This is a genomic window from Pseudoalteromonas ardens, from assembly GCF_030125445.1.
Taxonomy (GTDB): Bacteria; Pseudomonadota; Gammaproteobacteria; order Enterobacterales; family Alteromonadaceae; genus Pseudoalteromonas; species Pseudoalteromonas ardens.
Genome location: NZ_JASJUV010000001.1, coordinates 860,621 through 918,291, shown reverse-complemented (window position 1 = coordinate 918,291; position 57,671 = coordinate 860,621). Strand labels below are relative to the sequence as shown.

35 protein-coding genes and 2 CRISPR repeat arrays (2 of these 37 running past the window's edge) are annotated in these 57,671 nt (G+C 49.2%); of the genes, 8 read left to right on the top strand and 27 right to left on the bottom strand.

All coding sequences use genetic code 11. The features are described 5' to 3' along the window. Both glf and QNM19_RS03410 read right to left on the bottom strand, forming a co-directional pair. On the bottom strand, nucleotides 1-894 hold the 5' portion of the coding sequence (gene glf, locus QNM19_RS03415) for a UDP-galactopyranose mutase (RefSeq protein WP_049865877.1). It extends 225 nt beyond the left edge of the window; only the first 894 of its 1,119 coding nucleotides appear in the window; it begins with the start codon at nucleotides 892-894; its stop codon lies beyond the left edge, outside the window. A 277-nt stretch (nucleotides 895-1,171) separates the two neighbouring features. Then, on the bottom strand, nucleotides 1,172-1,588 hold the full coding sequence (locus QNM19_RS03410; RefSeq protein WP_284026324.1) for a ribosomal maturation YjgA family protein: 417 nt from the start codon (nucleotides 1,586-1,588) through the stop codon (nucleotides 1,172-1,174). Between the two features lie 217 nt (nucleotides 1,589-1,805). On the opposite strand from QNM19_RS03410, the gene QNM19_RS03405 reads away from it, so the two are divergent. Then, a complete protein-coding gene (locus QNM19_RS03405) occupies nucleotides 1,806-2,216 on the top strand; it encodes a hypothetical protein (protein WP_284026323.1) in 411 nt (136 codons plus the stop codon). Nucleotides 2,217-2,427: 211 nt separating this feature from the next. Next, nucleotides 2,428-3,612 carry a cellulase family glycosylhydrolase gene (locus tag QNM19_RS03400; protein ID WP_284026322.1) on the top strand — a complete coding sequence of 395 codons (1,185 nt, stop codon included), beginning with the start codon at nucleotides 2,428-2,430 and terminating at the stop codon, nucleotides 3,610-3,612. 3 nt (nucleotides 3,613-3,615) lie between these two features. On the opposite strand, the gene QNM19_RS03395 is transcribed toward QNM19_RS03400, so the two are convergent. From QNM19_RS03395 to QNM19_RS03380, 4 genes are all read right to left on the bottom strand, one after another. Further along, nucleotides 3,616-3,987: a nuclear transport factor 2 family protein gene (locus QNM19_RS03395; RefSeq protein ID WP_049866263.1), complete on the bottom strand. Its 372-nt coding sequence runs from the start codon at nucleotides 3,985-3,987 to the stop codon at nucleotides 3,616-3,618. A gap of 92 nt (nucleotides 3,988-4,079) precedes the next feature. Next, on the bottom strand, nucleotides 4,080-6,365 hold the full coding sequence (locus tag QNM19_RS03390) for a S9 family peptidase (RefSeq protein ID WP_049866262.1): 2,286 nt from the start codon (nucleotides 6,363-6,365) through the stop codon (nucleotides 4,080-4,082). A 166-nt stretch (nucleotides 6,366-6,531) separates the two neighbouring features. Beyond that, nucleotides 6,532-9,123: a TonB-dependent receptor plug domain-containing protein gene (locus tag QNM19_RS03385; protein ID WP_284026321.1), complete on the bottom strand. Its 2,592-nt coding sequence runs from the start codon at nucleotides 9,121-9,123 to the stop codon at nucleotides 6,532-6,534. Between the two features lie 501 nt (nucleotides 9,124-9,624). Beyond that, complete coding sequence (locus tag QNM19_RS03380) at nucleotides 9,625-10,794, bottom strand: outer membrane protein assembly factor BamB family protein (RefSeq protein WP_049866257.1); 1,170 nt, start codon at nucleotides 10,792-10,794, stop codon at nucleotides 9,625-9,627. A gap of 376 nt (nucleotides 10,795-11,170) precedes the next feature. On the opposite strand from QNM19_RS03380, the gene QNM19_RS03375 reads away from it, so the two are divergent. Further along, nucleotides 11,171-15,592 (top strand): AMP-binding protein, encoded by a 4,422-nt coding sequence (locus QNM19_RS03375; RefSeq protein WP_284026320.1) that lies wholly within the window; start codon nucleotides 11,171-11,173, stop codon nucleotides 15,590-15,592. 79 nt (nucleotides 15,593-15,671) lie between these two features. Here the strand turns inward: QNM19_RS03375 and QNM19_RS03370 are convergent, their stop codons facing one another. Together QNM19_RS03370 and QNM19_RS03365 are read right to left on the bottom strand one after the other, a co-directional pair. Next, on the bottom strand, nucleotides 15,672-16,901 hold the full coding sequence (locus QNM19_RS03370; RefSeq protein ID WP_049865806.1) for an MFS transporter: 1,230 nt from the start codon (nucleotides 16,899-16,901) through the stop codon (nucleotides 15,672-15,674). Nucleotides 16,902-17,116: 215 nt separating this feature from the next. Beyond that, entirely contained in the window at nucleotides 17,117-18,547 is a 1,431-nt protein-coding gene (locus tag QNM19_RS03365; RefSeq protein WP_049865807.1) for a S41 family peptidase, read from the bottom strand. A 221-nt stretch (nucleotides 18,548-18,768) separates the two neighbouring features. On the opposite strand from QNM19_RS03365, the gene QNM19_RS03360 reads away from it, so the two are divergent. Next, nucleotides 18,769-21,591 carry a hypothetical protein gene (locus QNM19_RS03360; protein ID WP_049865808.1) on the top strand — a complete coding sequence of 941 codons (2,823 nt, stop codon included), beginning with the start codon at nucleotides 18,769-18,771 and terminating at the stop codon, nucleotides 21,589-21,591. 50 nt (nucleotides 21,592-21,641) lie between these two features. On the opposite strand, the gene QNM19_RS03355 is transcribed toward QNM19_RS03360, so the two are convergent. Both QNM19_RS03355 and QNM19_RS03350 read right to left on the bottom strand, forming a co-directional pair. Beyond that, complete coding sequence (locus tag QNM19_RS03355) at nucleotides 21,642-23,015, bottom strand: winged helix-turn-helix domain-containing protein (protein WP_049865809.1); 1,374 nt, start codon at nucleotides 23,013-23,015, stop codon at nucleotides 21,642-21,644. An 84-nt stretch (nucleotides 23,016-23,099) separates the two neighbouring features. Next, a complete protein-coding gene (locus tag QNM19_RS03350; protein ID WP_049865810.1) occupies nucleotides 23,100-23,513 on the bottom strand; it encodes a VOC family protein in 414 nt (137 codons plus the stop codon). 416 nt (nucleotides 23,514-23,929) lie between these two features. Between QNM19_RS03350 and QNM19_RS03345 the strand changes: the two genes are divergently transcribed. Further along, the gene (locus tag QNM19_RS03345) at nucleotides 23,930-25,393 is read left to right on the top strand and encodes a metallopeptidase domain-containing protein (RefSeq protein ID WP_049865811.1); all 1,464 of its coding nucleotides are present in this window, start codon (nucleotides 23,930-23,932) and stop codon (nucleotides 25,391-25,393) included. A 326-nt stretch (nucleotides 25,394-25,719) separates the two neighbouring features. Here the strand turns inward: QNM19_RS03345 and QNM19_RS03340 are convergent, their stop codons facing one another. From QNM19_RS03340 to QNM19_RS03275, 14 genes are all read right to left on the bottom strand, one after another. Then, nucleotides 25,720-26,394: a hypothetical protein gene (locus QNM19_RS03340; RefSeq protein WP_049865812.1), complete on the bottom strand. Its 675-nt coding sequence runs from the start codon at nucleotides 26,392-26,394 to the stop codon at nucleotides 25,720-25,722. Nucleotides 26,395-26,618: 224 nt separating this feature from the next. Then, nucleotides 26,619-27,761, bottom strand: coding sequence for a hypothetical protein (locus tag QNM19_RS03335; protein WP_284026319.1), 1,143 nt, complete (start codon nucleotides 27,759-27,761; stop codon nucleotides 26,619-26,621). 447 nt (nucleotides 27,762-28,208) lie between these two features. Continuing rightward, nucleotides 28,209-33,030: direct repeats of the CRISPR family, unit length 32 nt; unit sequence GTTTCAATCCACGCGCCCGTGCAGGACGCGAC. Nucleotides 33,031-33,226: 196 nt separating this feature from the next. Next, complete coding sequence (gene cas2, locus QNM19_RS03330; RefSeq protein ID WP_046007370.1) at nucleotides 33,227-33,520, bottom strand: CRISPR-associated endonuclease Cas2; 294 nt, start codon at nucleotides 33,518-33,520, stop codon at nucleotides 33,227-33,229. An 11-nt stretch (nucleotides 33,521-33,531) separates the two neighbouring features. Next, entirely contained in the window at nucleotides 33,532-34,563 is a 1,032-nt protein-coding gene (gene cas1c, locus QNM19_RS03325) for a type I-C CRISPR-associated endonuclease Cas1c (RefSeq protein WP_049865515.1), read from the bottom strand. Then, nucleotides 34,560-35,195 carry a CRISPR-associated protein Cas4 gene (gene cas4, locus QNM19_RS03320; protein WP_049865516.1) on the bottom strand — a complete coding sequence of 212 codons (636 nt, stop codon included), beginning with the start codon at nucleotides 35,193-35,195 and terminating at the stop codon, nucleotides 34,560-34,562. The genes cas1c and cas4 overlap by 4 nt, the downstream gene beginning before the upstream one ends. Nucleotides 35,196-35,197: 2 nt before the next feature. Beyond that, nucleotides 35,198-36,067, bottom strand: a complete 870-nt coding sequence (gene cas7c, locus QNM19_RS03315; RefSeq protein ID WP_049865517.1) for a type I-C CRISPR-associated protein Cas7/Csd2 — start codon at nucleotides 36,065-36,067, stop codon at nucleotides 35,198-35,200. 18 nt (nucleotides 36,068-36,085) lie between these two features. Further along, complete coding sequence (gene cas8c / locus QNM19_RS03310) at nucleotides 36,086-38,056, bottom strand: type I-C CRISPR-associated protein Cas8c/Csd1 (protein WP_284026318.1); 1,971 nt, start codon at nucleotides 38,054-38,056, stop codon at nucleotides 36,086-36,088. Next, nucleotides 38,053-38,757: a type I-C CRISPR-associated protein Cas5c gene (cas5c, locus tag QNM19_RS03305; RefSeq protein ID WP_049865520.1), complete on the bottom strand. Its 705-nt coding sequence runs from the start codon at nucleotides 38,755-38,757 to the stop codon at nucleotides 38,053-38,055. The genes cas8c and cas5c overlap by 4 nt, the downstream gene beginning before the upstream one ends. Nucleotides 38,758-39,127: 370 nt before the next feature. Beyond that, nucleotides 39,128-41,611 (bottom strand): CRISPR-associated helicase Cas3', encoded by a 2,484-nt coding sequence (gene cas3 / locus QNM19_RS03300; RefSeq protein WP_284026317.1) that lies wholly within the window; start codon nucleotides 41,609-41,611, stop codon nucleotides 39,128-39,130. A gap of 506 nt (nucleotides 41,612-42,117) precedes the next feature. Beyond that, nucleotides 42,118-46,549: a CRISPR direct-repeat array (repeat unit 32 nt; unit sequence GTTTCAATCCACGCGTCCGTGAAGGACGCGAC). Nucleotides 46,550-46,804: 255 nt separating this feature from the next. Then, a complete protein-coding gene (locus QNM19_RS03295; protein WP_049865391.1) occupies nucleotides 46,805-47,239 on the bottom strand; it encodes a hypothetical protein in 435 nt (144 codons plus the stop codon). 9 nt (nucleotides 47,240-47,248) lie between these two features. Next, a complete protein-coding gene (locus QNM19_RS03290) occupies nucleotides 47,249-47,503 on the bottom strand; it encodes a hypothetical protein (RefSeq protein WP_010379919.1) in 255 nt (84 codons plus the stop codon). A 150-nt stretch (nucleotides 47,504-47,653) separates the two neighbouring features. Next, on the bottom strand, nucleotides 47,654-48,355 hold the full coding sequence (locus tag QNM19_RS03285; protein ID WP_049865390.1) for a porin: 702 nt from the start codon (nucleotides 48,353-48,355) through the stop codon (nucleotides 47,654-47,656). Between the two features lie 203 nt (nucleotides 48,356-48,558). After that, the gene (locus QNM19_RS03280) at nucleotides 48,559-49,551 is read right to left on the bottom strand and encodes an LNS2 domain-containing protein (protein WP_049865389.1); all 993 of its coding nucleotides are present in this window, start codon (nucleotides 49,549-49,551) and stop codon (nucleotides 48,559-48,561) included. A 112-nt stretch (nucleotides 49,552-49,663) separates the two neighbouring features. Next, entirely contained in the window at nucleotides 49,664-50,386 is a 723-nt protein-coding gene (locus QNM19_RS03275) for a hypothetical protein (protein ID WP_156202361.1), read from the bottom strand. Between the two features lie 333 nt (nucleotides 50,387-50,719). On the opposite strand from QNM19_RS03275, the gene QNM19_RS03270 reads away from it, so the two are divergent. Then, nucleotides 50,720-51,913, top strand: a complete 1,194-nt coding sequence (locus QNM19_RS03270; protein ID WP_049865387.1) for a GGDEF domain-containing protein — start codon at nucleotides 50,720-50,722, stop codon at nucleotides 51,911-51,913. Nucleotides 51,914-51,920: 7 nt separating this feature from the next. Here the strand turns inward: QNM19_RS03270 and QNM19_RS03265 are convergent, their stop codons facing one another. Continuing rightward, complete coding sequence (locus QNM19_RS03265; RefSeq protein WP_049865392.1) at nucleotides 51,921-52,775, bottom strand: SDR family oxidoreductase; 855 nt, start codon at nucleotides 52,773-52,775, stop codon at nucleotides 51,921-51,923. Between the two features lie 99 nt (nucleotides 52,776-52,874). Between QNM19_RS03265 and QNM19_RS03260 the strand changes: the two genes are divergently transcribed. Together QNM19_RS03260 and QNM19_RS03255 are read left to right on the top strand one after the other, a co-directional pair. Continuing rightward, on the top strand, nucleotides 52,875-53,774 hold the full coding sequence (locus QNM19_RS03260) for a LysR family transcriptional regulator (protein WP_049865386.1): 900 nt from the start codon (nucleotides 52,875-52,877) through the stop codon (nucleotides 53,772-53,774). 149 nt (nucleotides 53,775-53,923) lie between these two features. Continuing rightward, nucleotides 53,924-54,370, top strand: a complete 447-nt coding sequence (locus QNM19_RS03255; RefSeq protein WP_049865385.1) for a DoxX family protein — start codon at nucleotides 53,924-53,926, stop codon at nucleotides 54,368-54,370. 54 nt (nucleotides 54,371-54,424) lie between these two features. Here the strand turns inward: QNM19_RS03255 and QNM19_RS03250 are convergent, their stop codons facing one another. Further along, entirely contained in the window at nucleotides 54,425-55,096 is a 672-nt protein-coding gene (locus QNM19_RS03250) for a hypothetical protein (protein WP_049865384.1), read from the bottom strand. Nucleotides 55,097-55,566: 470 nt separating this feature from the next. Further along, nucleotides 55,567-57,671, bottom strand: the end of a protein-coding gene (locus tag QNM19_RS03245) for a non-ribosomal peptide synthetase (protein WP_284026316.1). 7,906 nt of this gene lie beyond the right edge of the window; the window shows 2,105 of its 10,011 coding nt (coding positions 7,907-10,011); its start codon lies beyond the right edge, outside the window; it ends in the stop codon at nucleotides 55,567-55,569.

Genomic DNA, 57,671 nt, shown 5'->3' with positions numbered 1-57,671 from the left:
AACGGTTTTTTCCTGCGTACCAAATTCAAAATGCTTATGCTCCAGAATACGCGTATACGGCACATCGCGCTCGGTGTAGTTCACCACGGCATTGCCCTGATAGTTTTCCTCATCCAGCACTTGCGTTTCAAAATGCAGGCTGCGGTATTCTAGCTTGCCAAACTGACAGTCAAAGAACTCATCAATTTTACCTGTGTACAGTACTTTGTCTGCCAGCTTGTTGAGGTTTTCGGCATCTTCAAAGTAGTTCACACCCGTTCTGACTTCCACACCTTCAAACAAGGCATCAGTCAGGGCATTGTATCCGCCGATCGGGATCCCCTGATAACGGTCGTTAAAATAGTTGTTGTCGAAGGTAAACCTGAATGGCAGACGTTTGATAATAAATGCCGGGATCTCAGTGGCCGGTCGGCCCCATTGCTTTTCGGTGTACCCTTTGATGAGCTTTTCGTAAAGATCGCGTCCACCCAGATACAATGCCTGCTCTTCCAGATTTTGCGGTGTCAGGTCAGCATAAGGCGCACGCGCTTCAGCAATTTTCTCCTTTGCCTGCTGGGGTGTAGTCACGCCCCACAACTGGTAAAAGGTATTCATATTAAAAGGCAGGTTATAAAGCTTGTCTTCGTGTCTGGCAACCGGCGAGTTCACATAGTGATTAAATGTCACGTAACGATTAACGTAATCCCACACCTGCTGGTTGCTGGTATGAAAAATATGTGCACCGTACTTATGTACGTTAATCCCTTCAACCTGTTCACAGTAGATATTACCACCAGTATGGTCGCGCTTATCTATCACCAGGACTTTCTTACCCTGATCGGTTGCTTCTCTGGCGAATACAGCACCAAACAGGCCTGCACCGACAATCAGATAATCGTATTGAGCTTCATTCATTGAAATTTGCCTTTGTGAATCGTTCATGGCTATATCGTAAGCGCAAAACTATATCAGAAAAAGTGAAGAATTGAGCATTCATCGCTGAGGAAAAGACAAAATAGTCCCTAAATTAGTAGGAATTTTTCCACCTCCAAAACATCTTCGAATTAGCAAGACTAAACACGTAAAATTTTGTTATTGAACTGCCGAATAAATGTACGACACCAGACCAAAAATGGGTCGCCTCAATACAAAACAAGCCTGTGTATAAAGGTTATCAGAATACAGAACCGACTTAGCTTACCGGTTGTGGACCCGGTTTTTGGCAACCTGCTATCAGCTTATCTAAACCCGCAGCCAGCAAGATACCAAAGGTATAACACACCAGATCACTGCCTTTAAAACCAAAGCCCAGTACCAGCGCACCCAGTCGGGTATGTCGGATATCATTGAGCCACTGAGCCTGATACAGCTGCGAAAACTCAATCGCAAAAGCAAACCCTAAAGCCAGCAGAGCGATACCGGCGGTGCGCATTCCACGCTGCACACAGCAAAGCAACCAGAATACCATCATCGCCCAAAGGGTATCACCGGCATAAAGCGCCAGTATCTCTGGTAGTTCTATAAACGAAGATCGGCTGAGCAAGCCCAAAAGCATCGTGATGATAGCCAGGCCTGAATATAGAAAAATACTGCGCCTGAGAGTCGACATAAAACTTACTTTTAACTTATCCATTCTAATTGGTATCGAGAGGATTGGCCTATATTCATCAAAAACGAGCGCACTATCATCGCTTGCTTACCTAACATGGCAGTACATTATTTTGACCGGTTATTGTCTTGGTTTACCCGCGTCTGTCTATTCGTTTTACCCAATAATCGCAGTACTGACTCATTCCCTTCCATTCTAACTTTTAGAGGTCTTTAATATGGGTAGTTCACATAGCAGTACAGCAAAGAAAGAAATCATACTTTACCGGGGCACAAACTGCACGGCTGAGTTTGATGCCATTACAGCACAACAAACAGCTGGCGGCTGGCCAGCAGGTACAAGCAGCAACTCACTGCCTACCTCAGAGCAAGTAGAGCACCAAAAAGGCACATCGGGTGAATGCGCGCCCATCCCCAAAGACAAAGCCATTGATATAACCAAGTTTACACCCTGGGTTGAATATACTCGAGACATTGCCATTGCGCGCCAGTTTAACCGAGGCGGCGTGGTACAAATATCGGTTGCTGAAGCGTATGCCTATATCGTCGAGGGCGATAAGCTGGAAAGTGGCGTATTCTTGCATCGCAGCACCCCTGTCGACATAGAGGGCACAGAGCCCCCCAAGTGATTTGAGCAAGTTTATAAAATGATTTATGCCTGCTGCACAGCAGGCATGACACCATTCCATCCAATTACAATACTTAACGATCAAAACTAGACTAAAGTCTAAGCTGCTCCTCCCGTTTTTCCATTATGTTGGATAGGGTCTGTTGACAACTTTACTCGTTATTTTTCAAAAAGCACATCAACAGAGCCAACACATGTAAAGGAGCAATATTATGAATTTTAAGCACTTAGTCGCTATTTCACTCACCGCCGGACTGGGAGTCAGCCAGGCTCATGCAGCAAGCTGTCAGGGAGTTAACTCTTACCCCGACTGGACACAAACAGACTGGCAGGGCAATCCCAGCCACGCCAACACCAATGACAAAATGCAGCATCAGGGCAAACTTTATCGCGCAAACTGGTGGACCCGCTCTGAGCCTGGTAGCAGCTCAGCCTGGCAATATCTTGGCCGCTGCGATACCGGCAATCAAATCACACCGGTTGAACGTTATGGCAAGCTCAGCGTATGCGGCACCGGGCTGTGCAGTGAGCAACAACAACAAATCCAGCTGCGTGGCATGAGCAGTCATGGCCTGCAATGGTATGGTCTGAACAAATGTTTAACCGGCGCATCACTGGATGTGTTGGCTCAGGACTGGCAAGCCGATATTGTCCGCCTCAGCCTGTACGTACAGGAAGGCGGTTATGAAACCGATCCAGCCGGGTTTACCCAACAGATGAATACCCTGATCGACATGGCCAGCCAGCGTGGATTATATGTTCTGGTGGACTGGCATCAGCTTGATCCGGGCGACCCAAATTATAACCTGGACCTGGCTAAACAGTTCTTTACCGACATAGTCACTGCCAACAAAAACCGCAACAATGTGATTTACGACATTGCCAATGAACCAAATAATGTCAGCTGGCCTGAAGTGCGCCACTACAGCGAGCAAATCATCCCGGTTATCCGGGCTATCCAGCCTGACGCATTGATCCTGATCGGCACCCATGGCTGGTCTACGTTTGGCGCATCGACTGGTGGCAGCGTACAGGAGGTGCTGAACGATCCGGTACCGTTCGACAACATCATGTACACCTTCCACTTTTACGCGGCATCGCACAAAGACTATCACCGCTCTGTACTCGATCAGGCCTCTGATGTACTGCCCGTGTTTGTCAGTGAGTGGGGCACGCAAAACTACGATGGCGACGGCCCGAATGACCCTATCAGCTCACAGAAGTATATCGACCTGATGAAACGCAAAAAGATCAGCTGGACCAACTGGAATTATTCCGACGACTTCCGCAGCGGAGCAGTCTGGCAACGCGGCACCTGTAACACTCAGAACTTTGTCGACAGCCAGCTCAAAGAGGCCGGTACCTGGGTCAAAGGCTGGATCAGTGAAGGCAGATAATCATTAGACCAACACAAAGGGCGCGCAAGCCGTGCCCTGATGATATTTAAGCTGCCACCGGCCCTGCGCCAACACCCAAATGGAGCAGCGCTTTGCAAACTCGCAGGCTTCTCCATGTTGGCCAACCAATGCGCATTGATAGCGCAACAGGTATACATCCGGTGCCAGCTTGTCACAGCTGTAATTCTGCGCATGCACACGCAGGTGCGTAGGCAATTCCTCGCTCATCATAGAGACAATGGACTCAAAGGTATAGCTGGTGCCCGACATGCCAACTTCCGCAAAGTCGGCATGCAATAGACGCTCAATGGCATCGCGATTTTGCCGGGTCTCATACTGATGTAACTCAGTTTCTTGTGCTATCAAAATATCCATTTTTACGCTCCTGAGTAATGTGCTGAACTTACAGCAACCTGAGCTAACTAAAGTAACGCTGTGAGCGATATATAGTCAAAGCCCAGGTTATATCAGTGTTTGATTGGCTCAATACCTTTCAGATGGCGCAGGAAATAATCCCAACGCAGACGCACAAAATGCGGGTGCTCGTCGAGTACATGACCCATATTGGGATAAATCATCAGGTCAAACTGCTTATCCGCTTTGATCAGCGCAGAGACCAGCTGCATGGTCGCAGCAGGATGTACATTGGTGTCCAACTCGCCGTGAGCCAATAACAGCTTCCCTTGCAGGTGCTTTGCCCAGGTCAGGTTAGACTGCTCATCCCACTCCGGTGTCACTGGATAACCCATCCAGATTTCATTCCAGCCCGCTTTATCAACCCGGAAATCATGATTCCCCGAAGCAGCTACTCCGACCTTAAAGAAATCCGGATATTTAAACAACGCATGCGCAGTATCATAACCACCGGCACTGAAACCAAAAATCCCGACCCGATCACTGTCCATGAAAGCATGTCGCTGTGCCAGCTGACGAATGGCCGCCACATGATCGTCCACGCCCCCACCGAGGTTTTTAAATGAATACTCATGGAATGCCCGGCCGCGTTTATTGGTGCCCCGCCCATCCATTTTGATCACCACAAACCCCAACTCAGCCAGCGCATTGGCCTGGCGTGAATAGGTGTTAAAAGACTTAGGCGTAAAGAAGTTATGCGGCCCGGTATAAATGTCATCAATGACCGGATAACGCTTGTTAGGATCAAAGTGGGATGGTAAATACATCAAGCCATACAGCGACGTTTTGCCATCCGCAGCCAGCACCTCAAATGATTGTGGCGGACGCCAGCCTGTCGCCTGCAAAGCACTGATATCAGCCCGTTGAATTTCTCTCACCACTTTCCCCGTGCGACTATCTCGCAGCACAGTCACAGGTGCCAGTGACGCAGTCGAATAGGTGTCTATCACATAGTTAAAATCGGGAGACAATCGCGTATCATGTTCAGCAGCCTCTGGCGTGAGCAGAGTCAGATCGCTGCCATCCAGATTAATCCGGTATAAATGTCGGAAATAGGGATCCCTGTCAGGCTCTCTTCCGGACGCCTCAAAATACAGCTGCTTGCGCTCAGTATCTACGCCCCGGATCACCCTTATCGTCATCTCACCTTGCGTGATCGGATTCAGTAATGCGCCATTGCTGGCCTGGTACAAATACAAATGCTGATACCCACTGCGCTGCGAGCTCCAGATAAAAGCATCCAGCTCCGGCAATGCCCAATACGTTTGTACCCAGGGGTCGATATATTTGTCGTCACGCTCTTCAACCAAAGCCCGCACCTGAGCCGTGTGCGGATCCACTTCGCGCATAAAGTACTGACGATTGCCCCGGCGACGGTCATGATAGACATAGCGACCATTGTCCTGCCACCAGCCCCACAGTGCGCTGCCATAGTAAGTCTGCATCACAGGCGGAGCATCTAGCTTGATAGCCTTTTTCTTATCGATGTCCACCAGCACCAGATTGGCTTGTGGTAACGTCTCCTGCCCGGCTGAAGGATAGTAATAACGAACCGCTTTCGGTCTCAGGCTCGCCTCATGATCAGACTGAACCAGTGTGTATAAGTCAGTGCCACTGCGATCCAGCTGATAAGTGATTAAATAGCGGCTATCTTTGGACCACGTCAGTGAGACGCCTTCACGCTGATAGTCTGTGCCAGCCTTAAAGCTGCGCGCCGGATTCGGGTGCGTTGCAGCATAAGGGCGCTTCTCAGTGCCGTCCCGGGTGAGTACAGTGCGCTCCCCCGAATGCTTATTGACCAATATCAGATTATGGTTTTCAACCACCACTTGCCACTGCCCATCATCAGAGGCGCCTTGTTGTGGTTCATCGGCCTGTGCATGCACCTGATGATCACAGGTATATGCAGGCAGGGTACAGGACCATTGCGTCTGTTCAATCGTAAACGCCAACCGGGATCCGCTGAGCGTAATTTGCTTGAACGGCAATCGCGCTGCTGACACCTCGGTCAGACCCTCTGCGCGCAACACATTCGCAATTTTCTGATGATCAAACGCCGCAGACTGTGTGTTCTTGCTCGGGTCAACCAGCACAAAGCGGTGACCATGGCCGTGCTGCTGAACAAACCAAAAACGACTCCCCTCATCCAGCCAGTTAGCAGTCAACTTATCGTTTTTGACTAAAGGGGCGAGATTTTGCGGCAAAAATTGTTCAGCCCGTAAATAGAGCTTCTGACTATCTCTTGGTTGCTCTGCCTGTGATTTTCCGACGGGAAGGCTCTGACAGGCTGTCAGTATCAGGCTTGAGCTGACTAATAGTGCCAGTGTGCGCTGCAACATAAAACGGTCTCCTAAACCAAAAAAGCCCACCGTACTAAAGTGATTCGGGCAGGCGGGAGAAATACATAGATACCGGCCTGAAGAGGCGGCATTTGGCCTGTTATATGAAATAACCGGCTTTTACAACCGGGCATATACATCAGCACATGCCCGGCGTAGCTTTCATTTAAAATGAGTAGGTGTATTTAAGCTGGATAGTTCTGCCAATAATATTGTGAACGCGCGTAGTGTATCCTCGGGTGTATTCATCATTCACCGGCGGCAGCTTGTCAAACGCATTGGTTACAATCAGCTTCACCAGGCCATACTCATCAAAGTTGTAACCCGCCCCCAGATTCACTGTGGTCATTGAAGGGAAGTCCTGCCATTCTTTGCCAATTTCAATGTCTTCTGGCGATTCACCATCGAACGAACCTATGTATCGAACGGTTGCGAAACCTTCGAAATCCCCATAGCGATAATTGGTTTTAAAACTTGCTCTATACTCAGGTCGGTTAATGAAGCCAACATGCTCATAAACAGGGTCTGAATTAGTCTTCTGAAACTCATACTTAAGTACTTTGCTCAGCTCCAGGTTGAATTTCAAATCCCCCATGTCTTCAAGATCAACTCGGGCGGCGAATGACGCATCTATGCCCGATGTATCCAGGCCCAGATAGTTGGTGACGGTAGAACCAATCTCGACCATTTCATCTTCACGAGGCAATGATGTGTCACGCTTTACATACAGGCCACTGTAATTGCCCAAGTTACCTAAGTATTCTTCATCAAGTACCGTGCGCCCGCTAATGTCTTTGATCTCATTGGTGATCTCAATATTCCAATAATCTAATGTCATATCAAAATCTTCTGTCAGATTATAGGCAAAACCAAAAGACACTTGCTCTGATTCTTCTGGCTCCAGATCAGGGTTTGAAAACGAGCGGACTGGCACGCTTTGATTGTCACATAATTCTGACGTAGCGCGTTGTGCTTTGGGAACTGGGTTGCAATACTTAGGATCCCATAACCCATAGTAGCCAATACTTTCCTCACCAATGGCTTCATTCAGGTCTGCCACACGAAAGCCCTGACTGAAAGAGCCCCGAACAACCAAATCTTCTGTCACTTCATATCTGGCAGACAGGCTACTCGACAACTGCCCCTGATCAGGCAGGCTATATGAGTCGTAACGCGTTGCAGCTGAGACCGTCAATGTATCGAGGATCGGCGCTTCAACTTCAAGGTAAGCCGCCCGATAGTTTCGGCTGCCCACGACATCACCACCGTAGGCCCCTTTGACGTTTCCAGAGTTCGACTGCGCATCTTGCTCATCAGACAATTCCAGAGAACGGTATTCGGCCCCAATGGCATAACCAATCGCACCACCATCAAGTTCAAACGGCAGCGTACTTGACCAGTCTACTGTCACAGCCTTGGTCGTGCTTTTACCCAATCTGTGTTGACTATGACGGAAACTGTCCAGCACCTCTTCTGTCGCTTTATCACCCCCGCCATACGCAAGGGGATTGTAAAGGCCCTCTTCAACCGCTTCATCAAACTTATCTACGAAATAGTAGTAGTTTGACTCCTGCACAAAGCTATCTGTACTGTGTGCCAGGTTTATGGACAAGCGGCCTTCATCAATGTCCCAGTTAATACCGGTGTTGATGTCTAGTAAGTCTGTTTTGAACGTAAACTCTCTGGGCAATGCGCCTTCCATGTAGTGATAATAAGTAATATCACGTGCGTCAGCAGTGCCAGCTGTCGGGTTATTTACATGATCTGCTGCGAGCGTACCACTTGCCCACATAGGTGTAGCCGATGTGAAGTTCTTATCGCGTGTGTGCAAAATAGTATTGTAAAATTCTACATCATCGTTGATAGCATAGGTAAAGTTAGTGAAAATTGAAGTCTTCTCGACCTTGGGCAGGTAGTACTTTCCATCGAAGACATCGTACCCACATTGCTTACCCATATTCCCGTCACGGTCGCGAATGTTTTCTGCCGGGCAATCAGGTCCCGGACTATAAATCCGCTCACCGTCTTCATTTTCATAGCTATAAGACCCCCACGGAGAGTAACGTGAGCTCCAACGTCTTTCATTGTGCTCAGCATCCAAATGAGGACGGTCGCCGCCGCGCAGACTGTCATTTGTCTGGTGCTCCAGAACCACAAGTATTGAGCTTTTATCACTGCTGGTACCATATGTCAGGGCTCCACCTTGTTGCCCAGCTCCGCCACGGGTTGCATGCGATGCATTCACAGAAAGCTGCATACCATCATAGTCTTTCTTAGTGATAATATTGATTACACCACCCATTGCATCAGAGCCATAGATTGATGATGCGCCGTCTCGCAGGATCTCAATACGTTCAACCACTTCAATAGGTATCAGATTAACGTTTGTACTCGAGCCATAGTTTGAAGCAGATGTCGCGACACGGCGGCCATTTACCAGCGTCAAGGTCCGATTGGAACCCAACCCTCTCAGGTTAGAGGAGGCAAAGTTGCCCGCCGAGTTGTTTGAGTGAGCAATAGAAGTACCTGCTGAGTTAAAAATACTTTCAGCAAGAACACTGGCTACATCGTTCAACCCCGTTGCCTCTATATCGGCTTTCGTTATGACAGAAACGGGCTTCGCTGTTTCCATATCTGTTCTTTGGATCCTTGACCCCGTAACTTCTATCCGCTCTGGTTCATTCGCTCCACTGTCGTCATTTACTGCGGCGAACGCTTGCCCACTGGCAGACGCGACCGCCAAAGCAATTATATTCATGACAAAAATTCGACTAGCATTCCCATTGTGACGCATCACTGTACTCCTACGTGTTTCAATTATTATTTTCCTGATGGAGCCATTATTTGTTCTATAAAGTGTCCCCAGTACCATACATACGCTACTCTTTATGTATATTGTATGCAATATATTGAATAATAAAATATCAAAAATCTTACTAAAGTATGAGCTGGAGTATCACTATAGAAACACTGGAAACCGTTCCAAATTCAACACAAGCAATTGAAAATTTGATAAAAATAATTTTTTTTACGCTTGAGGTAACTTTGCTCGGAAATAGACATTAGTAGTACACAAGTGCAGCAATGTGGGACAATTGCTGTCAAAGATAGATAGAGCTGGCTCACAATGCGTCGTCTGCTATGCGCCTCAGTGCAACAGAACGCCCGGCCTGACTGAACCTGCCACTCATTTTGAGTGAATTAAAAAGAGCCCTGAGACAAATACTCAGGGCCCTAAATTGATTCTCATAACGATTTTTTACTTTTCAAAAACATGAATGTAGCCATCCAAATCCGGCACGATCACTTTGCCATATCCGACCGCCGGTGCACCGTAAACCCCACCGTGAACAAAGCCATCGATCATATTAGGCTGATACTGCCACTGCTGTTCACCAGTGCGGCTATCGACCGCAAAAAAACCTCTTTGGGTTGCAAACCAGCCGGGTTCATCATGGCCTGTTGCGCCGATGTACACAGTGCCATTTTTGGCAACTGGCTGGCCCCAGCTCCATCCTCCGGTTTCGAATTGCCAGATCAGGTCACCGCTCTGGGCGTGATATTTATTGAGTAAATTGGAATCTGAACTGCCGATATAAAAATGTTCACCATCGGCAGCCGCTGTTGCCGAAGACTCCACCCAAGAGCCACCCGGATAAGCCTGTTTCCACAGTAATTCACCGCTGAGTGGATCAAGCCCATATAAATGGGTGTCACGGGATCCAATCACCAGTACGTCATCAACAATAGTTGGGCTGGACGTCAATGCTCCCTGCGTATCATATTGCCAGACTCGTTCACCTGTCTTCGCATCCAGCGCATACACAGATCCATCCCAGCTGCTGATAAATACAAACCCCTGGTGATGCGCAGGTGTGGCGCGAATTTTACCCGCCGTTTTAAAGCGCCACAGCACCTTACCGGAGGACCTGGCGATGGCATAAAGGTGACCATCGCCACTACCTATAAAGACTTGGTTACCCTGAACCAGCGCACTGGATTTACTGTAGTCAAATTCCCACGGGGCATGATTGGCAGGCAATATGCGCTGCACATCTGCATCATTGAGGCTGGTACGCCATAATAATTTACCCTGCCAACGGTTAAGCGCATACAGATAGCCATCATCACTGCTAAAGAAAATCTGATGATGCTTTATTGTGGGTTTAGATCTCACCAAACCGTCGGTTTTATAAGACCAGGTCAGCTTAGGCTGATCCACATTCAACGCATACAGGTGGCCATCATCACTGCCAAAGTACGCGGTATGATCGCGCAGTGTTATGCCTCCCCAGTTTTCTCCTTTAACCTGATAACTAAACAGATAATCGCCACTGGCAGCAAAGGCTGTTTGAGCAGCATCATAGCTGAGCCCGACTGCCAATATGCTGATCAGTCCAAGCTGTTTGAGTGTGTTAGTTGAGTTCATGGTGTTCTCCTTATGTGATTTGTCATCACCCTGGCGTAATCCGCACCCAAAGGTCCTGAAAACACTCTGAAACCTTCTTAAAGATCCTTAATATCTCATCTCACGCCTTCACTCCATGTCACATAAAAACAAATAAACAACTGATTTAAATGCTTTTAATTATAAATTTGGCATTGACCCAACACTAACAATGACGAAATTATGAAATAATTTATTCAGCTCCACATTCTTTGCGCATTTCCTTTCTAGCTTTAAAAGAAGCAGAGCGAACGAGCGCTTTGGCAACATTTTGGCACCGTTTCACGACACATTAGACCAGATAAGGCAGTTCTGGAGGCAGTCACTAAACGGCCAAGGCCACAGAAGGAGTATTGAAATGAATGAGTTAACCACCAAACAACAGGCATTAAACGCGTTTAAATCTCGCGTTCTCTCACAACTGGGTTGTCACGAACTGGTGCATGAGCAATTACAAATAGCCACCGACAGTATCCTGGATCCCGACACCCTGAAATACCATATCGGAGGCCTGTTTCATTTGCAGGGTGATCTCTGTGCCCGGGACCTGATCAGGCAGGTAACCTTAGTATTTAACCACCTATGTGGTCAAAGTGAGCTGGACTTAGATATGACACCGGAGCTTACAGACCTGGCACAGGCCAGAGCGTTCGCCGAGCAATGTAAACAACTCCCGTTCGACTTAAAGCACGGTGCTCTGATCCGTATTGCGCTGAGACGTGCCGCACAGGGCGGATACTATCTGGTATTGATTGCACACCATATTCTGCTCGATGGGCTGAGCCTGTATCGACTGTTTTGCAAGGCGCTGGCCATGTTGTCTATGTCTGTCGAGGAGATCACCTCTGAGCTGGCTCAAATGCGCTATCACAATACCCACAAACACACTGCCCGCCACCTGACGTTTTGGCAAACCTACTTGCAAGACTTACCTGACTTTATGTTTGACTATATTCCACCAGCTCAAGCAGGTAAGCACACCCTGAGCACACACTTTTCAGTGCCCAACACACAGATAGACGCCCTGATAGATCTCTGCCAGCAGCACAAAGTGGGCTTTCACGTTTACATTGCCCATCTGCTGGGGGAGTTTTATCAGCATCACTTTAAACAATCCGTGGTTGTTGGGTACGCACTGAATCATCAGCGCCGTGACCAGTACAGTTATGGCATGTCATCTAAAGTACTGCCACAAATAGTACCGCCTGCCGCAGACACTTTTGCTGAGTCTGTTAAATCGCTGCAAGCCGATTTCAACCAGTTGTTCAGAAAAAGTCAGGTGCCAATTGGCGAAATTAATCAATGCGCTGCGGTGTCAGCCAGTGCCCGCGCTCTGGTATATGATGTGATGATCAATTACCTCAACCCCGGAGCGTTACTCAACATAGAAGACGTGCATCTGGCCAGTGAGATGTTGGTGCAATCCGACCATGATCACCCCATATCTGTAAATCTGGTTTACAACGAGCATAGCACCATGCAAGTCATGCTCAGCGCTAACCCCGCGTACATTACATCTGCCCATTTACAACAGCTTAGCGAACTACTGGAGCATGCGCTGCATCAGGGGGCACAACAAACTTTGCAATTTAACCGGGCTAAAGAAACCCCCTCTCAGCCGGAATGGCACATTATGCGGGGTAAAGTACAGCCGCTGACATCCGCAGAATTGCCCGCCCAGATGATTGATACTGTGATCAGGCAAACACCTGAACACATCGCAGTCCGTGATCACCAGGGTCGGGCGTTCAGTTATCAGTGGTTGCAGGAACGCCAGCAAAGTATTGCTCGCTGGCTGCGCGCAAACACTCTGCCACAGCACAATGTGGCGGTCCTGATGGAGCACACCGCTGAAATGGTCGCAACCGTGCTGGCCTGCCTGCATACAGGCCGGGTGATAGTCCCCTTAAATGCCGACGCCGAAGTCAGCTATGTTGAAGACATACTCACCCGAACCAAAGCGGACTGTGTCATTGTCGACGACCCTCACTGGGCCAGTGCGCTCGGTCAGTGTGAGGTTGTCACCATAGAGTCTGTAGGTGAGGCACCTCATCGCCCATCTGATGACACGCATGGCCATGCGGTGTGCCTGGATTCACTGGCTTATCTGGTGTTTAGCTCAGGAACTACGGGTGTACCCAAAGGTATTATGCTTGCCCAACGCACCCTGGCAAACTTATGTCTGCATCATCGCCTGGACCCAAATTTATCTGCACCAGCACAGGTGCTAAACACCACGGCACTCGGATTTGATGTGGCAATCCAGACCATACTCACCACCTTGTGTTGTGGCGGCACTTTACATCTCACCACATCCAATGTGCGCAAAGAAGCGGCTAATATTCTTGATAATGTCGTTACCAATCGAATTTCAAGACTGATAGTGACCCCCAGCTTGCTGCACATTCTGTCAGCACAGGCCAGCTTTAGCGAGCATACATTTAGCACTTTGCAACAGGTAATTGTTTCCGGCGAACAAATGGTGATGAGCGAGCAGGTACGCGCTTTTTTAAGCCGCTCAAGCGCTACTTTAATCAACCAATACGGCCCAGCCGAGACGCATGTGGTTACGCAACACAGCGTCTATGATTTAACCTCACTGGCCAATGGCGATGCAGTGCCCATCGGTCGGCCCATATGCAATGTCAAACTGGCGATACGCCAAAATAGTGCGCTGAGTGGTGATAATCAGGGAACCCTTTATATCGGCGGGCCCAGCGTGGCGCTCGAATATATCCAGGCACCACAACTCAGTGCTGAGCGATTTGTGCATTTACCAGCCCCCGCCAACTCAGGCTTGTTTTTCAACAGCCGGGACCGTATCGCTACGTTAGCTGATAAGCGGCTACTGTTCAGTGGCCGGGAAGATGACTCAGTCAAAGTTCGCGGCCGCTTTGTTAACCTTAAAACGGTAGAAAAGCTGCTCATGGCCGTCAATGGTGTGGCAGATGCCTGTGCAACCACGTATCGCAGCCACGGTGTTATGCGCTTACTGGCCTTTGTCACTTTGTCTGACCGCCGTGCTGATCTAAGTTCACTAAGTGTCAGGCAAACTTTGCTCGATGACGCCCCGAACTGGCTGGTCCCGGACACCCTGGTGCCGCTCGACAGCTTTCCAAGAACCGCCAATGGTAAGGTCGATACCAGAGCGCTGCTGGCCGAGTTTGAACAAATGCAGCAAACCTCCGTGCCTGAACAAGATAATCACACTCATCAGAAAAGTCAGGTTGAGCAGCAGGTGTTGCAAGTACTGGCACAAAAATGCGGTGTTCACCCCCGTACCCTGGATGAGGACCTGCGTACTTGCGGCATGGATTCGCTAAGTATCATCATTTATCTGACCCATCTGTCTGAAACCTTTGGTCTGCAACTGAATACCGATGATTTTATTGCTAACCCCAGCGTAACGACAATCGCCGCCTTAATTCAGGCCAGCCAGAACTCGTCTTCACTGCCAGCTGCCCCGGGTCAGAAAGTCAGAAAACTGGGCAAAACCAGTGCGCCAGCAACCTTCACACAAAGTAATATTTTTCGACAGTGGCAACAGGGCAATCTGTACAATATGTTTCAGTGCTTTGCAGTACAGGGCTCCGTTTGCCCGAACCGTATGCGTCAGGCCTTTGCGCAACTGGTGTCAGGCACTGGGCTATTTAACAGCCGCTTTGAGATGCGCGGTGATACGCTATGGTGTTGCAGCAATGACGCCGATGTGAGCAATCCATTTGAGCACATCGACCTGAGCCACCTGGACCAACAAGCAGCATTTGATGAACTTGAATTACGCTGTAGTAAACAAAAAAACCATCGCTTTGCGCTCGAACAAGGTGAACTTATCCATGCACAACTTCTCACTTTAGGACACCAGCAGCAGTATCTGCTGTTAAACATTCATCACATCATCACCGATGCTGTCTCCAACATTAATATCATAAGTGAGCTGAAGCGGTATTATGATCAGCACGCAGACAACACGCCAGACGCTCCGCCAGTCGACTTTTTTGACTATGCCTGGGAAGAACAACGTTTCTTCGCAGCAACTGAGGGTCAGCAAATTGTCAGCGACTATCAGGCCGAGTTTAAACGCCATTCACCTTATCCCAGGTTCAAACACCTGAACGGTGCCCTGTGGACGCCCTCGCTTTACCATACCCAGTCTTGCACGCTGGCTGGATTCTTCGCACAATCCGCTGCACAAACCGGGGTAAGCCAGATCCAGTCTCTGATCGGCGCCTTGTGCCAGGTATTTTCAGCACACCTGATAACACCCGAGATCCTGATGGCGGTGACCTTCACCGGTCGTACTTGCCGGGAAACCCGAGACATGATAGGGCCGCTATATAAAGTTGCCCCTTTGCTGGTTAAGCCCGATGAAACGCTTGATTTCAATGCCTCAGTCGCCTCAGGCGTGGCCAAAATCTACAATGAATGTGTGCCCGAGTTCACCCAGGTTATTGCCCAGCCCGCGCTGACCGAATATTTGCCCTACTTCAAGCTCAATTACATTACCAACAGCAATCAACTGCTGGCGCTCGATTTTGATGGCTTTACGCTGCAACCGGAAGACCATGGCGATCAGGAAGATGTGATAAAAAATATGGGGGTTTCACACCGGGTGCCACTCAATATCGTGGCAGTGCAATCTGGTGAGAACCTGGTGATGAACTGGCATTATGTCGAAGGCGCTTTGTCTGACAGTATGATAACCAATATGCTCGACGGGTTTTCCAGGATATTACGTGAATCTGAGGAGTGCCCCCCACTACAACGCTTTGCAGAGTAATCTGCAAGGAACGTTAAGTCATTTCCTCAACCCCATTAGATTTAACAGAGCGACTGCACGTTGCAGTCGCTCTGACTATTTATACTTCAGACATGGTGCGAGGGGTGGCTTTTAGCTTAAGCTCAGCCACTTTGTAAAACGCCAGGGCCGCGAAAGAGGTCAGCGTTGTCAGCACAAATAACATTACCCCGCTCGAAAAATCCAGCACCAGGCCGCCTAAAATGGGCGCAAACGCATATCCTAATGAACACAAACCTGCCGCACCAAAATAGCTGGCCTTAAGGTTATCAGGCGCCAGCCTGTCTACATACACATTGATATTGCTGAACATAATCGCTTCGCTCAGACTCAGCACAATCATCGCCGTTATCCAGCCCCAGGTATTGTGCACATCATTCAGGGCCATCATCACTTGCGAGACTACTAAGATAGCGCCGCCCAGATACAGCCGGTGCTCTATTCGCCAGTTGCGCATCAAATGCAACAGCGGAAACTGACAGACAATGATCACGGTAGAGTTGGTAATGATCACCGCCGAGATCAACCAGGCAAGCTCTGGGACTTCAGCGCGGGTAAGGTATTGCACCAGGCTGGTATCACACTGCGCATAAACAAAGTACACCAGCGTCGTTGCAACTAACACCACCAAAAAAGTGCTGTCTTTATTGAGTATTTTCAGCCACTGAGAGAACTTAGGCGCAGACTGAGTAGTCTGTGCGGAGCTTCCACCCTTAGGCCGGAAGTACACCAAAGCCACCAGCAATCCCAGATAAGACACCGCAGTATAAATAAAACTGAATTGCTCGCCATTGAGGCCCGCCCACAGGCCATACAGCGGACCCAAGGCAGCACCCACATTGACCAAAAAGTACAGTAAGTGAAGTGCCAGCTCGCGATCTTTGGGGTTGGCCAGCTCCTCCGTCAGCAAGGCTTTGCTGGGTGCTTCCCATAATGTGCGAGGCATACAAGCCAGAAACACTGCGACGGCAAACAGCCACAGCGCATCGGCCAGTGCCAACAAGGCAAAAGACCCCACCCCAACCAGCACTGCCACATAAAGCATTTTGCTACGGCCAAAACGGTCTGCCAGATTGCCAGTATAAAACCCTAAAAACACGGCCAGCGTGGCTGAGCCGGTTAACAGCAACCCAACCTCAGTGGCGCTCAGACCATAACTTTCATACAGCATCACTGCGAGAAACGGCCACACCATATAGTAACTTGCGCGAACAAAGAAATTGCCAATCAACATCACCCAGACCAGAGGCGTAAATCGCGACAACTGCATTGGTAAACTACTTATATCCATATTTTTCCCTAGTATCGTTATTTTTATTGCGGCCAGACTAATTCCTCAAGTTAAGTTTAGGTCAAACTCAATTTAGTCTTTTTTACTATTTTCATCATATCATCACGCAAGATTGTGCAAACAATAATAAAAACACGCGTTATCAGAGCCTGAGAACAAAAATGCGGCCGTTTTGGCCGCATCAACAGAACACCTCAATGACGAGATAACCGGTATTAAATAGAGCGGGATGCACTTAGCGCTTTGGCCATCCACTGGGCTTTACTCAGACCCTGTTGAGTGATCTCAGTATCCGGCTGTACTGGTGTCATTTGTTGCTTGCCAGACGGACGGTCCAGAATAAAGCGCGGTGCAACGGCACGTATCCCGGTATGCTTGAGCGTCAGAAACTGGATCCCACCACTTTGCGAGCTGCGTCCACCGGTTGGGGTGCCAACCAAAGTCGCTAATCCATAGTCCTGAATGGTATTTGCAAACAGCACGGATGATGAGTAGGTCAAAGGTCCAGTCAACACACTGACCTTACCTTTAAAACGCACACTTTGATCTGCTTCTGGCTGCGTCATCTTAGTCAACTCCCCTGACACGACGGAGCCGACAACCTCACCCGGATCACGATACTTCTGCAGAATTCGCACCTGATAGGTCGAACCATGGCGGTATGGTTGAGTGGCGATATATTTCAGTATGCCTCGTTTCCAGAAAACGTCATCTCCACCGGTATTGTCAGAAATATCTATCATCAGATGCTGGATCTGGGCTTTATTCAGCTGTGCAAATGTATCCGCCATAAAGCGAAAATAAGCATCCGGATCGTCCCAGCCAAACTGCTTAATAGTTAAAACAGCCTGTTGGTTGTCGAGCAGTTTGAGATTGAAGTTTTCGTCAAAAGTGCGTTGCTTGATACTCTTGGGTGCCTTATTCAGTGCAATCACCTGTACTGTCTGGCCCGTGCCGAGCGTTACCGTAAATGCATCTGTGGCGCCGTACATCAGCCGATAGGTCATAGCAAATCGGCGAGCCAGTAAAGCACTGCGAAACGCCAGGTTGTCGCCCTCAATTCGCTCCAGCAATGTTGCCACCACCTCAGCCGCCGGTACGCCATTAATTTCACTGATGTATTTTCCATCATGAGCCGATGGAGCACCACCCAGCTCACTGACAATGCTCAGCCCTTGCTCACTTACCAATACCTCAAACGGAAACAATGTTATCCCCTGTGCGACCCACTTTCGCCACTGCGCATTGGTACCATCTCCAATGCTCAGGTGGCCATCCGCCATCATACCGTTGAGGCTGGCAAACTCACGCCATACCTGTTCACCGGTCATCGGTTTGTCCAGCGTGTCACGCAGTGTGTCCAGCCGGGCATAAAACGCATCAATATCATGAATACTGTGCGTCAGGTCCGGATGTGTGGCATGTACCCAGTGCGTCCATTGATCGATATCCGCCTGAATTTGCTCTGCACTGTATCGCTCAGAGAAATGCCCCAGCGACTCTTGTGCCTGAACTACCTGGGTACCAAGCATCAGCACCACGGCTTTAACCAGTGAAGAACTTAACTTACGTCTGAACCAGGCGACTACGCCTTTACTGTGCTGTTCAGGAGCCTGGGCAGAAACGGGTGCAGTATTAGTGTACATATCGGTATCCTTTGTATTGTATTTGTTGTTTTGTCGTCATGGATACTGACTGCAGTTTACATACCAAAATTAATATAAATAAAATCAATAACTTATAAAACACCATTCCAATCCCGGACGGACAGCGGACAGTCCGCGGACGCTCTTTTTTTGTACCTTTTTCGTTGGATGTCGCCTTTTCATACTGTAATATGGCGTGGAATTTTTAATGGAGAAATAAAATGCAGTATTTCGCGGTTGGCATGCTAAGCATGCTGGGTATGATAGGAACAACCCACGCAAAAGTAGATATTAGTCAGCTCAGTGCCTATAAAGTAGCTGAACATGAATATGTGGCTTATGAGGGGTCTAATGGTGTCTCAAAAATTGCAGGGAACACCCTGTTTAAAGAAGGCAAAGAAGGCAATACCCTCTATCATGTCGATGATCAGGGCATTACCTTTAAACGCCAGTATCCTAAGTCACATTTCGTCGAACCGACAAACATTGTTGTTGAATATGAGCTATCTGACGATGGTAAAAAACTGCTCTCGATTGACAAACATAACGAAATTGCAAAAATCTGGCAGATCAACACCGACTTTTCACTTACGCTCGTATCAGAGATCAACTTCAACACGCCACCCGAGGCAATGACATTTGTCGAACTTGATTTTCAGAATGGCCATTATATTTTGTATGGTCAGACAGAGGAAAACACCTTTGTTCGCACCGTATTTTACTGGGATCAAGCCAATGACCGCTTTTCGCAACAAAGCCGCTTAACACTCAACAATCCAACCCCAACTCACGAAATTACATTTCACAGCTACCCAGAGCAGGGGCTGATGGTCGCAATCTCTCCAGAAAAGCTCTATCTATATCAGGAAAGTGCACAAGGATTTGAACTTAAGCTGGAACAGGACTTTGAGTTTGTAAGCCATAACCGCATTGTAACCAAGCTGGACACCATCAATAACCGCTTGCTGGTACATTACTGGAAAGAAACCATAACGTTAGAGCTGGGCGCAAACAATAAAGTGACAGCGGTCACAACGCTCCCCCATGAGTCTTTGTTTGGACTTAACATAACAGTGCATGATTTGCACCCAACCGAAGATCAGTTAATTGCTCACACTCTGGGCTGCTTACACACGTTAAACTTGAGCGACACCAATACCTATACCGCCACAGAATTAGAGTGCAATCCGGCGATCTACGATATCCGTGATATCAGCGCGGATGGCAACAAACTGCTGATGCCTGGCAGAGGCCTTACTGTCGCTGATATCTCAAATATTGATGACGTTGAGCTGATCAACCGACCACGAGAGCAAGGACGTGTAAAAACGGCTGGCAATGGCGAGGTGAACCTGCCTTTGGGGGAGCACAGCAGCCTGAATTACAATCGTATACTGCTGACACACACCCATTTAACCCCAGAATTTGGCCAGACTTTCGTATCTGACAACCCGCTGGCACAGGACCCTATCGCCGAATGCAGATACGATTGCCAGGCCTGGCTCGCGCTAGGCAAAGAGGTGGTGGCGCTGAATGGAGATCAATTTATCCGTTACAATGTAGAGGGCGATGAGGAAACCCTGCACTCGACCAGCGGCACGCTGACTGTGGCTGACGACCTCCCTCTTGAGCGCTGGTATAAAGCCATTGCATTGAATGATACAGACTTTATGCTCACTGACGGCATCTCTATGTTTGTCTTCACCAGAACGGAAGCTGGCTTTGCACATAAGTTCACTCAGCCGCTGGAAACGCAAATTGAGTTTGGATTCTATGGTTATAGCCCGGTCGACTTTATCCCTCAAAATAACCAGTTGCATTTATTCGACAGAGACAATAAGCAACTGGCTCGCTACGATTACACCGGCAATGCACTCACTTACGCCACCGCCGTACCTTTTGGTCCACTAGACTCGGGTGCCCTCTCAGAGCGTTACCTGGCAACTTACATGCTCAACGGCCACCTGATTGTGGAAACTATCCGTGGCTATCTGGACGAAAAATCAATTAAATTCCTCAAAATTGAAGACAGTACACTGATTGAAGAAGCCAGCCTGCCAGGTGCACTACTCGCACCGCCACACGCGCTCAGTGCCGAGCAGATGGCCCTTTTCATCGATCAGGGAGACGACAAGGTCTATGTATTCGATGCGTCGGTTGACGATCACTTGATTGAGGTGGGTGACTATAGTGGCTACGATGGAAGTTACACGGCAAAAGATCAACTGCTGCATTTTTATGGTCAGGGCAGTGTCTTTGTCGGTGAAGCCCTGAAACCACTTTCCGATACGCTGGACATCACTACTTTGCAAGGTGTTGAAGCAGAATTTGACCTCAATGAGATTTTTAACGCCTCACTGCAGGGCAAACTGACATTTTCAGCGGAGAATTTACCACTGGGTCTGACCTTATCCGAACAAGGCATTATGCACTTTGACGGCACCGAGCTGTACGACACGACGATAGAGATTGATGTCATGGATAGCCATCAGAGGACCGTTACTTTTTCAGTGCTCAATAGCTATGTCCCGGGTCCCCAGGCCATAGACAGCCTGCTGATTGAGGTCACGCAAAATGAATCACACACCGTGGATCTGAAAACCCTGGTTACCGACGCTCTGGCAGTCGCAGTCAATGGTGTTGCAGGAGACATGACTTTGTCTGACTCGACCCTCACCATAACCTTTACCGAGCCCGGTGAATATCAACTGCCTTTCAGTGCAGTCAACGTGCAAGGCGCCATCACAACCCACATTCTGCAATTTGATGTGTCAGAGCAAGTCAGCGATCAGGGCGACGACTCAGACGCTGAAAAAAATCCAGACGATGGGGAACAGGATAGTGGCAACGGTGACAGTGACGGTGGAGAAACGGAAACTAAAACCGACGAAAACACCACATCAAACACTGGCAATGCCAGCAGCACGACCAACACCGCCAGTCCTGCAAAAAGTGAGGGTGGCTCAGGTGGTAGTATGGCCTGGTTACTGATGGCAATGGCTCTGCTGTTGCCTGCTCGCAGCCGCTCCAGAAAAATGCGTTGAACCGCGCTGATTAAGTAAAAAAGGCGCCAACAGGCGCCTTTTTTATGTGCTTAGTGAGCCATGATCCCCAGTCGCTGAACGAACTGTTGATACGGCGGATACTCGTGCAATGGCGTAAACACCGGATCCACCGCCGCCCACAGCACGGCGTACTGGCGCGCCTCAAAAGCCTGATTCAGGTACGTTACTGCAATGTCGGGCTCACCCGCCATAACCGCGTAACGCGCTAGGGAAATAGGCGGTGTGTAATGACCAATCTCTGCACGTAAGGGATCTTCGGTTAACAACCAACGATACACGCCGGGCAGGCCCTCACGCCCAAATACCGACTCAACCTGCGATATAAGCTGCGGGCTGTAACCTGCATCCTGCATCACCCATTTCATCTGCGCAAATGCATTATCATGCTCTCCGAGTTGTTCGTACACCGTGCGTAAACACGTGTGATAAAAGCGATTGCTGTCGCTGTAAGGCTGTAATTTCAGCAGTGCATCCAGCGCGGCTTCGTGACGCTGGCTCATGGTATAGACCCAGGCCACACTTTCGCTGGAATACCCGTTGGGCTCCAGCAACCGATACTGCTCAATATGTTCCAGCGCGCCCTGAAAATCCCCCCTCGCAAGCAGGTATTGCCCGTACCAATGATGCCCCTCGGCATGGGGTAAAGCAGCCCTGAAGTAACGCCTTGCAGCGTGCGGGTCAAAGTCGATTAACATGATCAGCTGGGCCATCAGCAAATTGGCTTTCAGATGTTCGGGTGATTTGGCCAGCACCGATTGGAGCAGAGCCCTGGCACGATTGCGGTTACGGGCATGACGTTGCGGGTCGTCCAGTAGCTGACGTAAATAGGCATCTGCCAGCCACACTTGCGGCTCTATCAGATCGGTGCGCCTGAGTGTCAGTTGCTGCAACAAAGCGATACTCTGATCAATGGCAGCGGGGTCGTGATTAAGTAAATAACGTGCTTTTTTAAATTGCTCTGCCTGTTCGGGCGACATGGGCTCATGTGCCGACAATTCGCGAAACTGACTGCCCAACAGCACTACGCCCAGCAAGCAAATGGCGGCCAGTATCATCACAGCCCCTGAAAACAAGGGCTTATCTTCACCTATTTTTGGGCCCACCCAGCGGTAACCAACCCCTGACACCGTTTTAATATAAATGGGCTGTTTAACGCTATCGCCCAGCAACTTACGCAGACCATTAACGGTGACATAAATGGCATCTTCACTCACCACCCGGCCCGGCCATAAGGTGTTAAAGATCTGCTCTTTCGTCACATCCTGACTGGCATGTGTCATGAGCAATGTCAGCAGCGCATACTGCTTATCATCCAGCGAGATAACACGCTGACCACTATGCAACTGCTGATGCTGGTGGTTAAGCACCCAATCTGGTTTTGGAATGATGTTGACCGTCGCCATCCCGGCAGCCTCTGATAGAACCCTTTCTGACCACCGATAATAAAGTAAATTTTTTGTAAAGTCTCGTACCGATTTATCGAAATATTAATCACTGTTACGCTCAGCGGGTATATCACTCAGATATTCAACAAATTCCACTTCAAATCCTGCCGGGTCAATAAAGTACACATTTTTGCGATGCGGATGCTGTGCACCCTGTTTATCTACGGGATACCCGGCCTGCGTCAGGCGTGCAACAATCCTGTCAACCGACTGCACCACATAGGCAAAGTGCGCCAGCCCCACCGAATCACCACTCAACTCCCGATTACTGCCCTCACCGTGATCGCTAAAGGCAATATAATGGTGGTCATCTCCAAAATGTAACCAGTTTCTGGGTTTGCCGTGCCAGCTTCCGCTTCCTTCGCTACGTACACGCCAGTGAGGAAAAGCAGCCTGGTAGAAGTTAAGGGCCTGCTCAACGTCGTTAACAACTAAATTTACATGTTCCAGATACATAGCGTGCCTCCTTATTTATTTTGCATTGTGCCATTGAACAAACGCAGTAACTGCGCGCTAAACGATGAATGATTAATAGTGACTTGTTTCATGTCCTGACTCCTCTATTGATGTGCAGCCAAGATAAAACCTCAAGTTAAGTTGTGGTAAAGCGTTTTTTTAATTTTATTTATCTCAGGTCGTTACGATGCTGACAAACATCAATGAGCACTTGAATATTGTATAAAATATAATATATTTATTTAGCTTCTGTTTATTTTTCATACAGAAGCCACAGGTTTGGATCCGCACACGAGCCAAAGAGTTTACTTATCCATTTGTTTATTAAGGATTAAAAGTACATTCGAGCACAGCATATCCGGGCCACTCTAAACCGCATACATGCGGTTAATACAACAACTGTAAAGGAAAGAACGATGAATCTGGTTAAACACACGTGGTGCATACCACTGCTTGTTTTACTCAATGGCCCGGCTATCGCAGCCCAGCTGGAAGATAAATGCGCTACTTCTGCTCCCTTCACCGGCAGGACGTTGCAAGATGGAGAAACCGTCTGTCTGCCAGCCAGCTCGCGTACCTATCTGAGCGTGGCGAATTTGGACAACTATGACAACGTTGCCATCAGTACCGCTTACGGCACTGGCGACCTCAGCCTGTATGCCCGCAGTGGTGGCTGGCCCAGGCTGGACGGCAGCGACCCTAGCTCTTCCACACCGGGCAATCAAGAATGTATTGTGCTGAAACGTCCCGCTTCGTATTGGGGCTATATCACACTGGATGGCAGCCACAGCGGCAGCTCTATTGTCGTCGATCTGGGTGCTACGACCTGTCGAACCACAGATACTACAGAGCCACCAACAGAGCCCCCGGGTGGCAACGACGGGTACCCATACGATCATGTCAATATTCAGGTGTATCGCTTTCAGTTTAGCGACACCCCACTGACATGGCCGACCATGGAAAGTGACTTACAAGGAGTCACTACCTACTACGATCAGCAGTCTTATGGCCGCTTTAATGTCACTTACGACACCAGTACGCCCGTCATTCACATCAATCAGCCTAAGAGCACCTATGACAACGACTTCCATGGCTGGACCGCCCTGTGGAAAAGTAAGATCAGTGCACTCGGTGTTGACCCGGATGCCCCGGGCAATGCTCAGGTGGTGATGATGGTGGCACCCCAGGTAGGCAACTTTAACTCCAGCGCTGCACCACCGAGTATTTCACTTTACCACCACACCACAGGTGTGATTGCGCACGAACTGGGACACGCACTGGGGCTGCGCCACGCCAAAGCACTGGAAGCAGGTCCGGGTAAAGTCATCGGCGTAGGTGATTACGACACAGAGAGCCTGAACTATGGCAATGTTTACAGCATGATGGGCATGGGCGCTCACTCTTTACAGGCCTACAACTTGCTGTACAAACACTTTTTTGGCTGGCTGACCGACAGTGAAGTACCGGTGATTAATGCCTCGGGTACCTACCGTATTTATGCTTTTGACCAGGCCGCTAACAATCAGGGATACATTGGCCTGCGCTTAAAGTCTGGCAATGGCAAATACACTTACTGGCTGGAATACCGTACCTCGCACGACCGATATACCGATACGCAAAATGGCGTGCTGATCAACTTACAAGGCTATTTTGAAAATGAAACCGATGAGCGATTCTGGAAAACCACCTCCTATCTGCTGGATATGACCCCGGGCTCCAAAACACCCGGCTGGTGGGGCGATGACCAAACCGACTCCGAGCTGATCATAGGTCAAAGCTATACCGATCACTGGGGCGGATTTACCATCACCCCCACCCGCAAAGGCGGCACTGTAGGTACGCCCGACGCATGGATTGAAGTACAGGTAGAACTGAAATAAAGCAATGACTTAACGCATACATTGCCATACTAATAAGATAGCAGGCCCCCTCCTGCTGTCTTATTTTGGTGTACACCCTCGTATTCCAGTTCCACAATGGTAACGATTGCACAGGAACTGAGCCCATAAGCCGTTCAACATACAAGCTACGTTGTCACCGTAAGCCTGAATTAAACAGGCAAGTGTTCTTAAACACGACGATATAATAGGGAGACGAAACAGAATTGGCAGAAGGAAAGCTGAACGCAGACAGTCTGGTTTTGATGAGAAAAGCGGATACCGTAGGTAAGGTCAGCACAACATGGCTGACCTCATTTGATAAGCAATTAAAATGCGTACTGTAGGTTTACACCCCAGTTGCGATACTCATCCACATAACGATATTCCGTGTTCACAGACCAGGCTTCATTGAAGTGATAGCCCACAGCCAGCAAACCGTACAGACTATTAGGCGCTTCGCCTGACAAGTGTTCGTATCCCACTGCGGCTTTGAGCGCCAGATTGTCAAAAAAGACTGTCTGATATTGAACACGCAGGTCCCAAAAATCTACATCTCTGGAGCTACTGGCATAACGCAACTCCGAGTTTGAACCATCGCTGCGTCTGGTCCAATATTCAGAGCGATAATCAAGCTCCAGTTTACCAAGCAACAAACCGACATCAATCGCTGAGGTAGTGTCCAGGTCGAAGACAAAGCCACCACCCAGACGATACTGATTCAGTTCATACTCGTCATTTGAATACATGGTGCCAAAGCCTTCAAAATGGTCAACTTCAGGACCACTTCTTTCAAACTGCTCTGCATTTAGTTCGAAGTAAAACTCGTTGACGCGTTTACTGAGGGTGAGTTGCATGCCACCAAGGGACAAGTCCGAGCTTTCACTGTGACGTTTATAACCCACCTCAACATAATCGTAATTTACCGCCTGAGCTTGCTCTGCCATGGCACTCGTACCAAATAACAACAAGGCCAAACCGGCCAAAGATGGTAACTGCTTCATATCAATCCTAAATATGTACCTAAAATGAGCGCGACATTGTATTGATTTTTCAGTAAATAGCCAGCTATTTTATTCAAGGTGGGGGCCTATAACATAGGTAGATCATGCCGGGAAACTGAACTGATATGTAGCAAAAGGCATGACTGCAAATACGCCGATGTGTGGATGGCAATTAGAGTATTGATAAACTAATCGCCGCTTGCATAATACAAAGCTATGTAGAGTTACCCTGCACTGTTATCCGCCGATTTCTTAGTTTCGACTGAACTATCTTTACCCGACTTACTCATAATTGCTTTAGCCAGATCAACAGCCTGTTCAACAGCACTATTCGCTTCTGGCCCTGTAAACTGAATATTGTCAGTTCGGAAAAGCTCTTTAAGATAACTGATATCTAAATCGCTAACGTTTTTAACCAAACGAAGAGTATCTGCCCTGCTGTTATATAACGCTGCAAGTTTGAGGTTATAACGAAGCATTGATACTAGAATCTGTACCAGGAAAACCAAAAGAAATATAATTCCGATCCGTGTAGACAAAGATGAAACAATGACCATGTGAGATTCACTTTTGTTTTTATTCGCATCATCTATAAACCTTTTTTCTAAACTTGCTATTCCATCGGAAATTATTTTTACCTCTTTTTTAAACTCTTCCTCTGTAATAGCCTCAGGTTTTCTATTAAGCCCATATCGACTGCCATCGCTAAAAAGATGATTATGCTGATCCATTATTTTTTTTGTCTGAAATGCAGGGTCAAAATTCCGAGCATTAGTATCTGCCAAGTAAAACAATGATATCCCCGTCGCAATACATAAAGCTATCGCCAAAGCAATTAGTCTGCATACGAGCTTTAGTTCATTAGCCCGCTTTTGGAGTTTTTCAATTACCGAAATAAGTACTTTGTTTTGGTTAATACTCAGAAGTCTAAGGTCTTCTTCCTGCTCATTTTTAGAGAACAAGAAATACAACGAAATTGTAAATAACCAAATGAAAAAACCATATTGTATTGCCTTGTCTTCAGCATCAACCAGGGAGTGTGACGTCAAAAAACCAACCGTTAAATATACTGACAAGCAATACACAGCAAAAAGCAGCGCTAGCTTTTTCGCCGTTTCAATTTGTTTAAGCGTCCTTTGGGCATATTGAAAATAGGTATCATCTAGTTTGTTAGCTAGCTCTTTTACTATATGTAAAAAAGCACAGAATACAGTCAAGCCTACCAGAATATTCACCATCAATGAGTCAGGATCATATATAGAGTTATCCTCATAATCAATATCGTAAACTCCCTGGAGTATCCCCCCTAACATAAAAATAAGAAGGAGAGGTTGCACTATCACTAAGATACTCAAAGCTCTTTTCATATGCCTATCCTTATCGGTTACTTAAATCGTTTAACCAGGTGCGTGCTATTAACACTGATTTACTCAGTATTAAATATCAAAATTCGCTTTATTCGTAGCTTGTTGAGGTAAACGCATGACAGAGAGAGGTGAACAGAGAGTGAGCAATTTCACGCTTGCCACTTTAGAACGACGCGCACAACGAGGGAACGACCGATGGACATAGCTTCATGGAGACTCTTGGCCTAATCAAATGTCGATATAGACCCGTACGTACGGGGAATACAAGTAGGCCCCAACTTTAAGTGCAGCCCAGACCGGTTTAGCCCTGTGAGTACGGGGAATACAAGTAGGCCCCAACTTTGAGTACAGCCCAGACCGGTTTAGCCCTGTGAGTACGGGGAACACTTTTCTGTTTGCTATATTCTGCGGGGTCAATTTATTGATGACACCCATCGGGTCTTTGCTGTTTCAATCCACGCGCCCGTGCAGGACGCGACCGATACACCACTAAGGGGGTTAAATGATTCCTGGTTTCAATCCACGCGCCCGTGCAGGACGCGACTGCAGCTCAATCCGCTGGCATACACGCAACCCCGTTTCAATCCACGCACCCGTGCAGGACGCGACATCCCATAATACAACACTATGTGTCGGGCGCTGCGGTTTCAATCCACGCGCCCGTGCAGGACGCGACGGCCATGACTGGCCTTGCAGCTGATTGGGTGGTGTTTCAATCCACGCGCCCATGCAGGACGCGACCTCAAAAGCCCCTTGCGCAGCACCACCACCTGAATGTTTCAATCCACGCGCCCGTGCAGGACGCGACTTCAGTAAAAATATTACCCGTCTGTTTGTACCTGTTTCAATCCACGCGCCCGTGCAGGACGCGACGAAGATCATTGCCGCAGCTGGCGAAGGGGTTTGGTTTCAATCCACGCGCCCGTGCAGGACGCGACGCATCCATTCTGCGTACCAGCCATCGTTGAGATGTTTCAATCCACGCGCCCGTGCAGGACGCGACGTTTTGTTTTTTACTGGGTTTCAGGCTTGGGTTGTTTCAATCCACGCGCCCGTGCAGGACGCGACGGTTGAAGCGGAAGTGACACTCAAGTTGGACCACGTTTCAATCCACGCGCCCGTGCAGGACGCGACTGCTGTCTAACCTCTAAGCAATATAATTTAATTGTTTCAATCCACGCGCCCGTGCAGGACGCGACGTCCCGGAGCACCTAAACAACCAAACGATTGAACTGTTTCAATCCACGCGCCCGTGCAGGACGCGACCGGGCGAAATCAACAATACTGAATGGCAACTGGGTTTCAATCCACGCGCCCGTGCAGGACGCGACTACCGGTTCCTATTAGATAAATTGCTCTGTGGGGTTTCAATCCACGCGCCCGTGCAGGACGCGACGTATGGAGGTGATGCAGTGAGCTATTTTATCGTTGTTTCAATCCACGCGCCCGTGCAGGACGCGACGCCCCAGAATAATGGAAAGCCGCACATTAATGAGTTTCAATCCACGCGCCCGTGCAGGACGCGACAACAATAAGAATTGAATTTGATACCGAGATAAAAGTTTCAATCCACGCGCCCGTGCAGGACGCGACGGTTAAGGAAAGAGCCCAGAAAGCAGAGAGAAAAGGTTTCAATCCACGCGCCCGTGCAGGACGCGACGATGGCAGCGCAGGGGCATCGCCTTTTTAAAGGGTTTCAATCCACGCGCCCGTGCAGGACGCGACAACTACACAACCTATTTCAACAACTACATACTGGTTTCAATCCACGCGCCCGTGCAGGACGCGACATTAGTTCGTACCTGAGCTTGTCCGTGTTCTGTTGTTTCAATCCACGCGCCCGTGCAGGACGCGACAAGGTAGCAAAGCGTAACGATTACTTAGATTGTGTTTCAATCCACGCGCCCGTGCAGGACGCGACCGGTGGAGCACAGGCAATTTACAATGCGACGATGTTTCAATCCACGCGCCCGTGCAGGACGCGACAAAAAGGACAGTGTTCTGGCTCTGGATTTGGCCAGTTTCAATCCACGCGCCCGTGCAGGACGCGACGTTAACGACTCCAACGGCTGGGACCGTAACAGTGGTTTCAATCCACGCGCCCGTGCAGGACGCGACGGCTGGCCAGGGTCTTATTGCTACGATGCAGCAAGTTTCAATCCACGCGCCCGTGCAGGACGCGACTAACACTTTAAAGTGGTGGAGCTGGGGGGATTTGTTTCAATCCACGCGCCCGTGCAGGACGCGACCAGGATATGGGATATGCAGCATCTACACACCCCGTTTCAATCCACGCGCCCGTGCAGGACGCGACCAGACAGGCGTAGCCCAGTCCAGCAACAGAACACGTTTCAATCCACGCGCCCGTGCAGGACGCGACTCTGGGTACGGTACCGTTAGCCATAGACCAAACTGTTTCAATCCACGCGCCCGTGCAGGACGCGACTTTTAAAGCTTGCTGATAACGCAAACGATCAGGGTGTTTCAATCCACGCGCCCGTGCAGGACGCGACAACGGGCACCAGTTTAAAATATGGGACGAAGAGGTTTCAATCCACGCGCCCGTGCAGGACGCGACATTTCGCCGATTCGCACTACAGCATGACCCCGACGTTTCAATCCACGCGCCCGTGCAGGACGCGACCAACACATGATAGTGTGGTTTCAGCGTTTTACTTGTTTCAATCCACGCGCCCGTGCAGGACGCGACAGCCTCACAGGTGCCTGAGAATAGCCATCTAGCCGGTTTCAATCCACGCGCCCGTGCAGGACGCGACTTTACAGTCCAGATGCTTGCTGGATTTTTGGTATGTTTCAATCCACGCGCCCGTGCAGGACGCGACGATGTGTCTTTACAGATTCCTGAGCTGCTTTTTTGTTTCAATCCACGCGCCCGTGCAGGACGCGACGGCATGGAAGATACCAAAGCCAGGAAGTTGTGGGTTTCAATCCACGCGCCCGTGCAGGACGCGACCTTCGGCGGTCAATGCGGTAGCAACCGCGCTAACCGTTTCAATCCACGCGCCCGTGCAGGACGCGACGGCAGCGACTCACAAACGCCTGTCACCAACAGGGTTTCAATCCACGCGCCCGTGCAGGACGCGACTTGGTGATTTATGCAAGATGTAAGATGTACTTGCGGTTTCAATCCACGCGCCCGTGCAGGACGCGACTGCTCTGTTCTAAATCTCTTAAACCTGAACCCAGTTTCAATCCACGCGCCCGTGCAAGACGCGACCTTTTGCCATTTTTCCTCCCGAAATCTATTCACGTTTCAATCCACGCGCCCGTGCAGGACGCGACATTTGAAAACGTAGAGGTTGAAAAAACGTTTCGAGTTTCAATCCACGCGCCCGTGCAGGACGCGACCACATATTTTTATTTTGAAGACAAATATAACCTGTTTCAATCCACGCGCCCGTGCAGGACGCGACCTACTGGGCCTTGTGCCTGTTTGTGGGAGAGGTGGTTTCAATCCACGCGCCCGTGCAGGACGCGACTGCTTTTGCCATATACATTGGCCAACTAGAAAAGTTTCAATCCACGCGCCCGTGCAGGACGCGACCCCCGCTCAACTTCACGAATAACCCGTATAGTCGGTTTCAATCCACGCGCCCGTGCAGGACGCGACCATGTAGTATATTTTCATAAAACACCAATGAGCTGTTTCAATCCACGCGCCCGTGCAGGACGCGACCCTTGCCGCGGTGCAGTTAGGTTTGCATACCAAGGTTTCAATCCACGCGCCCGTGCAGGACGCGACTGAAGGTGAGGGCTTGCCTGGGCCGATCAATGTGTTTCAATCCACGCGCCCGTGCAGGACGCGACCACTCAGGGTGGTGTAAGTCATTATTTTTCTGGGTTTCAATCCACGCGCCCGTGCAGGACGCGACCTGACCCTTTTTTCCCTGTTTCAACATTGCTTTGTTTCAATCCACGCGCCCGTGCAGGACGCGACACAGGTTGGTAATGTCAGATCTCATTCAAAAAACGTTTCAATCCACGCGCCCGTGCAGGACGCGACTTTTATGCACTAAAAAGTCTGATTTCTGCTTCATGTTTCAATCCACGCGCCCGTGCAGGACGCGACTGGCCGCAGTTACTTTCGCTTAAACCACTTCCAGTTTCAATCCACGCGCCCGTGCAGGACGCGACGCCATGCGCCCTTGCAGTGGGATCGGGAGTGTGGTTTCAATCCACGCGCCCGTGCAGGACGCGACGTGGCTAAGGCAATGGCAACACAAAGTACCTACCGTTTCAATCCACGCGCCCGTGCAGGACGCGACGCCTGTTTTGGACCACAAGTCGTGATGCTCGTAGTTTCAATCCACGCGCCCGTGCAGGACGCGACTGTTTGAAGATGTTCAGGACAATTCAAAAGCGCTGGTTTCAATCCACGCGCCCGTGCAGGACGCGACTGTATACCCGAGACCGACAATAGCTAGCGCATCTGTTTCAATCCACGCGCCCGTGCAGGACGCGACAAAAAACAGCGACAAAAACAGGCAAATAAACTCTGTTTCAATCCACGCGCCCGTGCAGGACGCGACTGATACTAGCCTCTAATCTGAGGGCGTTTTTAGCGTTTCAATCCACGCGCCCGTGCAGGACGCGACGCCGTCAATCAAAAAGACGAGCAGCAAAACGAGGTTTCAATCCACGCGCCCGTGCAGGACGCGACAGAGTTAACATAAAAAATATGTTCCGATTAACCCGTTTCAATCCACGCGCCCGTGCAGGACGCGACTTGTACTTTTACCAATTTAAGCATTTTAAAAAAGGTTTCAATCCACGCGCCCGTGCAGGACGCGACGTTTTCCTTGGATTTTAAGCAGTTTGTAGATGATGTTTCAATCCACGCGCCCGTGCAGGACGCGACCAAATCTAAGGGGTATGATGTTTTATCTGCCATGTTTCAATCCACGCGCCCGTGCAGGACGCGACAGCATGAATGAGCGTCAAAAACGAGTTATACGAGTTTCAATCCACGCGCCCGTGCAGGACGCGACGGCCAGGTGATCACGACGCTGGACAATAACCCAGTTTCAATCCACGCGCCCGTGCAGGACGCGACAACCAGTCTCAGTGACGCCATGGCCGAAGCCACGTTTCAATCCACGCGCCCGTGCAGGACGCGACTATTGATAAAAATTTATTCAGACTCAAAACCGCGTTTCAATCCACGCGCCCGTGCAGGACGCGACCTGGTCTGGTAAGCATTAAAAGCAGCAAACAAAGTTTCAATCCACGCGCCCGTGCAGGACGCGACTGCCTTGTTGCCAAGGCCCAGCCAGCTTAGCAAAAATGCTTGGTTTGCGCTAACCTCGATAAAAATCATGGTCAAACACACTGCCAAGCCAGCGGTAATTTAAAATAGCCTTATTTTTAAAGAACATACATAAGCGCTAACCTCCCAGGGTTTTTATGAGAACCAGGGGGTAGCGCTGAGGTATTCAAATTGGGGATCAAAGAATGAGTGGATCACGAAAAATATCAATGGCCGCTTTAGCGCCGTGATGTTCCACTTTATTGTGCCAGTTTTTGCCTAATTTATAGAACCTCAGGCTGTCGACTTGTGGATCATAGATTTTTAACAACTTGGCCTTAAAACTCACCCACTGCGCCGGGTCTACTTCGCACTCAAATACTGAGTACTGTACGCGCACTCCATGATCCAGGCAGACCTTGGCAAGGTTACGTAAGCGTTTTTGTCCGTCTTCGCTCTCAAAAGAAACATCATAAGTCACCAATACCATCATAGTGTATATCCTTACTTTTTCAGGTAAAAAGGCGGGTAGCATTCTAGGTCGCCCCGAATATGCCGAGCCAGTAGCATGGCCTGCACGTGCGGCAGTAAACCCAACTGAATTTTTTCCTGTAAAAACTCATGCCGGATCTCTTCTTGCTTTTTACTCTGATAAGCCTGAAAAACCCGCTTTCTGGCTTCATCTTTTAGCGTTACGCCACCTACGCTATCGGTTGTGAAGTCAAACTCTGAAAGCTGCCCACGATTGAATAAGGTCACTACCAAGGTATCTATCAGCGGTGCCCGAAATTCTTCTAGCAGATCAAGTGCCAGACTATCGCGCCCCGGTCGTTCCTTATGTAAGAACCCCACTTGCGGGTCCAGGCCAACACCTTGCAATGCACCACTTATTTCCTGCCCAAGCACTGAGTAAAGTAACGAGAGCACAGCATTAACGGGATCTTTGGGTGGCCTTCGGCTGCGGCCATTGAATAACTTGCCATTTTGATTCGCTTTAATCACATCAGCAAAAGCGGCAAAGTAATGTGCAGCGGCTTCCCCTTCCATGCCCAGCACTTGCTCATAATCAAGCTGTACTTCCAGCTGTTCTAAGATCTGTCTGAGCCGGTTGATGGCCTTATTAAGCGTGTCACTGTCGCCATGATTGCGACGGTGGCGCTGTAAAAAAGTTCTGCTTGACCGCACTTTCGCGCTGACTATCAACCTGGCAATCTCGGTCGATGCCTGATCGATCACCCGATATTGCTGACGGCGCAGCAGCACATTGCCGGTTTGTTTACCCACCACATTTGCCAGAAACCGTCCCTGCATATCAAAAAAGCTCAGGTGCGTGCCACTTTCACCGCAAAACCCCAACAGCTGGGGAGAAACCATAATATTACCAAAGCAAAAAATACTACCAATAGAGTGAATAGGGAGCTGCATCAGCTTTTCTTTGACCCCCTCGGTGCGTTGCTCAATCAGCAGGGTTTCTCGCTGTTTATGCAAATAAACACCGTCTTTGGTGATATACAGACTGTTTTGGAGTTTCTTCATTTTTCATCCAGATTGAACATGGCCAACACATAGGCACTTGATCTGTCCCCTTGCATCAGCTTTGGCTGGCATAACTCATACAAAGAGCAGGCTTTACAGTGTTTGCCATATTCAGGTTGGGGTGTTCGGCCCTGCCTGAACAGGTTTTGGATTTGCTCAAGCAATGCCAGGGTCTGAGCACGCAATGCGGCATCAATTTCAACTTCTAAACGTTTACGCGTTTGCCAGTACCACAACGCACCCACTTCTACCTGAGTCGCCATCATTTCTTCCATGCAAAGTGCCTGAGCACACAACTGCACTTTATCCACATTGGTAGCTTTGGGCTTGCCCCGCTTGTATTCAACCGGCAAGTAGGTACTGCTTGCGGTGTGATACTCCAGCAAATCGAGCTGACCATGCAAGCCTAGCTTGGGCGCATTTACAGTAACACCCCGCTCGAAGCGCACACCTTTGCGTGACTCCGGCGCGCCACTATCTACTCGCTCATGTAACTGACGACCATGGGCCGTCAGAAAATTTTCCTGCCATACCTGTTCCAGGTGGATCAATGCACATTGCCGGGGGCAAAATAGATAGTGCTGCAACGCAGAGATCGTCACTGAGCGACGATCAGCTACGTCCGAGTGCATGATCAAAACCCTTCGATCACTTGTGGCTCTAACCCTTCCAGTGCACTGAGCAACGCATCGTTCAGTGCCGACGTATCAAGCGATTCACCATTTTCAATATGGCTGCGCAGTGTCTGGTGTACTTTGGCAGAAGAATACTGTCCCGACTTACTGTTATGCTGCCACCAGATAAGGTGAGAAACTGCCATAGAACCCTCCGGGCGTGCCGAAGAGGCATCGCCTTCAAACAGGCGAGGTAACACAGCCTTTAGCTTGTCGGCATCGTCATCACTGAAGCCGGTTTTTTCAGCTAACTGAGGCGTCATCGCACCAAAGGCAACATACGTTGCATTATCAACCCGGTGCTTCATGCCCATGGTATCTGAGCTTTTCTTTTTACCATCACCTTCACCGCTGACACTTTTGGTGATCTGGGTACTAGAAATGCTCACCGGCTCAAGGCTGAATGCACTTTGTATGGTCACCGGACCACGTACAGGGATGGATACGCCATCGCTGCCACTGCCTTTGTAGGCAAAAACCTGCCCAAATGCGCGCACGTCCAGCCACTTTTCGCAGCAAATTTTAGCCGCCGTATCGACGGGCGTTTTTTTGCTGTTAAAGGTGTCTTTGCCTACCCCAAATTCGTCTGATTCAGCGCGGCTTCTTAGGCTGGGCATGCCGTCGGATTTCTTTTCGTCCGACTGAACAAAGATACTTTCACCCGCTTCTTGTAAACGGTCGCGAATTTTGCGTTTAAGGCACACATCGGTGATCTCACCAAAACCATCGTAGTCTGTTCTTGGGCGGTTGCCATTCAGCGGATCGCCGTTGGGGTTAGCATTTTTAACGGTAAAGATCAGGGCAAAGTCAATTTTGTTCGTTAAGCTCATGGTTCATTCCTTTTAAAATTAAACTGATTCGGTTTGTGGTGAGGATGGTTCGGTTTTGTTGGTTGCTTTGGGCTGCCACTGACCTTTCACAGGCGAATGCTGCTCCAGCCACATCATCTGACTATGAAAACCAAGCAAGAATTCCGGCGATAGTTTTTTGTCTGAGTTGTACTGCTCAACCTCAGCAAATAAATCTGTAATTTGCGCCAGCTTTAGTGTGTATGCCCGTTCGAACGACTCACCATAATGAGCAAAAATACGCTGCTGATAGGGCACCAAAGCCGATACTATGGTCAGCCAGGTTGAACTGGGTTTATTCACGAAGCGATTCATATATCGCTCTGCTGTGGTCATTCGCTTGCTGTCGCCTATCGACAATGCAATTTGCTCAATCTTGTTGGCTACTGCCAGCAAGCGACCAAATAAGTAGTCGCGTGATTTGTAGTCTTCTTGAAGTGCCATCTCGTAATCCTTTTGTTCAGATTTGATTTTTGTACGCTTGTAGTAACCCCGGATCAGCGCACAGGCGACCCCTAGGTTTTGCGCCCACAGCCAGTTTTGGTCGCTTTTATAAGCCACCCGATTAACTGCGCGATGGAATGCATTGTTCATTATGTCTCTGGGGATTGGGCTGCCTTCGACGATGCAGGGGTAGAGCCGGGCCACCAGGTTTTTCTTCAGGCTTTCAGAGGATTTCAGCACATCCCCATAAGTGGCATCGAGTGTCCTGTATAACGACGGGGCACAGATCCGCCAGCCGCTGTTTTTGTCATCCAGCTTAACCCGCTGCCACCAGCCTAAGTCCAGCTGCCATTGTTTTAGCCGGGCAAGAAAATCTTCCGCCACCGTTTCTCGATAGTACAAGATCCCCATGCGTCCGGGGGTTGCTGAATCAATCCCTATCATGGCGATTTGCTCGTTTTTTTCGAGCTGCTCAGGCCCTGTCAGGCCATTAAAGTAATGGTTCAGATTATTGGCATAACGCTCACCCAGGTCCATTGTGTGATCTACTTCAGGCTTGGCTGTCATCCAGTTTAACCAGTCCTGCTCAGCCGGGTCCGGTACGGCTTTACCTGATATCGCCCAGGCCAGATAAACCTGATCGCCGGTTCTGTGACCCTGCCTTGCCAGTAACCAGCGCAGCGCGTTGTGCGCTTTTTGGGTGGCTTCAAAACTGACCGAACTGGCTTCCTGTCCGCTGCTAAAGCGTCCTCTGTAGGTATAACCACTGCTATCATTTGAAGAGATCAGTTTGGCCTTGTCGCCGCTGTGCCTGAGCTTAGCAGGATGATTATCAGACCCAGGTAACTCCTCGCCAGTCACCATACACAGTTCTGCGTTGCCGCCGTTTTGTGCATCAAACGCAATCCAGCTTTGTTGCAATTCTGGATCCAGCCAAGTTTTACTTTGCAGCTCGCCCGGTTGCTCTACACTCCAGCAAACCAGCGCAGCGCCTTGGTCAATTTTTCCCTGCTGCTTTGGCAGCAGTTTGAGTAATGAAGGAGTGTCGCCCTCCCCTGACCACTCAGTCAGGAGCACACCGTCTTGCGCATGCAATACACCCTGCTCAACTAAATCAGCAACCAGTGTTCTTTTTTCTACATAACGCAAAATCGCTTGTAAGGGGGATTTACAAAATTCCGAGTCTGCCCAGGCTTTAAGCTGGGTCAGGTATAGACCGAACCCTGGTTTTTTAATACCACCAAACGCTTCATAGTCACCGGCAGTATATTGGATCTTATCTGCCAACGGGTGGGCACATAAACCACTGCTTCTGCCCGCTGATTTTTCCGTTGCGGGCAACACAATTTGTGTTTTTTCCGGCAGGACTTCGGCTCCCAAAAACGCCCCGTTTCCGTTAAGGCGTACATGAATATGTGCCGTCTGGGGTGTGTGGCTGATAGGCATAATCTGCTCATCCAACGGCGCATCGGCAAATCTTTGCTGTGCCTGCTCGTAGGTGTCGTATAGTTTTGCAAGCCAACTCATAGGCTTTCCTCCGTACTCGCCACCGGTTGCATATTGCTATCCAGCTCAAATGCTTTGGCCTTCATATCACGAACATACCGATTTACCGGGCATTCTTTGGGCGTAGGGTAATCGATCACACCGTTTTTCATCACTGCATGCCAAAAACGGGTTCGTAATTCATCTTTGCCGGTTTCATCCGGATAATCGAAGCCATGAAACATCAGACCAAAGCCCAGTTCGTCTGTGTCATCAAACGCGCCTTTGCCTTCGCCAAACTCGCAAGGTTCCACATAGCCCTGACAGTCGCGAGTTCCCAGAAAGATATCCTGGCGTCCGCCTTTGTTCAGCATCCGCTTAGCAATGGCAAAGTGCTTACCATCAACACGATCCTGAGCCAGCTCAGGACGATGTTCATTCCATTCAAAGTGCGCCAGCACCTGATATTCAACGTCATGCAAAAAAGTGTAATAGGCCAGACTGTTACCACCGCCCCAGTTCAGTGGCTTGGTGCCTCGGGTTTGTGTTCTCAGGGGCTTAATTACCCGCACCTTATCAACATGCCAGACCAGCGTGGGCTTCCAGTAAATGGACTTTAGTACGCCCTTTATGGCCTCGTAGGTGGGGATATGGTAAGAACACTTTTCGCCACCCACCCGGGTAATGGGATCGGAAAACAACGCGTGCCGCCCCCATAAACGAAAACTGATACTGTTTTTCATATACGTTCCTTATTTTAAAAATCCTAGATAAACAAAAATGAAAAATGCAATTACAGCAACTACTACGACAGCATAAAATCTATCTTTTTGTAGTAAGCGTAATTCTTGCAGAGTCTTGGGTAACCAATCCATAAATGCACCAGCATAACTGTTCGATAGAAACAACTATAGTGCATCACAACCACAAGATCAACTTCAGTATAAGATATACTAATTGCCAAAATCGTGGCGATACAATTTCACTGATTTGAACTATTATTAGTTTAACTATAAAATTGCGCTCGTCGTGGCTACTTGCTAGCTGCGTGGATTGAAATAGTATTAGATACACTATTAAATTAAAGAGAGGCCTAGCCTCTCTTCTTTTCACTTAACATCCCAAAAAACCCTGCTCACCACAGATTTCTAAACTCAATCCAAACTCACTGCTGTAATGCTCATCCCGCAGGTAGTACACCGGCTCTCCCTCTGCTATCGGGTAGGCCGCTTCACTATCCAGCAACTGCTTTAACTTGTGAGTAAACACATTCACGCTGTACTTTTGTGCTTGTTGTAACAATGCACGGTACTGCGCCGCATCGAAGCGTTTATCGAGCGCCAGCAGCGCGCTGATCAGCGTTTTGGCTGTATCGTCATACGGGACTATCACCCCCTGCGTGGGCGCGTTGATTGCTTTAAACGCTTTACCCGCAGCCATAAATGCCTGCCTGATCGCAATAGGCGACTTTTCAATGTTCTTTTCGTTGCTGCTGAGCAAGTCAACCAACTGGCTTTGGCCTTTGGTCAATCCATGCGCGCCTGTCGGGTAACCCATTTCATCGCAACGCTCATAAAAGTATTTATCGAAGTAACGTGTGGTATATTCGGGCGACAACAGCTTGGCCTCATCAAAGTCATCCGCATCCAGGATATACTTAGTTGCTGCAACGCCCTGTTTGATATCCATCAGCATAGTGAGGTTTTCTTTGTGCGGATTCACCACCAAAACTTCGCCCATGCCTTGTTGTCTGCCATGGCGATTACAACGCCCGGCTGCCTGCGCAATGGAATCCAGGCCTGCTAAAAATCGCACTACAGTATTAAAATCAACGTCAACGCCGGCTTCGATTAGCGCGGTTGACAGGCATAAGGTAGGCAAGCCGTCTTCTAGGCGCGACCTTATTTCGTCAAGTTTTGCTTTGCGGTGCGCCGCGCACATATCTGTGCTGAGATGAAAAATACCATCCGGCCAGGCTAAGTGTTCATTGAGTGCGTGATACAAGGCTTTAGCCCAGTGTTTGGTATTCACAATAACCAGACAACTGGTATTAGCTTCAAGCTGCTGTGCGATAAGCGTTGTGAGTTCACTTTCGTCCCAGCCCCGAGGCCGCACAAGGTTGCGAACCGTAACACGCTCCAGTGCCTGATAGAGCTTTGAAATATCCGGAGTCAGCTCATTGTCACCTGTGAGTGCCAGCTCACCCCGTGGCCTTACCCGCTCGGGTAGTTTGTTCAGTAGTGGCTGTGTCGCGGTGCACATCACGGCTGTGGTATAGCAATGCCGGGTCAAAAAGTTCACGGCGTTATTAAACAGGTGAACACAATTAATCGGTAAGGTTTGGATCTCATCGAAGATCAGCACCACCTTGCTCAGCTGGTGCAAACGTCTTACGCCACGTGTGCCGCCACCAAATAGGCTCTCAAGAAACTGCACCATAGTGGTAAACACAATGGGTTTATCCCAGTTCTCGCAGGCCAGTTTGGTGCGCCAGGTTTGCACTTCGGGCTCCAGATTTGAGTGATGTTCAAGCACCCATTGCTCACCCAGCTCATCACCAAAGACGTCCCTGACTGCCTGGGCATTTTGCTCAATAATTGAGGTGTAAGGGATCACATAGATTATACGGTCGAGCTGGTGTTGTTTAGCATGGTGTAAGGCAAATCTCAGACTGGCGAGGTTTTTTCCTCCCCCCGTCGGCACGGTAAGGCTGTATATGCCCTGCTGACCTAACGCCTTTTGTTGGCAATTAGCTGAAATAGCCGCGCGGATCTGGTTAATGCCCTCTGTATCAAATCCGGCAATTTTTGACTCTAAAAGCGCACAAGCCATGTGCCAGTCTGCTTGTGTATTGCGTGCGGGATCATTGCCGGGTGTTTCAAAGTCGGCGCTGTCTGTTCTGTCTGCATCAATTAAGCAGCTAAACCAAAGTTTAACAAACATGCCCAGATAAAAGTCATGTTCTGTTTTGTTTGAGCAATACGGGCTAAGACTGCTTTTAAGCGCTTGTGCAGCTGATTTTAAAAAGTCATAACCAGCCAGCTTACGGGCTTCGTTCAGAACATCTGGGTCGGCATTCTCAATACACTCGTTAAGGTGCGCGTCTTCTTCTCCTAGTTTTAGCCTTTTCAATAAACCGCCACCTGGTTCGGCCAGGCAATTGATCAACCCACTGTGGTGAGACACAATACATAAAGCCAGTCCCTGCACAACGACCATGCAGTACTGGCTCAGTGAGCTGTCTTCTTTAATAATCACAGGGGCAATCTGCATAAGGTGGTTAACCAACCATTGCGCACCAGCGGTGGAGTGATTGATTGTGCCTTTTTGTCCCTTCACCGTTCTTGCCAGGGATTCAATATCCTCATCCAGGTCGGGGTTAGCATGGGCCTGCTTTAAGGTAATAATATCGTCCATATAACCTTGAAAAGCGGCGCTATACTTACCAAAGTCGTGTAACAGACCAATCAAGGCACCGGCTTGTGCATAGCCAAATTTTTCGGCAAGGGCTTCAGCCAGCTCTTTGACTGCGCGCAAATGAGTAAGGACGCTTTGATGTTCGCTTCCTGTTGCTGCGGGGTGGGCAATAAATGGCATAAAACTCCTTTTTAGCGCTTAATTTATTGTTTATTTTGCCTATACAGCTAAGAATGTAAATTAAATGAATAAATTTTTAAATTAAAATGTGATCTAAAACAATGATGGCAACACCTGAAAAGCTTCTAAACAAACTGGATAGCTGGGTCACAAGCTTGTTGGAGCCCGGCACTTTATTCCCTTGGTGCCTTTTATTCTGTTGGGTTTACCTGACGGCACAATATGAGTGGCTCAGTGCCATGTTGGGTGCCCCAGTTTTAGCGGCTATTTTTACTCTGCTAATAAGCTTTGCTATTTTTCTTACTGGCCTAATCTTAGTAGCACTTGGTATTTTGTGGTCATTAGCTGGACAGCTACTATGTCCAAACATACCCATAGCGAAATCTCGATTACCCTAATAAAAAGGGCAAGGCCTAAACATCGATTCGTAACTTGCTAAGCTAAGATTAAGGATCACCGAAAGGCCAAGCTTTGTGGACAAATACCCCGCACTCCTTCAACTATATATTTCAGTCCACGCGCCCGTGAAGAACGCGACAGTAGCGTTAGGTATTTTGGCTCAGCATCAACTGGTTTCAATCCACACGCCCGTGAAAGACGCGACGCGATAAACAACCCGCCCATGGTGCTGCCAACGTTTCAATCCACGCGCCCGTGAAGGACGCGACGTTTTCTGATTTGTGCGACATTTACATAAATCGGTGTTTCAATCCACGCGCCCGTGAAGGACGCGACTGCTGGTCTGCGACTGGATATTGAAGCCAAGCAAAGTTTCAATCCACGCGTCCGTGAAGGACGCGACACAACCCACTACGCGCCGCAATGTGCGTATATGCGGTTTCAATCCACGCGTCCGTGAAGGACGCGACGAGTCATTATCAAAGTGGCAAGAAAAGGTCTCTGTTTCAATCCACGCGTCCGTGAAGGACGCGACATATGGTACCAGGCAATATCAGAGTTGAATGAAGGTTTCAATCCACGCGTCCGTGAAGGACGCGACGCGTAGCAGGAGTTTAAAAGTGAGTATTGAAACAGTTTCAATCCACGCGTCCGTGAAGGACGCGACACGAGCAACTTTACCTGGCAACGGACGAAAGGGGTTTCAATCCACGCGTCCGTGAAGGACGCGACAGCCCCGAACGCTACTCAGTACGGCCCTAAATGAGTTTCAATCCACGCGTCCGTGAAGGACGCGACCTCTTCCAGCCAGTTCGCAAATACCAATGATGCGTTTCAATCCACGCGTCCGTGAAGGACGCGACGCTACCATCATACAATCTGCTATGGATGCACGCGTTTCAATCCACGCGTCCGTGAAGGACGCGACTTGTAGTTTTAATTTAGTTCTAAATTACAACCAAGGTTTCAATCCACGCGTCCGTGAAGGACGCGACCGACACGCATCAGCGCTTTTTGCCTGTCATCAAGTTTCAATCCACGCGTCCGTGAAGGACGCGACTAAAAAATCGGGGGTGGCTATGAAGTCTATTGAGTTTCAATCCACGCGTCCGTGAAGGACGCGACGATATATATCCCGCAATTCTGCATCAAGTTCGACAGTTTCAATCCACGCGTCCGTGAAGGACGCGACATGCCATTACTTTGATAAGGTGCTTGAGTATTAGTTTCAATCCACGCGTCCGTGAAGGACGCGACCAATACAATCAAGCCCTTTCTGGATGATTGAAAGTTTCAATCCACGCGTCCGTGAAGGACGCGACTTGAACCTTCCTGCACGTAGTGGCTCAGGTTGTCGTTTCAATCCACGCGTCCGTGAAGGACGCGACATGAAACTACATCACCGTAGCCGTCAAATTTGAGGTTTCAATCCACGCGTCCGTGAAGGACGCGACCTTTGCTCTATGACGTGCCCACCAGCTTTTAAATGTTTCAATCCACGCGTCCGTGAAGGACGCGACCCACGCCAGTCGCGTTTTCTTCGACAAAATAGTTTCAATCCACGCGTCCGTGAAGGACGCGACTCGGAAACCGCCAAGTACCCGCAGAAATGCGGGGTTTCAATCCACGCGTCCGTGAAGGACGCGACTACGTCCGCGAGCGTCTGGATATTCGTCCAGAGGTTTCAATCCACGCGTCCGTGAAGAACGCGACCCGCTCGTTCGTACTCAAGTTCGCAGCAGCAGCGGTTTCAATCCACGCGTCCGTGAAGGACGCGACGTGGAGAAGTGACATGATACACGCAACCTGCAAGTTTCAATCCACGCGTCCGTGAAGGACGCGACCGAATTAATCGAAGCCGAAGACGGGGTGATGCTGTTTCAATCCACGCGTCCGTGAAGGACGCGACAGCCCCGCAAAATCCAATCTTTAATTTGCAGGCGTTTCAATCCACGCGTCCGTGAAGGACGCGACAGTAACGCTGACTGAATACCGCCAAAGTACTGGGGTTTCAATCCACGCGTCCGTGAAGGACGCGACGATTATATTTATCAGTGTCAGATTTGATTTTCGTGTTTCAATCCACGCGTCCGTGAAGGACGCGACTTGAGGCTGCCCAGTTGCTAACTGTGTACTCATGGTTTCAATCCACGCGTCCGTGAAGGACGCGACGCCAATGTCCAGTAACTCACAAAATTTGGGTTGTGTTTCAATCCACGCGTCCGTGAAGGACGCGACAAATATAATCATGCATTAAATCCTTTTTACCACTGGTTTCAATCCACGCGTCCGTGAAGGACGCGACCTTCACCAGGTACATATTCAAGGCCATTGGAGCCGTTTCAATCCACGCGTCCGTGAAGGACGCGACACAGAAAGTTGTAGTTCGCAACATTTACAAATTAGTTTCAATCCACGCGTCCGTGAAGGACGCGACTAAGGCGTCGATTTTTAATCTGGTGTATCCCGCGTTTCAATCCACGCGTCCGTGAAGGACGCGACGCCCCATTGTTGATAGCAACACAAATAGCCATGTGTTTCAATCCACGCGTCCGTGAAGGACGCGACGACAGCAAGTTCACAGTGCTTCCCGGTAAAAACGTTTCAATCCACGCGTCCGTGAAGGACGCGACAACCTCCGGTGACGCCGATGAGCTAACAGATTTGGTTTCAATCCACGCGTCCGTGAAGGACGCGACTACTGAAAAAATGATGTGTGAATATCGAGCAAGTTTCAATCCACGCGTCCGTGAAGGACGCGACGGAAGAACGACAATTGTTCAAAGCCCAGGCTATTGTTTCAATCCACGCGTCCGTGAAGGACGCGACCTCTGGGCTTGAGAGACTGGATTTGTTTGTCTGTGTTTCAATCCACGCGTCCGTGAAGGACGCGACGCCTGTACCACAGACCCCGGTGTGTACTATCGGGTTTCAATCCACGCGTCCGTGAAGGACGCGACTAAATACAGGCGTCATGCGATTAGTCCCATAAACGTTTCAATCCACGCGTCCGTGAAGGACGCGACGTACAATTTTCGCGCCTGCATAACGCTGCATATCGTTTCAATCCACGCGTCCGTGAAGGACGCGACTGGGGCACCTTTGTGATTGACCAGCTCTACGATGTTTCAATCCACGCGTCCGTGAAGGACGCGACTCTGCTGCACTGGTTGTTCAAAACGTCGCAATGGTTTCAATCCACGCGTCCGTGAAGGACGCGACCATACAGAGATTTCATTTCAACCCCTGCACAGTTGTTTCAATCCACGCGTCCGTGAAGGACGCGACGGGTTGGCGGGCCTTTTCCTTTTCAATTTCGACGTTTCAATCCACGCGTCCGTGAAGGACGCGACACCCATAGCAATACAAAACGCCGCCCAATCTGATGTTTCAATCCACGCGTCCGTGAAGGACGCGACTAATGACACAAGTCCAAGGCGACTTCGTCGCTCTGTTTCAATCCACGCGTCCGTGAAGGACGCGACAAAATTTCAGAAAGAGCTTTGCCACACATGCGACGTTTCAATCCACGCGTCCGTGAAGGACGCGACCAGGAATTGGTTAATAGTGGTGAGCTAAAAGGTGTTTCAATCCACGCGTCCGTGAAGGACGCGACCTCACAATCATGCTCGTGCAATAGCCACGCATGGTTTCAATCCACGCGTCCGTGAAGGACGCGACAATGAGAGAGCCGCCAACTGGTGAGTACGTAATTGTTGTTTCAATCCACGCGTCCGTGAAGGACGCGACATCGTATAACGGCCGATGCGTTGCTCAGTGTGATGGTTTCAATCCACGCGTCCGTGAAGGACGCGACCAAAGCAATCGAATCAGCAAGACACCCACACTTGGTTTCAATCCACGCGTCCGTGAAGGACGCGACCCACGCCACGAGATAGCTAATAATCACCACGCTGTTTCAATCCACGCGTCCGTGAAGGACGCGACCTTAAATCCCGATTGGGAGACCCCTCCGAGGATAGTTTCAATCCACGCGTCCGTGAAGGACGCGACTGGTGCGGTCATTCTGGGTCGCATAGAGTGCTCAGTTTCAATCCACGCGTCCGTGAAGGACGCGACAAAAGAGATGTTTGGTACGAGTCAGGGTATAAAGTTTCAATCCACGCGTCCGTGAAGGACGCGACCAGCTACCGGAGGGCAATACGGATAGCAAGGACCGTTTCAATCCACGCGTCCGTGAAGGACGCGACACAAAACATGATCACCGCAAGAACTATGGCTGCAAGTTTCAATCCACGCGTCCGTGAAGGACGCGACCTTCAAGTTGTGACTATAAGGTAAGGTACAAAAGTTTCAATCCACGCGTCCGTGAAGGACGCGACAGCCATCCAGTGATCACCCATATTCTGCCCTGGGTTTCAATCCACGCGTCCGTGAAGGACGCGACTTTTGACTCGTTTTTCGACGATGAGTTTGAAGAAGTTTCAATCCACGCGTCCGTGAAGGACGCGACCATTAAATCGGGTCGTCACGTGTATGCTCGATTGTTTCAATCCACGCGTCCGTGAAGGACGCGACAGCCTTAGCTGTAAGGCACAGCCAGCTTAGCAAAATTGCAGGTTTTGCGCTAACCTCGCAAAAACAATACGACCAACCCAGCTCTAATCTAAGCAGCTGAAAAAATATCTTTATTTTTAAAGAACATATAAGAGCGCTAACCTCCCGGGATTTTCATGAGAACTAAGGGTTAGCGCTACCTTTCATGTTTCAGGTTTTTTTAGCGATTAAATATAGACTTTGGCAAGCATATTTGCCCAGGAACAGAGATCTTCTTTACGCCCCATTATTCCTGCTGGTGCCAAACACATAGCCCAGTAGTGCGGTGAGGGTTGGGAAGAGCACATTGAGTATGATCAGCTGGAGCGTGTCGAACCAGAATGCACGGAAGGTGGCGCGCTGGCTGGCGAGCAGCTCAAGTTTGGCCTGCATTTGTTCGGCGCTGAGTGTGTTGTCTGGGTTGCTGGTGATGGCGTTAAAAAAGCGGATTTCGCCCCACACAAAAATGCTGAGAATAATAAGCAGAAAGCCAATTAATACTGCAATGATCCCCCAGGTGAGGTTCACACCGGCTTTTTCTTTGCCGGTCAGTGGCTCCGGATCGGATACCGGGGCTTCCATGGGTGATGAGTCCTGGGCAGAGCTTAAATCCAGGTTTTGCCATGGCGATGGAGTGTGGTTTTGGTCGCTGTCCTGTGCGTTCCCTGTCATCCTGTGTACCTAGTGTTGTGCGCTCGGCTTTGATTTGTTGATGTTATTGAGTTCGGGCATGACCAACCGATGTACGTCTTTGCCTTGTTTGTCTGCCGATAAAATGGCTCTGTCATGCACCACTTCGTCAGATGCCCAGTCCAGCAGCGTGAGTGCAACTTTGGTCAGATCGCTGGATTTTTTTAATCCTAAGCGTTGTTGTAGCTGCGCCAGATAGTCTGCGTCGACGGAAAAGCGTACTTCAGTTTTTTTACTGTCTGCCATATTTACTCCAAAAAGTTTCCGGATTTCTTCCAATATTAGTGGAATAAGGATGGGGGTGCAAACAAAACAATGCACAACTCTTTCATTGTTGAAGATCAAAAAAGGCCAGTCAAATGGCTGGCCCCCTACTTAATGCTTGTAATACGCGATTTAGAAGCTGTATCTAAAATTAACGTCCAGTGTATTGTAGTCGTCAACGTTGCGATACTCTGTATTTACCGAGAACATGCTGTTAAAGTGATAGCCTGCACCTACAAAGAAAAGTGGACTGCTATCGCCGTCTTCTCCGGTGGTTTTTTCGTAGCCTAACCCTGCTTTTAATTCAATATTTTCCAGCACTCGTGTCTGATATTGACCACGCAAACGATAGATAGTGGCATCGTCCTCAGCAGACGCGCCCGATGGTCTGACCGACACGCTTCCGTCCTGGTAAGCAACCGTCAGCGTACTATCCAGCGACAGGTCAACTCGACCAATATGCAGGCTCACATCAAAAATAGACGTTTCGTCGAGAGTGTGGATATAGCCTGCACCCACTGTATATTGCTGAATTTCAAATTCAGTATCCAAGGTCCAGAATTTTGGATTTGTAGACCGCAAAAACGGATCGCTTTGGCTTACGCGAAGATCATCACTCACATTGTAGTAACGACCTTCTATATACAGGTTATCAAAGCGCTTGCTCACTGCCAGATTGATGCCTGCCAAACCATCAAGTGGCTCAAGATCTTTGTCATCAATTGCAAAACGTTTGTAGCCCACTTCTACATTATCAAGGTTAATCGTGTGAGCCGCCGCAGGCGCACCAGCCAAAAGCGTGGCTAATCCAGCCACAAGAGATAACTGCTTCATCGTTTTCCTTTTTACTCTATCTCAAAACATACCACCTATCGGACCTATTTTGGCCCGGAAATAGCTGCGCGCATTATAAATATTTGATCTAAAATGTACAGGATATATGCATTAAGTTCATGATAAGTAGTCAGAAAGGGAATAAGATTAGTTTTCTTCAGGCAGGATATAGGCCTGCTACGATGCAGGCCTAGTGTTAATGATTACTCACACTGCGCCGCAGGAAAGGTATCAACCTCATCGGTAATGTGTGCAGTGTAGCTATTATTGGTAATCGCAGTGGTACCGTAATGACCCGCGTCAGGACCGATTGTATAGCTATTTTGTGCCCCCAACCCTGCGCGGATAAAGGCTTCGGCGTCGGTTTTTGCATTACCATACGCGCGCACTATATTCAGGCCTTGCGATTGTAACTGTTGGATCTGCTCAATCTTATACTCCGCCGTTCTGAATAAACTGGTTTCATTACTCAAAGAAGTACGTAAAAAACCACGCGGCAAGCCCATCCAGTTCAACCAGTCACGAGTGCCTTTGGCATACCAGTATACACGGGCAGTCAGGTAAACAGGCTGATAGCCCAGGTCGAGGTATCGGCGCACCAGGCTATAAGCGCCTTCTTTTTCATCGGCGCGGTCAATCCCTGTATAGTCACCAATTTGCTCTGCGTCGGATTCCGTCAGAGTACCATCAATATCGAACAGAACCGCCTGCGTATTTGGCTGAATGACGGTCACAAAACCTTCGGTACCGCTGCCATCCGCAGGCACCGCTGCGTAAATGCGATACTGCCCGGCGTTCATTGCCGGCAGTGTGACACTGGCTTTGCCGTCGCTGTTGGTCACAGCGTCACCCAAGTAACGCCAGTCACTGTCCTGCTGAGCACGCAAATAAAAACGCACTGTTTCAAACTCGAGATCTTTGTGAGCAATCGCGCCATAATCGAACTTTGCTGTTACGGTGACACTGTTGCCTTCGGCCACCACTTCATCATGGATCATATGAAAACTGGGCAACCAGGTAATAAAGCGGTTAAGACCATTGCGATAGCCCGCGCTGGGGACATCAGGTTTAGTATAGTTTTGTTCAATCCAGCTCGGATCCGGACACTTTGGCAGTGCTTGTGCGCCAAATGTGCATGCAACGGCCGCAATAGCAACCGCTTTAGCTGTGATATGAGTCAACCTTGATAACTTCATACATACTCCCGTCGTTTAATTCGAGGCAAGAATATATACTCTAGATTACATTTTTATTAACGCAAGATTTTCACATTAACAAACATTTTAACAACAAAGCATATTTCCGTTGTCATCGGGTAAAGATGACTTTGGGCTTTGCTGGCTCTGCGGTGCGCTCTGGCTGGGATTTTCTGGGTGTCTGGCTATGCGCAGACAGGCTTTTTAACGGGGTGGAGTGAATATTGTGTTTTTCGGCTACCCAGGCATATTGTCCATAAGATTCAAAGATGTAGTTACCACTCGGAAGCTGGATCTGGCCATAGATCACGTCATCAGTCAGGGTCAGATAAACATAAGAGCGCTCGTCAGACTGCTTGCCCACCTGACCTGTGAGTCGCTTTTCCTGCCCTGTTTCGGTGATATTTATGATTTCAGAACAGATTTTTTCCTGGGTTTGCGGGATCAAAAACTCAAAGCTGTCGCCCATTTCCAGGGTGCGGATGCTTTTAACGTCCAGCTCCACGTACGCTTCGTCATACAACTCATAAGGGACTGTGGTGCCCGATTTGAAGAAAGCTCTGGCGTGCTGTGACTCTTTGTTGATGGTGTAGTAGGTACTTTGTAATTCATGTTGTGGCAGTCTCACGCCACTATTATGCTGGGCAGCCGTCATCGCTGCTGGCTCATGCGTGATGGCCAGTTGCAATTCGGTCACGTTCAGCGGCGCGCTCACCTGCTCGCCCGACGTGTCCAGACCGTCAGGGGAAGTCTGCTCGTTGCCATAAAACAGCAACAAAACGCATGACACTAACCCAATGACGCCCATTAATATGTAAGTGAACACTTTCAACATATCAATAAATTAACAAATGAAGTACTAATGGGAACATTAATTGCTCTGCCAGTATTTATCAAGTGAGATTAATAACAGTACCGGCTGCCAGCGCCGCCTCTGTACATAAATAAACTAATATCAATATGTTAAAAGAGAAACACTATTTACCTTTGTTTACATTGGCCAAACTGCCAATGCGCTGAATTTTTTACTAAAAGGGCTAAATTTCACCCAGATGGTGCGCATCTGAGCCCGCTGGTGCTATGCTTGAAGCTTAAGAAAGTCTGATAATACGCCTGAACATACTTACCAGAGTGCAGGCAGCAACCGGAGCACACATAGGTCGATTTAATGCAGGTTCATGATCTTACACTGATGCTGTCGTTGTGGATTGCATCTCTTACTGGTGCGACTCTGCTGTTTGTGATCTCGAAAATGACCCAGACCATCACCGGCACCCGTGTTTGGTCCCTGGCTATGTTGTTGCTTTCCTTTGCCTATTTATCACAACTGAGCATGCAAAGCCTGGATGTTCAGTGGCGCGTTTTAACTTTTAATACCTTCCTGATACTGGGGCATTCAGCCTGGCTGATCGGCACCTGGCAATTCGTCGAACGCACCCCGTCAAAACAAAAAGTCGCCTGGCTGATCGTGCCTGTATTGCTCATCTCCTGGCTGACAGCCACCGTATTTCCTGAACGGGAGCTACGTATCACGCTGATCGGCATTTGGCTGATAGCAGTACGTTGCCATTATGCCTGGGTGCTATACAAACATGCACGTCAGGACAAAAACGAATTTCTGGCCGCCAGGATCGCTATCGGGATCGTATGTCTGGAGGTCTTTTTCTCGATTATGTATACCCTGCAAGGCGCGCTGGGCAACCTGCCACAAATCGGAGAAGCCTTTAACTGGGTAGCTGGCTATACCTGGGTTGCCGCCTTACTGGGGATCCTCGCCGGTGCCCCGATTTTATTGCTACTCAGTGCCGGGCGCTTTGTGAAAGCGCTGGAATTTGCCGCTAACCATGATCTGCTGACCGGGCTGCTCAATCGCCGCGGGCTGGCCAGACAACTCACCGAACTGCTGCCACTGAGCAAAAGAAAGTGTGACTCTCTCACCGTGATGATGATAGATCTCGACCATTTTAAGCGCGTCAACGATTTGTACGGTCACCAGAGCGGTGACCGGGCTATTGTCTGTATTGCCGAGGTACTCAAAACACACTTTCGTAGTGCTGATCTACTGGCACGCTGGGGCGGAGAAGAATTTTGCCTGGTACTGTTTGACATGCAATCCGACATGGCGGCAAGCTGCGCAAACAAACTACAAAACGCCTTTGCGCAACAAAGTCTGCAACTGGGGTTGGGTGATACCCCTTTGACCATCAGCATTGGTATTGCCTGTAGCCGCGAGATCAGCCAGCAAGGCTTCGAGACCACCCAAAACCAGGCAGACAGCGCCCTGTACGATGCCAAGCATGCCGGGCGAAACTGCGTGAAGGTGGCCAGCATGACACTAAGCCTGCTCGAAGAAACGCCCTGATCTACCGTTAAACACTCAGCTGATGGGTCAGGCTTTCAAGCATAGGCGTCGTTGGCCGACCTATCAGGCGGCTCAACGTACCGCTATTCTCATACAGCCAGCCCGCATTCGCCTGAACTTCAGCATCGGCCAGCAACGCCGCAAATCCGGCCGGTAAACCCAGCTGAGTCAAAAAATCCGCATAATGTTGCTCAGACACATAGTTTGTCAGTACAGTTTTGCCACTGAGCTCAGTGACCCAGTCTGCCAGTGCCTGTAAATTAAAACTCTGATCGCCCGCCAGCTCATAGGTTTTGCCAGCATGGTTCGGCTCGGTCAGTACCACCGCTGCTGCCTCGGCATAATCCCCCCTCGCAGCACTGGCAATTCGCCCTTCATGCATTGCACCAACAATGGTACCCGCTGCAATACTGCCAGCAATCCCTGCACTGTAGTTTTCGTTATACCAGCCGTTGCGCAACAACACATAAGGCACATCCGACGCCTTAATCAACTGCTCAGTATCCCGATGCTCATCACTGAGTTGCATGGGTGACTTGTCGGCATGCAAAATACTCGTATAAGCCAGCAGCGTCACACCCGCTTGTTTCGCTGCGTGAATAACCGCGCTGTGCTGACGTACCCGCTGACCAATCATATTACCCGAGATAAGTAACAACTTACTTACCCCCTCCAAAGCATTAGTCAAGGTTTGTGGCTGATCGTAATCTGCTGCTCTGAGTGTTATTCCTAGATGATTTAACTCCTCGGCTTGTTCGGGGTCGCGTACCAGTGCCACTATCTGCGACGCCGGAACACGCTTCAGTAAAGCCGCGATTACCAGCCGACCCAACTGACCATTTGCACCTGTTACTGCAATCATATTATCTCTCCACTGTTTGTGTTTTATGTTGTTGGGCTTATTGTCAGGCAAAATGACTGTTATCATAAGGTGGTCATTACAAAATGAAGTGTTCTGAAAATGATTACAATCAATCATGGCTCGCTGAAATTACTGGCTATCTTTGCAACGGTGATCGACAGTGGCAGTTTTGCGGCCGCCGCACGACGTTTACACTCCAGCCGCTCACGAGTAAGTGAACAGGTTTCTCAGTTAGAATCGCAATTAAATGTGCGTTTGTTGCAACGCAGTACACGCCAGCTAAAGCTGACCCAGGAAGGTGAAAAAATACTGCAACATGCCCGCCAGTTAGACGGAATATTACAGCATATAGAAGCGGAACTGACGGATACTGAGCCCAGTGGCCGGGTCACGTTGACCATGAATCACGACATTGCGCATAAGTTTATTCTGCCCAAACTCGACAAACTGGCACAACGTTATCCGCAGATCAGCCTGGATCTGATTGTCGATGATGACCCGCTCGACCTGATTGAACAGCAAATTGACCTGGCTATTCGGATTGGCTTTATTCGTGATGAATCCTTGGTTGCCCGCATTCTCCATCAGGAGCGCTTTGCCCTGTTTGCCAGCCCCACATTGCTGGCACAGTATGGCATGCCTAACACAGTGGCTGAGCTGGAGGCCATGCCCTGGCTGATGCTCAAACAAACCGCCGAGCAGGGCGCTCAAATGCTGTTTGATAATGGCGAGCCTGTGATGATCCAACCCCTTCGGCATCACAGTTGTAATTCGCCTTACCTGTTGCAGCAAATGGTCGTAAGCGGGCTTGGTGTAGCAACCTTACTACCTTCTACCGTGCAACAGGAGATCAGCGATGGCAAGTTAGTCACACTCTGTGAATCGTTGCACAGTGAACCGCTGGTGTTTTCTCTGGTTTATCCGTCTCGCCATCAGGTGCCACAACGTACCCGGGCCGTCATTGACTTTTTACTTTCGGAGTCGCTGTTTCAACTTTAAATTCGATTTAAAAGAACATTTGACGCGATTTTTAGAAATTTTAAATACTAAAAACGAATTTATACTGTTTCATATCGGCTGAGGGGACAACAACGAAGCACGTTTCCCGCAAGCCCAGGCTTAAATATTACGCACTTGAGGAAACGGTAATGACTAAACTAATTCAACTATTCGACCAAAACACAACGCTGTCTCACATTGCTGCACTGCTTGCACGCATTGGCTTGTCGGCCATCTTTATTCTCGCAGCGATGAACAAGATCCAGTACTTTGAGGGTAACGCACAGTATATGGCATCAAGCGGCCTGCCTGGCGAGTTACTACCACTGGTTATTGCCTTTGAGTTAATCGGTGGTCTGATGATACTGGGTGGCCTGCTAACTCGTCTGACAGCCATTGCATTCGCTGGGTTTAGTCTGGTCAGCGCACTTTTGTTCCACTTTGATCTGGCAGATCAAATGCAGTTTATTATGTTCTTCAAAAATGTTGCGATGGCGGGTGGATTCCTGGCGCTGGCGGCCTATGGTGCGGGTAAATTCAGTATCGACCACAAAATACTGGCCTCTCAGCCAATCGTAAAAGGTAAATTAGCTTAATACATTAGCGGTAATAACGCGCGCGGTGGCTCAACGCACCGCGCGTGTTTGTATTTATTCTGACGCCATAACACGCTTACCATTGGCATCAACTACCAACAGATAAGACTGGCCAAAGTCACCGTTACACAAATCAATGGCGTTGCCAGCGACCTCAAGCCCGTCAGCACAACTGCTGACTTCATAATAAGCGGTCACCTGACCTTTTTCAGTGGTGGTGACTTTTTCGCCCCCAACCATCACGTCATAGCTGCCATTGGCAAACAAACGTACGTTAAAAACATCCGCTTTATTTTCCTGTTTTTTGCCAACCACAGACAAACTGCGTTCACCGTCTGCTTCCCAGGCAATCACCCACAAACTGGCACCATCTTTCAGCGTGGTATTCATACGCTCTTGCTTTTCACCACTGTTGCTGTCTTTAACACCCAGGTTGATCATGTTATTGATGGCTTTGTAGCTGTAGCTGTATGTCTTGCCCACTTCTTTTGCAGGTACATCCGCTGACACCACACTGCCGCTGTCAAATAAACCGCTATAACCCGAACTGATAGACCTTCTTTTCGCGTGAAAATCGGCCATATAGTCCAGAGAGTTAACAAAAGACATTTTCGCATCATGGCTCAGCTGCTCGTCCAGCTCGTCACTACCTTCACCACATCCAGTCAGGGCTGCTGATAAACCCAGCAAAACTGCAAGCCCTAATCCTTTGTTGACGTTGTTCATAATCATCTCCGTAAATCCATCCAATAAAGAATAATACTGCCAGGCAATGCTTTGCCTGAGTTAAGTCTTAAGCACCATCCAGGCTGTTTACCCACAGCGCTAGCAAACGGTGTTGTTTATTTGTGTCTGCTCATTTTCATGGAGAAGATATTAACATGTTAATTACTTTCTCCAAGGTTGATAAATGTGCACAATTGTTTAATTCTGTAAGCTAGGTGACAGCCTTGTCACAAATACTCTACCACTCGCAAGAAGAGATAAAAATTCAATATTAATCAACCATTAAATAAGTATAACCTTGAGAGAGAACATAAATTAAATTTATGAAAGGTGCGTGACACAGGTGTCCAAACAAGCCGATATGTTTAATTGGATCCAGAAGATTAACCGCAACTTAAAAAACAATAAATTCACAAAAAAGTAAAAATAAAAGCAACCCAGGGGCTGTCCCCCGGGCTGCTTTACAGGGCTCAGATTTCCAGCACCTCTTCGTCCTCATCGATATCGCTATCATCAAAGGCCGAGCTTAAAGCCACTTCGCTGTGGATCAGCTCAGCAACCTCGCCAAGGTACTGGCATTCAAAGACCTCAGCCACACTCAACTCAATTTGCCAGTGCGCTTTAATCTCACTGAGTAATCGCATCATCAATAGCGAGTGCCCGCCCAGGTCAAAGAAATTCGCCGACATACTGATGGTATCGGACTCCACCTCCAGCAGCCGTGCCACCACATCAACCAGTTGCTGCTCCAGCGCGGTTTGCGGTGCGACATACTCTTCAGTCATGGCAGTTAGCGCCACATCCGGCAGTGCCTTTCTGTCTATTTTGCCATTGGCGGTCAGTGGCCAGGACATAATTAATTGCCAGGCCGAAGGCACCATATAAGGTGGTAAACTGGCAGACAGACTGGCCATGAGCTGTTCGGTTAGATCATCGGTTTGTTGCAGAGGGTTTGGCTCAACATACGCAACGATCAGGCCTCGCGCTTTATCTACCACAACGAGAGACTGCGCAATCCGCTCATCCGCATTCAGTGCAGCCTCTATCTCGCCCAGTTCCACCCGGAAACCCCGGATCTTAATCTGGTCATCAATACGGCCCACATATTCCACTAAACCATCTGGCTTAAACCGCACCAAATCACCGGTTCGATACAACTCAGCCGCTTGTCCCGGCTCAGAAAAATAGGGGTTTGTAATAAACCGCGCTTTACTCAGCTGCGGCTGATTCAGATAACCCAATGCCAGACCGTCTCCTCCGACACACAGCTCACCGACTACACCTTGAGGCAATTGACGTCCTTGCGGGCTCAGCACCAGAATATGATCCCCCTGCACACCTCGCCCAATGGGCACACCGGCGCTGATATCCTGATCAGCCGGCACCGGATAGCAACAGGTAAAGGTGGTATTTTCGGTGGGGCCATATCCATTGATTACGGTGACTTTGGGCAGCCCTGTTTGCACAGCGGTGACAGCTTGTGGATTAAGCACATCGCCCCCGGCCAGCACAGTTTGTAATGCCAATGTATGTGACTCTAATTCGCCACACACCTTGCTCCATTCCGTGAACAAACCCGAGGTCAGCCACATTGCAGTAATCCCCTGCGAGCTCAACACCTTGTTGATCCCATCCAGTGACAGATAAGTCTCGGGGTACAACACACAGCGTCCGCCATTCAGCAGTGGCCCCCAAATTTCCAGGGTGGCTGCATCAAAGGCGATATTGGCGCTTTGCAGGAACACGGTCTGGTTGTTCAGGGTCATAAAGTTAGGGTCGTAAACCAGACGATTGACTGCCCGGTGCGGTGTCATCACGCCCTTGGGCGTGCCCGTAGAGCCTGACGTGTAAATCACATAAGCAATCGACTGCGCCGTTAGCCCTTCAGCCCTGGGCAAATCTAATACACTCAGCGCAGACCAGGGCGCATCTAAGGTGTCTAAGGTGATTTTTGCCACCGAGCTGAAGGCCAGTACTTCATGCTGCGCCTGCTCAGTCAGGACCACAGTTAGCTGAGTATCTTCAAGCATATAGGCCAGGCGAGATTCCGGATAAGTTGGATCCAGCGGAACATAAGCGCCACCGGCTTTCAGAATCGCCAGGGTTGCAACCAGCATCTCCACAGAGCGGCCCAGACATAAGCCTACTAAAGCACCGGCACCAATCTGATGTGTTTCTCGCAGATGCAGTGCTAATTGGTTGGCACGCGCATTCAGCTCACCATAACTGAGCATCTGGTCATTCAGCTGCACCGCCACCTCATTCGGTGTCGCCGCAGCCTGCAACTCAAACAACTCATGAATACAAGACAGCCGCGGATAGTTAGCTCGCTCACTCTGCCACGTATCTTGCAGTGCTATCTCAGCAGGCGGTAAGACCGTCAGCGTCGACACGGGCTGATTGCTATTATCTTGCAGTGCATTCACCAACCCATGCAGTGCTGTTTCCATCCAGTCAGCAACGCGCGCAGCCTCAACCGTTTGCTCAATCTGGAAGTCCAGCGTAAAGCTGGCTTGCTCGCCCAGATCATTAACAGACAGATCAAACGGGTAATTGGTACGCTCACGGGTACTCA

Coding starts and splice junctions, on each gene's coding strand:
- QNM19_RS03265 (WP_049865392.1), bottom strand. CDS start 52,775: ATGATTGCAGTAACAGGTGCAAATGGTCAGTTGGGTCGGCTGGTAATC.
- QNM19_RS03410 (WP_284026324.1), bottom strand. CDS start 1,588: ATGTCGACTCTCAGGCGCAGTATTTTTCTATATTCAGGCCTGGCTATC.
- cas1c (WP_049865515.1), bottom strand. CDS start 34,563: ATGAAGAAACTCCAAAACAGTCTGTATATCACCAAAGACGGTGTTTAT.
- cas7c (WP_049865517.1), bottom strand. CDS start 36,067: ATGAGCTTAACGAACAAAATTGACTTTGCCCTGATCTTTACCGTTAAA.
- QNM19_RS03255 (WP_049865385.1), top strand. CDS start 53,924: ATGACTAAACTAATTCAACTATTCGACCAAAACACAACGCTGTCTCAC.
- QNM19_RS03280 (WP_049865389.1), bottom strand. CDS start 49,551: ATGAAGTTATCAAGGTTGACTCATATCACAGCTAAAGCGGTTGCTATT.
- cas4 (WP_049865516.1), bottom strand. CDS start 35,195: ATGCACTCGGACGTAGCTGATCGTCGCTCAGTGACGATCTCTGCGTTG.
- QNM19_RS03250 (WP_049865384.1), bottom strand. CDS start 55,096: ATGAACAACGTCAACAAAGGATTAGGGCTTGCAGTTTTGCTGGGTTTA.
- QNM19_RS03285 (WP_049865390.1), bottom strand. CDS start 48,355: ATGAAGCAGTTATCTCTTGTGGCTGGATTAGCCACGCTTTTGGCTGGT.
- cas8c (WP_284026318.1), bottom strand. CDS start 38,056: ATGAGTTGGCTTGCAAAACTATACGACACCTACGAGCAGGCACAGCAA.
- QNM19_RS03390 (WP_049866262.1), bottom strand. CDS start 6,365: ATGTTGCAGCGCACACTGGCACTATTAGTCAGCTCAAGCCTGATACTG.
- QNM19_RS03340 (WP_049865812.1), bottom strand. CDS start 26,394: ATGAAGCAGTTACCATCTTTGGCCGGTTTGGCCTTGTTGTTATTTGGT.
- QNM19_RS03295 (WP_049865391.1), bottom strand. CDS start 47,239: ATGACAGGGAACGCACAGGACAGCGACCAAAACCACACTCCATCGCCA.
- QNM19_RS03395 (WP_049866263.1), bottom strand. CDS start 3,987: ATGGATATTTTGATAGCACAAGAAACTGAGTTACATCAGTATGAGACC.
- QNM19_RS03370 (WP_049865806.1), bottom strand. CDS start 16,901: ATGGATATAAGTAGTTTACCAATGCAGTTGTCGCGATTTACGCCTCTG.
- cas5c (WP_049865520.1), bottom strand. CDS start 38,757: ATGAAAAACAGTATCAGTTTTCGTTTATGGGGGCGGCACGCGTTGTTT.
- QNM19_RS03275 (WP_156202361.1), bottom strand. CDS start 50,386: ATGTTGAAAGTGTTCACTTACATATTAATGGGCGTCATTGGGTTAGTG.
- QNM19_RS03270 (WP_049865387.1), top strand. CDS start 50,720: ATGCAGGTTCATGATCTTACACTGATGCTGTCGTTGTGGATTGCATCT.
- QNM19_RS03350 (WP_049865810.1), bottom strand. CDS start 23,513: ATGTATCTGGAACATGTAAATTTAGTTGTTAACGACGTTGAGCAGGCC.
- QNM19_RS03365 (WP_049865807.1), bottom strand. CDS start 18,547: ATGTACACTAATACTGCACCCGTTTCTGCCCAGGCTCCTGAACAGCAC.
- QNM19_RS03405 (WP_284026323.1), top strand. CDS start 1,806: ATGGGTAGTTCACATAGCAGTACAGCAAAGAAAGAAATCATACTTTAC.
- QNM19_RS03385 (WP_284026321.1), bottom strand. CDS start 9,123: ATGAATATAATTGCTTTGGCGGTCGCGTCTGCCAGTGGGCAAGCGTTC.
- QNM19_RS03400 (WP_284026322.1), top strand. CDS start 2,428: ATGAATTTTAAGCACTTAGTCGCTATTTCACTCACCGCCGGACTGGGA.
- QNM19_RS03375 (WP_284026320.1), top strand. CDS start 11,171: ATGAATGAGTTAACCACCAAACAACAGGCATTAAACGCGTTTAAATCT.
- QNM19_RS03360 (WP_049865808.1), top strand. CDS start 18,769: ATGCAGTATTTCGCGGTTGGCATGCTAAGCATGCTGGGTATGATAGGA.
- cas2 (WP_046007370.1), bottom strand. CDS start 33,520: ATGATGGTATTGGTGACTTATGATGTTTCTTTTGAGAGCGAAGACGGA.
- QNM19_RS03355 (WP_049865809.1), bottom strand. CDS start 23,015: ATGGCGACGGTCAACATCATTCCAAAACCAGATTGGGTGCTTAACCAC.
- QNM19_RS03345 (WP_049865811.1), top strand. CDS start 23,930: ATGAATCTGGTTAAACACACGTGGTGCATACCACTGCTTGTTTTACTC.
- cas3 (WP_284026317.1), bottom strand. CDS start 41,611: ATGCCATTTATTGCCCACCCCGCAGCAACAGGAAGCGAACATCAAAGC.
- QNM19_RS03335 (WP_284026319.1), bottom strand. CDS start 27,761: ATGAAAAGAGCTTTGAGTATCTTAGTGATAGTGCAACCTCTCCTTCTT.
- QNM19_RS03260 (WP_049865386.1), top strand. CDS start 52,875: ATGATTACAATCAATCATGGCTCGCTGAAATTACTGGCTATCTTTGCA.
- QNM19_RS03380 (WP_049866257.1), bottom strand. CDS start 10,794: ATGAACTCAACTAACACACTCAAACAGCTTGGACTGATCAGCATATTG.
- QNM19_RS03290 (WP_010379919.1), bottom strand. CDS start 47,503: ATGGCAGACAGTAAAAAAACTGAAGTACGCTTTTCCGTCGACGCAGAC.